Raw genomic sequence first — 57671 nt, 5'->3', positions numbered from 1 at the left:
GACGTGCACCCATCTTGACGTCGTAGCCATGCTCGGCCAGCCAGGCTCGGGCATCCGGCTCCACCGTCAGGTGCACCTTCTTCTCGTCCAGCTGGGCCTGCAGCTGCGTCAGGAACTTGTCCACGACATTGAGGATGGTCGCCTCGTCCAGCGGACCGAACTGGATGGTCGCATCCAGCCGGTTGCGGAACTCCGGCGTGAAGGTCCGCTTGATCGCCTCTGTGGAATCGCTGGAGTGATCCTGCTGGGTAAAGCCCACCGACGGGCGGCTGGCCTGCTCCGCCCCGGCATTGGTCGTCATCACCAGAATCACGTTGCGGAAGTCCACCTCGCGGCCATTGGCGTCCGTCAGGGTGCCGTGGTCCATCACCTGCAGCAGCACATTGAAGACATCCGGATGGGCCTTTTCGATCTCGTCCAGCAGCAGCACCGAATGCGGATGCTTGAGGATCGCATCGGTCAGCAGCCCGCCTTCGTCGTAGCCGACATAGCCGGGCGGCGCCCCGATCAGGCGCGAGACCGTATGGCGCTCCATGTACTCGGACATGTCGAAGCGCGCCAGATGAATCCCCAGCTGCTGCGCCAGTTGACGCGTCACCTCGGTCTTCCCGACCCCGGTCGGACCGGCGAACAGGAACGAACCGATCGGCTTGTCCATGTCGCCAAGCCCCGACCGCGCCATCTTGATCGAGGTCGCGAGCGTCCCGATCGCCTCGTCCTGGCCGAAGACGGTCATCTTCAGGTTGCGTTCGAGGTTGCGCAGCGTCTCCTTGTCGGAGCTGGAGACCGATTTCGGCGGGATGCGCGCGATCTTGGCCACGATCGTCTCGATATCCTGCACGCCAATGGTCTTCTTGCGCTGACTCATTGGCAGTAGCTGCCGGCTGGCACCGGCCTCGTCGATCAGGTCGATCGCCTTGTCCGGCAGGAAGCGGTCGGTAATGTAGCGATCCGCCAGTTCCGCGGCGGCACGCAGCGCCGGACGCGTGAAGCGGACATTGTGGTGTGCCTCGAAGCGCGACTTCAGCCCCCGCAGAATCTGCTCGGTCTCGTCCACTGTCGGTTCCGGCACCTCGATCTTCTGGAAGCGACGGGCCAGGGCGCGGTCCTTCTCGAAGATGCCGCGATATTCCTGGTAGGTGGTCGAGCCGATGCACTTCAGCTCGCCCGAGGCGAGCATCGGCTTGATCAGGTTGGACGCGTCCATCACCCCGCCGGAGGCGGCGCCCGCACCGATGATGGTGTGGATCTCGTCGATGAACAGCACCGCGCCGGGCTCCTTCTTCAGCTGCGCCAGCACGCCCTTCAGGCGCTTCTCGAAATCACCGCGGTACTTGGTTCCGGCCACCAGCGCGCCCAGATCGAGCGCATAGACGGTCGCGGATTCGATTGCCTCCGGCACCTGCTCGTCGACGATACGCCGCGCCAGGCCCTCGGCGATCGCGGTCTTGCCGACACCGGCTTCGCCCACCAGCAGCGGGTTGTTCTTGCGCCGGCGGCAGAGGATCTGGATGGTGCGCTCGATCTCGTGATCGCGCCCGATCAGCGGGTCGATCTCGTCCTTGCGCGCCTTCTCGTTAAGATTGGTAGCGTACAGATGCAGCGCGTTGGTCTTTTCCTCGCGCTCGCCCTCCACCGGCTCCGGCTGCGGGTCGTTCGGATTCTGCTGCCCCCCCAGTTCGTCTTCTCCAACCTTGGAGATGCCGTGAGAGATGAAATTCACCACGTCCAGGCGGCTGATGTTCTGCTGCCCGAGCACGTAAAGCGCCTGGCTGTCCTGTTCGCCGAACAGCGCGACCAGCACGTTCGCCCCGGAGACCTCCTTGCGGCCGCTGGACTGCACATGAAAGACCGCCCGTTGCAGGACCCGCTGGAACCCCAGGGTCGGCTGCGTCTCGCGTGAGTCATTCGGCGGGATGCGCGGGGTGTTCTCGTCGATGTATACCTCGAGCTCGTCGCGGATGCGGTCGAGATCGCCCCCACAGGCGCGCAGCACCGTTGCGGCGCTGGGATTCTGCGCCAGCGCCATCAGGAGGTGCTCCACGGTCACGAACTCGTGGCGCTTCTCCCGCGCTTCCTTGAAGACCATGTTCAGGCTGAATTCGAGTTCCTTGTCGAGCATGGGAGTCAGACCTCCTCCATCGAGCAAAGCAGTGGATGCTGGTGGCTACGGGCGTAATCGTTCACCTGTGCCACCTTCGTCTCGGCCACGTCCCGGGTATAGATGCCGCATACTCCCTTGCCGCGTGTATGCACGTGCAGCATCACCTGGGTGGCCTTTTCGCGATCCATACTGAAGAAGGTCTCCAGCACCTCGACCACGAACTCCATAGGCGTGAAGTCGTCGTTGAGCAGCACCACCTTGTACTGCCGCGGTGGCTTGAGCTCCGGCCTCGATTCTTCGACCGCGGTATTGCTGTCGTGATCGGGGATCTGGGGCTTTTTCTCACTCATCGGTCGAACTCACGCTTTCAGCGGTTTGGTCATGCCAGTTCGGCCATCCAGGGAAACACTGATCCAATGTCTCCCTGGGTCCTTAGGCCATGTTCATGGTCGTTCGGTTCCGGGCTCGGGCCAAGTGCCCGCACCCGCTGTCATTACATGTGCTTGATCAGGGCCTCGCCAAAGGCCGAGCAGCTCACCGGCTCGACGTTATCCATCAACCGGGCGAAGTCATAGGTCACCTCGCCTGCGCTGATCGCGCCGCCCATGCCCTTCACGACCAGATCGGCCGCCTCGGACCAGCCCAGGTGGCGCAGCATCATCTCGGCCGACAGGATCAGCGAGCCCGGGTTGACCTTGTCCTGACCGGCGTACTTCGGGGCGGTCCCGTGGGTCGCCTCGAACATCGCGGTGGTATCGGACAGGTTTGCGCCGGGCGCGATCCCGATACCCCCGACCTGCGCAGCCAGTGCATCGGAGATGTAGTCGCCGTTCAGGTTCAGCGTGGCGATCACCGAGTAGTCCTCCGGGCGCAGCAGAATCTGCTGCAGGAAGGCATCCGCGATCACGTCCTTGATCACGATGTCGCGGCCGGTCTTCGGGTTCTTGAAGGTCTGCCACGGGCCACCGTCCAGATCCTTCGCACCAAACTCCTCGCGCGCCAGCTCGTAGCCCCAGGCCTTGAACGAGCCCTCGGTGAATTTCATGATGTTGCCCTTGTGCACCAGCGTCACCGACGGGCGGTCGTTGTCGATCGCGTACTCGATCGCCTTGCGCACCAGGCGCTTGGTACCCTCGCTGGAGACCGGCTTCACGCCGATGCCGGCAGTATCCGGGAAACGGATCTGGGTCACGCCCATCTCGTTTTGCAGGAAGTCGATGACCTTCTTCACCTCCGGCGTGCCGGATTCGAACTCGATGCCGGCGTAGATGTCCTCCGAGTTCTCGCGGAAGATCACCATGTCGGTCTTTTCCGGCTCCTTCAGCGGGCTCGGGGTGCCGTCGTAGTAACGCACCGGGCGCAGGCAGACGAACAGGTCCAGCTTCTGGCGCAGCGCGACGTTGAGGGAACGGAACCCGCCACCCACCGGGGTGGTCAGCGGGCCCTTGATGGACACGCGATAGTCCTTGACCGCCTCCAGGGTTTCATCCGGCAGTCCGGAGTTGTCGTCATAAATCTGCGTGGCCTTCTCGCCCGCATAGACCTCCATCCATTCGATCGCCTTCTGGCCACCGTAGGCCTTCTCCACGGCCGCATCGGTCACGCGGCGCATCACCGGCGTGATGTCCACACCGATCCCGTCCCCCTCGATAAAGGGGATGATCGGGCGCTCCGGCACCACCAGCTTGCCCTGCTCGTCGACGGTGATGCGCTCGCCCTTTTCGGGGACCTGAATGTGCTGGTAGGCCATGCAAACTCCTTGTGCGTGAGAATTGAATTCGTTCTCCGGGATTATACATACCCATCCGCTCCCGCCGAGGGGAACGTGGTCTGCAAAACGCCAGTGCGACGGGCCGCTGCGTTATCATTCGCGGCATGACCGAACGCCTGCCCTGCCATATCACCGTCGCTGCCGTCATCGAGCGGGACGGGCGCTTCCTGTTCGTCGAGGAGACGGACGACGGCCGCCATGTACTGAACCAGCCAGCCGGCCATCTCGATGCCGAGGAAGACCTGGTCGAAGCGGTGATTCGCGAGGTCCGCGAGGAGACCTGTCTGGACTTCCAGCCGGAGGCCCTGCTCGGCTGCGACCTGCTCGCGCTCGCCAATGGCGCGGTGACGCTGCGCGTCGCGTTCTGCGGCACGGCAAGCGACCCCAGCCATCCGCCGGCCCGCGACCCCGCCATCCATGCCCTCCACTGGCTGACACCGGATGAGGCGCGTCGCGGATGGCCGCTGCGCAGCCCGCTGGTCCTGCGCAGCATCCGCCGCTATCAGGACGGGATGCGCCTGCCGCTCGCGGCGGCCGGCTCACTGATTCATGCGGAGGGGCCGTGAGCAGCCCCGACCGGGTCATCGTGGGCCTGTCGGGCGGGGTGGACTCGGCCGTGGCGGCCAGCCGCCTGCTGGAGGCCGGCTATCGGGTGGAAGGCCTGTTCATGAAGAACTGGGAGGATGACGACGACGCGGAGTACTGCGCCGCCGAGGCCGACTACGAAATGGCCCGCGAGGTCGCGGCCTGTCTCGAGATCCCCCTGCACAAGGCGAACTTCGCCGAGGACTATCGCCAGCGGGTGTTTCGCCATTTCCTGCACGAGTACGAGGCTGGCCGGACGCCGAATCCGGACATCCTGTGCAACCGCGAGATCAAGTTCCGCTCGTTCCTGGATCACGCCCGCCAACTGGGCGCGCAATGGATCGCCACCGGCCACTACGCCCGCGTGCGCCACCTCCCCGACCACAGCGAGCTGTGCATGGCGACGGATGCCAACAAGGATCAGACCTATTTCCTGCATACCCTGACGCAGGAACAGCTGCGCCCTGCGCTGTTCCCGCTGGGGGACATCCCCAAGGACCAGGTCCGGGCGCGCGCCCGCGAGCTGGGGCTGCCCAACCACGCCCGCAAGGATTCCACCGGCATCTGCTTCATCGGCGAGCGCCGCTTCCGTGATTTCCTGGCGCAATACCTGCGGGCGCCGGAGGGCGAGATGTGCACGCCCGAAGGTCAGGTCGTGGGGCACCACCAGGGCCTGATGTTCTACACCCTGGGACAGCGCCAGGGACTCGGCATTGGCGGGATCGACGGGTTTCCCGAGGCCCCCTGGTATGTCGTGGACAAGGACCTGGGGAGCAATCGGCTGATCGTCGCGCAGGACCCGCAGCATCCGCTGCTGATGAGTCCCGAGATCGAGACAGAGTCCGTCCACTGGATTCACCGCCCGCCCGAACCGGGACAGCCGCTGATGGCACGCCTGCGTCATCGCCAGCCCTTGCAGCCCTGCCGGTTGGAATCCGTCGATGGGGACCGTCTACGCGTTCGCTTCGAGTCCCCTCAGCGTGCGGCCACGCCCGGTCAGTCGGCGGTTTTTTATGACGGCGATGTGTGTCTGGGGGGTGCCGTGATTGCCACCCGCCGCACACTGGCCAGTGAGCCGGAAGCCCCGGTTCCGGTATAGTAGGCGCGTTTTCCGTATCCACCCACTCACGCCTGCTCCGGGAGCCCTCCGGCTTGGACCGTAACGACCACAACCGCACCCTGGCGTTGGCCGCCCTCTTCCAATGCGCGAGCCTGGTCAAGGACCTGGCCTGGCGCGGCAGCTGCGACGAGTACGAATTCGAGATCCTGATCGGCAGCCTGTTCGCGTTCGATGCGGAGACGCCCGAGGATGTCTACCGTGGCGCCAGCAGCCTGCGCCCGGGCCTGGAGCGGGTACAGAGCCAGCTGCAAAATGGCGGCAAACCACCGGATATGGAGATCACCCGTTACGCGGTCGGCCTGATCTTTCTGGAACGCAAGCTGCAAAAACGTCCGGACATGCTGCAAAAGCTGGGCGACGGGCTGCAGGGTGCCCAGCGGCAGGTGGATTATTTCACCATCACGCACGAGAGCGTGATCGCCCGCCTGGCCGAGATATACAAGGAGACCATCTCCGAGCTGGGCCCCCGTATCGTCGTCCAGGGCGAGCAGAATCATCTTTCCAATCCCGAGATCGCCGCGCGTGTGCGCGCCCTGCTGCTGGCCGGCATCCGTGCCGCCGTGCTCTGGCGCCAGGCGGGTGGGTCTCGCTGGAAGCTCCTTCTGGGCCGCAAGCGACTAATTAGCGAAGCGGACCACATCCTTCAACGACTGAACACCTGACAGCGGATAGCGCATCATGAGCCACGCAGAACCGAAAAAGACCGAAAACCTCTCTGCCGGCGGCCGCGAGTGCCGTTACGTGCCGATCACCGATGACCCGCGCGCGCGGGACCTGCCTTACGCGCTGAAGATCCTGCTCGAGAACCTGATGCGCTTCGAGGACGAGCGCACGGTCAGGCGTGCCGATATCGAGGCCCTGCTCGACTGGGACCCGAAAGCCGAACCCACGCAGGAGATCGCCTTCCGCCCGGCCCGCGTACTGCTGCAGGACTTCACCGGTGTGCCCGCGGTCGTGGATCTGGCGGCGATGCGCGATGCGATGGAGGCGCTCGGCGGCGATCCCAAGAAGATCACGCCCCTGCAGCCGGCCGAACTGGTGATCGACCACTCGGTGCAGGTCGACGAGTACGGCAACGCGAACGCGATGAACCTGAACGCAGAGCTGGAATACTCGCGCAACCGAGAGCGCTACAGCTTCCTGAAGTGGGGCCAGCAGGCGTTCGACACCTTCAAGGTGGTCCCCCCGGACACCGGTATCGTGCACCAGGTCAACCTTGAACACCTGGCGCGCACCGTGTTCGTCGAAGACGGTGCCGATGGCAGCTGCCTCGCCTACCCCGACACCCTGGTCGGTACCGACTCCCACACCACGATGATCAACGGCCTGGGCGTCCTGGGCTGGGGAGTCGGCGGGATCGAGGCCGAGGCCGCGATGCTCGGTCAGCCGATCTCCATGCTCATCCCGCAGGTAGTGGGTTTCCGCCTGACCGGCCGGCTGGCCGAAGGGGCCACCGCCACCGACCTCGTGCTGGTGATCGTCGAGATGCTGCGCAAGAAGGGCGTGGTCGGGAAGTTCGTCGAATTCTTCGGGGACGGGCTGGCCGATCTGCCGCTGGCGGACCGCGCCACCATCGCCAACATGGCACCGGAATACGGCGCGACCTGCGGCATCTTCCCGATCGACGACGAGACCCTTGAGTACCTGCGCCTGACCGGCCGCGAGGCGGGCCATATCGAGTTCATCAAGGCCTACGCCAGGGCCCAGGGCCTGTGGCGCGACGATAATGCCCCGGTGGCACGCTACACCGACATGCTGGAGCTCGACCTGTCCACCGTCGAGCCCAGCCTGGCCGGTCCCAAGCGCCCGCAGGACCGTATCGCCCTGAGCCAGGCTGGAGCGGAGATCAGCCGCCACCTCGATACCATGCTCAAGGAGCGCGACAGCGGCGCCGACGAACCCGAGGAGGCCGAGCGTTTCGCCGCCGAGGGTGGCCACACCGCGGTCGGCGTGGAGCACCAGGCGGAAGAGCCGCATCACACCGCCATCGAGATGAACGGCGAGACCTTCACCCTCGACCACGGCGACGTCGTGATCGCGGCCATCACCTCCTGCACCAACACCTCCAACCCGTCCGTGATGCTGGGCGCCGGCCTGGTGGCGCGCAAGGCGCGCGAACGCGGTCTGCAGGTCAAGCCCTGGGTGAAGACCTCCCTGGCCCCCGGTTCGCGCGTGGTGACCGACTATCTGCAAAAGGCCGGGTTGCTCGAAGATCTCGAGGCGCTGGGCTTCCATGTGGTGGGTTATGGCTGCACGACCTGTATCGGCAACTCCGGACCGCTACCCGAGCCGATCAGCGAGGCCATCATCAAGGATGACCTGATTGTCAGCTCCGTGCTCTCCGGCAACCGCAACTTCGAAGGGCGGATCCATTCCGAGGTGCAGATGAACTTCCTCGCCTCGCCGCCGCTGGTGGTCGCCTACGCGCTGGCCGGGCGCAGCACCCTGGATCTGTACAACGACCCGATTGGCGAGGACGCGCAGGGCAACCCCGTGTTCCTGAAGGATGTCTGGCCGACCACCGAGGAGGTCAACCAGGCGGTGCAGGCGCATGTCGATGCCCAGAGCTTTACCGCCGCCTACGGTGACCTGTACACCGGCGAAGATCGCTGGCGCAATCTCGAGGCCCCCACCGGGGACCGCTTCGAGTGGCAGGACGACTCTACCTACGTGCGCAACCCGCCCTATTTCGACGGCATGGGCATGACGCCCCAGCCGTTGACCGACATCCAGGGTGCCCGTGTGCTGGCGCTGCTGGGCGACTCGGTGACCACCGACCACATCTCGCCGGCCGGCTCCATTGCCAAGGACAGCCCGGCCGGACGTTACCTTGAAGAACAGGGCGTGAAGCCCGCCGACTTCAACTCCTATGGCTCGCGGCGAGGCAACCACGAGGTGATGATGCGCGGGACCTTCGCCAACGTCCGCCTGCGCAACCTGCTGGCGCCCGGTACCCAGGGTGGCGTCACGGTCCATCTGCCGGACGGCGAGCAGATGTCCATCTATGACGCGGCCATGCAGTACAAGGAGGAAGACACGCCCCTGATCGTGATCGCCGGGCAGGAGTACGGCACCGGCTCCTCGCGCGACTGGGCGGCCAAGGGCACGCTGCTGCTGGGCGTGAAAGCCGTGATCGTCGAGAGCTTCGAGCGCATTCACCGTTCCAACCTGGTGGGCATGGGTGTCCTGCCGCTGCAGTTCCTGCCGGGCGATAACGCGGCCAGCCTGGGGCTGACCGGTCGCGAGACGTTCTCGATCACCGGCGTGAACAACGGCGAGGCCCGCGAGGCCACGGTCACCGCCGTAGCGGATGATGGCGAGCGCACGACCTTCAACGTACGGGTGCGCCTGGATACCCCACAGGAAATCGACTACTACCGCCACGGGGGCATCCTGCCCTATGTGTTGCGCCAACTGGCACAATGAGACTAAGGTCACTTCATGACGCGGCGGGTACCTATAGAGGACGTGAGGTCCGGCCATACACTGGCGACTGCGGTTTATGACCGCTCGGGCAGGCTGCTAATCCCCGCTGGCATGGTCCTCCAGGACAAGCAGATTCGGGTACTGCTGTCCTGGGGAATCACGGCGGTCGAAGTGCTGGATGAGGGTGCCGACGACGCCTCCATGTCGTCCCCGGACGAGCATGACGAGCCTCCCGCGACCGAGCCTACCCCCGAGATGGAGGCCCGCGCCGACGAGATCCTAGCCGAGCGTTTTCAGCACTGCTCGATCGAGGACCACCCCATGTCTGGCATCTACCTTCTGGCGCGGAAAGCCCTGCTGGATGACCTGTGCCGCTATGCACCGAGAAGGCAGAGCGAACAGGCATGACCGTCGATGAATTCCTCGCCGCGGATGACGCTCTGTGCAGCTTCTCCGGAAGCTACAACACCATCTTCACACGCCTGAGCGACCCGACGGCCAATGTCGCGGCCATCACCGAGGCGGTCGAACTGGACCCCACGATCGCGGCCAAGACGCTCAAGGTGGCGAATTCCTCGCTCTATGGTTTCCCGGAGCCGATCGACACCCTGCACCGGGCGGTCTCCATCATCGGCCTGCAACAGATGCGGCAGATCGTGATGTCGACGGTCGTAATCGAGCACTTTCGCGGCGTACCCGTCATCGGCGTGGACATGGAGTCCTTCTGGCGGCACAGTCTCGCCGTCGGCGTACTGAGCCGCTCGATCGCCCGATTCCGGCGCGAGGCCAACATCGAACGGCTTTACCTCTACGGGATCATGCATGACCTGGGACGTCTGCTGATGTTCCTGCATCTGTCCAGTCGCACCGAGGAGCTGATCAATATCCGCGAGCGGGAACGCATGCTGCTGTTCGAGGCAGAGATGGAGTTTCTCGGCTTCGACCACGCCGCCATTGGCGCCGAATTGATGGAGCAATGGAACATGTCGCCGGCACAGGTGGAGGCCACCCGTTTCCACCATGCGCCGCGTGACGCGCAGGCCTTTCCGGTCGAAACCGCGATCGTCCATGTCGCCGACAGCATCGCCAATGCCTTGCGGCTGGGCTCGTCGGGCGAACGCTTCGTTCCGCCCGTGGAGGCGGAAACCTTCGACCGCATTGGCCTGGAGATGGAGACCTACGAGGCCGTGATCGGCGATGCCCGGAAACAGCTCGGACAGATGCAGGCCATCCTGCTGGACTGACGAGGGACGGATGAGCGCACGGATGCAGGTAAAGGACGACCCGGCATGAGCCCTTCGTACAAAACACCTGAAGAGGTCAATGCGCTGCACGAGCGCATCCGTTTCCTCGAGGAAGCGCTGGAGGCGAATGCCTACGCGATGGACGTGCTCGCCTCGACCACCGCGATCTTTGGCGACACCGACCGCAATCGCAGCCCCGACCTGATCATCCAGAGCAGTCTGGAATCCATCCGGCGTCTGCTGCCGGCCCGCGACATGGCCGTCTACATCCTCGACGGCGAGTCATCGTTTGATCTCGCCTATCAACAGCATCCTCAAGAGGATGAATACGACCTCGCGGATGCCGTCGAGGATCTGATTCAGGAAGGTACCTTCTCCTGGGCGCTGCATCAGAATCATCCCGTCTGTCTGCCTTCGCGCTTCGAGGGCGAGAGCGTGTTGCTCCATGTCATCTCGACCCGCACCCGCATTCGCGGCATGTTTGCCGCCCGCTTTCGCCAGAACGACCTCCAGCGCCACGAGATGACCCTCTCGACCCTGACCATGGTGCTGTTCAACACCGCCTATGCCCTGGAGAGTGCCGATCTCTTCCAGATGATGGACCGTCGGCAGAAGGCCTTGCAGCGGATTACCGAGCACCAGTCACGCGAACTGCTTCATCACCAGTCGCACGACTCGCTGACCAACCTCCCCAACCGGATGCTGTTCAGTGATCGCCTGTCGCAAGCCATTCACCGCCACCAGGGAACCGATCATCACATCGCGTTGATTCTGCTGGACCTGGACAACTTCAAACGCCTGAACGACTCGCTCGGCCATCGCGCCGGCGACGAGCTGATCCGCAAGGTGGCGCAGGATCTCGGAAAACTGCTGGATCGCAGTCGCGACCGCTCGGGTCGTCCCTTGCGCGCGACCCTGTCGCGCCTGGGGGGCGACGAGTTCGGCATTCTGGTGGAGGATCTACAGGGTCTCGAGGGCTGTGTAAGACTGGTCACCGACGTTGTGCGCACAACCGCGGTGGAACGGACGATCTTCGATCGGCCGGTGGTGACCAGCGCGTCCTGCGGGATCGCCGTATTCCCCTACGACGGAGAAGACTCCGATGTCCTGCTCAGCAATGCCGATGCGGCCATGTACGAGGCGAAGCAACGTGGCCGCAACGGCTTCCGCTTCTACACCCAGGACCTGAATTCCCGGACCTTTCACCATTTCGAGCTGGAAAAGGAACTGGGGACCGCCATTGAGCAAGATCAACTGGTCCTGCACTACCAGCCAAAGGTCGACCTGCATACCGGCGATATCCTCGGCGCAGAGGCGCTGATCCGCTGGCAGCACCCGAAGCTTGGGCTGTTGCCCCCCAGCCACTTCATCGAGCTGGCGGAGGACATGACCCTGATCGAGGCCATTGGGGAGTGGGTGCTACGCCAGGTCTGCCAGGACCTCAAGCGACTGCCCTCGCAGGGCCGGGATCACGCCTTCCGTGTCGCCATCAACGTCTCCGCACGACAGCTACGCCAGCCCGACCTCGCCGGAGACTTTCACGCCATCCTGCAGGCCGCGAACGTCGCGCCCGAGTGCATCGAGCTGGAACTGACCGAAACCACCATCATGGATGACCCGAAAGGCGCTGCCCGTATGTTCGGGCGTCTACGCGAGATCGGCATGCGGCTGGCTGTGGACGATTTCGGTACCGGCCATGCCTCGCTGATTCAGCTGAAGAAACTCCCGGCGGATACCCTCAAGATCGACCGTTCTTTCGTCCAGGACCTCGAGCGCAGCGACAGCGACGCGCGGATTGTCCAGGCCATCGTCCAGATGGCGCATACCCTGGGCCTGAACATCATCGCCGAAGGCGTCGAAACCGAGCGCCAGGCCGAAATCCTGCGAGAATTCGGCTGCAACGAGGCACAAGGCTACTTCTTTGCGCGCCCCATGGCCTTTGATGACTTCCATGCCCTCCTCCAGGACCAGGCCCGCCTCCCGCGCACTGGGTAAGCCTTATCCGCCTGCACTCTCCGGGCCCGTCAGTTGCGCCGGATCCAGCAGCGCTTGCAGCCGCTCGCGCGGGATATCCGTGCGTTCCGCCGCAACGTCCAGGATTGGCCGCCCGGTGGCGTAGGCTTCCTTGGCGATACGCGCGCCGGCCTCGTATCCGATCTCGGCATTCAGGGCCGTTACCAGGATCGGATTACGGTCCAGCGCGGCCCGCAGGTTGTCCTCGTTCACGGTGAAGCCCGCGATTGCTCGATCCGCCAGATGCTTGGAGGCCCGTGCCAGCAGGCCCATCTGAGTCAACAGGTTGTCAGCAATCAGCGGGAGGCCAACGTTCAGCTGGAAATTGCCCCCGGCGCCGGCGGCCGCGATCGCCGCATCCAGACCGGTCACCTGTTGCGAGGCCATGATCACGGCCTCCGGGATCACCGGGTTCACCTTGCCCGGCATGATCGAGCTGCCGGGTTGCAGGGCCGGCAGGGCGATTTCCCCCAGCCCCGCCAGGGGACCGGAGTTCATCCAGCGCAGGTCGTTCGCGATCTTGGTCAGCCCCACGGCAACGGTCCGCAACTGGCCCGAAAGCTCCACCGCGCTGTCCTGACTGGCCAGCGCCGCAAAGCCATTGCCCTCATGCACAAACGAAAGGCCGGTTCGCTCGGCCAGGCGGCGTGTCACACGCTCCCCGAACGCCGGAGGTGCATTGATACCGGTGCCCACCGCCGTCGCGCCGATGGCCAGACGCTGAATACGCACGCGGGTATGTTCCAGACGATCCACGTCCAGTTCCAGCTGGCGGCGCCAGCCGGAGAGTTCCTGTCCCAGGGTCACAGGCATCGCATCCATCAGGTGGGTGCGTCCAGTCTTGACCAGGGCTCCCACCTCGCGCTCGCGCCGGGCGATCGTGGCAATCAGGTGGCGCAGCGCAGGCACCAGTTCCTGTTCCAGCGCCAGCGCCGCAGAGACATGCAGCGCGGTCGGGATCACGTCGTTGGAGCTCTGCGAGCGATTGACGTGATCGTTCGGATGGACCTCTTCCCCCCTACCCGATGCGATCCGCGCGAGCACCTCGTTCATGTTCATGTTGCTGCTGGTGCCCGAACCCGTCTGATAGACGTCGACCGGGAAGGCATCTGAATGCTCCCCCGCAGCGACCGCCTCGGCCGCCGCCACAATCGCGCTGGCCACACCGTCCGGGAGCTGCCCCAGTTCCTGGTTGGCCTCCGCACAGGCCGCCTTGGTCAGCGCGAGGGCCCGAATGAACACCTGCGGCATGGGCCGGCCGGCGATCTGAAAGTTGTCGATGGCGCGCTGGGTCTGGGCACCCCACAGGGCATCCCTGGGGACTTCCACCGGTCCGAGGCTGTCCTGCTCCTGGCGGGTCGGGGACTTCGACATGCACTCCTCCAAATGATCGAGCGTAGCTTTGTATTATACTGCGCCGCGTCAATCGACCGTCCGCAGGACACATGACCCACGCCCCCTGACGGACCCCATCCATTCCGACTCGAGTGCATCATGTCCCTGAGCCCCCTGTCCGCGATCAGTCCCGTCGATGGCCGCTATGCCCGGCACACCCGCGATCTGGCCCCCTATTTTTCCGAACAGGGTCTGATGCAGGCCCGGGTGCGGGTGGAAATAGCCTGGCTCAAGGCCCTGGCCGCCGAGCCCGCTATCCCCGAGGTCCCGCCGCTAACCGCCGAGGCGGAGGCCTTTCTGGACGAGATCGCCCTGGAATTCGACGAGGTCGCGGGTGCCCGGGTGAAGGAGATCGAGGCCACGACCAATCACGACGTCAAGGCCATCGAGTACTACATCAAGGAGCAAATGCGCGGCCGTTCCGATCTGCAAAGCCAGATCGAGTTCGTGCACTTCGCCTGCACCTCCGAGGACATCAACAACCTCGCCTACGGGGTGATGGTCCGCGAGGCGCGCAATCACGTGATGCTGCCAGCGCTCGATGCGGTGCTGGAGCCGCTGCGCGAGCTGGCACAGCGCTTCGCCGATCAGCCCCTGCTGGCCCGGACGCACGGACAGCCGGCCTCGCCCACGACCATGGGCAAGGAACTGGCCAACGTGGTCCACCGTCTGGAGCGGCAGCGCGCCGCGATCGCCGCCAACGAGTGCCTGGGCAAGATCAACGGTGCGGTGGGCAACTTCAATGCCCACTACGCGGCCTACCCGGAGGTGGACTGGCCGTCGCTCTCGCGGCGCATGGTGGAAAGCCTTGGGCTGGTCCCCAATACCCACACCACCCAGATCGAGCCGCACGACTTCCTGGCCGAGCTGTTCCATGCCTTCATGCGCCTGAACACGATCCTGCTGGATGCCTCGCGCGACATCTGGGGCTACATCTCGCTGGGCTATTTCAAGCAGAAGGTAGTGGCCGGCGAGGTCGGTTCCTCGACCATGCCGCACAAGGTCAATCCGATCGATTTCGAGAACGCGGAAGGCAACCTCGGTCTCGCCAATGCCGTGTTCGATCACCTGGCGAACAAGCTCCCGGTCTCGCGCTTTCAGCGTGACCTGACCGATTCGACCGTGCTGCGCAACATCGGCATGGGCTTCGCCTGGTCGCTGATCGCCTACAAGGCCTTCCAGCGTGGTCTGGGCAAGCTGGAGATCGAACCCGGCCGGCTGGACGAGGATCTCGACCAGAACTGGGAGGTGCTGGGCGAGGCGGTGCAGACGGTGATGCGCCGCTACGGGGTCGATTCTCCCTACGAAAAACTGAAGGCCCTGACCCGTGGCCAGCGCATCAAGCCGCAGGCGCTGGTCGAGTTCATCGACGGCCTGGAGATCCCGGACGAGGCCAAACAGCGCCTGCGCGCGCTGACCCCGGGACGCTACACCGGGATCGCCAGCCAGCTGGCTCGCGACGAGTAAGGCGTGCCCGCCCAAGACCCGAATCAGGGCCTGGAGCTACTGGGCGGGCTCTCACCGGCGGAGTTTCTGCGCGACTACTGGCAACAAAAGCCGCTGCTTGTACGCGGCGCAGTATCGGGCTTCGCCAACCCCCTCGAGCCCGACGATCTGGCCGGGCTCGCCTGTGATCCGGATGCCAGCGCCCGGCTCGTACTCGGCGACACCGATCACGGCGACTGGGCAGTCGAATACGGCCCGTTCGAGGAAGATCGCTTCGCCTCCCTGCCCGATCGCGCCTGGACGCTGCTGATCAGCGATGTCGAGCGCTTCTGGCCCGGAGGGCACGACTTCCTGTCCCGGTTCGACTTTGTCCCGCGCTGGCGCCGGGACGACCTGATGATCTCCTACGCGGCACCCGACGGCTCGGTCGGGCCCCATGTCGATGCCTACGATGTCTTTCTGTTCCAGGCGGCCGGGCGGCGGCGCTGGCAGATCCAGTCACCACCGGGACCGCTGGACTGCCACGACGACCTGCCGCTGGCGATCCTGCGCGAGTTTGAACCAAGCGAGAGCTGGGATCTTGAACCCGGCGACCTGCTCTACCTGCCCCCCAACCTGCCCCACTACGGCCTTTCACTGGATGACCAGTGCATGACCTGGTCGATCGGTTTTCGGGCCCCGACCTACCTCGACCTGCTGACCGGGTTCCTGGAGGAACGGGCCAACCGGGTTGGCGAAGCACCCCGATACAGCGATCCCCAGCGCCCGGTGTCCGCCTACGCGAGCGAACTGCCATCACACGACCTCACCCGACTGCGTGAGATCCTGCGCGAGATGCTCGCTGCCGACGACACGGAACTGGATGTCTTCCTTGGGCGCTTCCTGAGCCGCCCGGCGGGGAACGTCGAACTGCATACAGGTGATCCCCTCGCCACAGCGAGGGAGTGCCGTGTTCACCCGGATATTCGGCGCCACTGGCTGCAGACACCGGCCGGGCCGGTCCTCTGCGCCGCCGGCCACAGCTATCCGGCATACGGCCTGGCTCCAGGGGATCTGGAACAGCTGTGTGCGACGGAGATCGTCAATCCCGAGCAGTGGGAACACCAGTGGCCGGCGGTTCACGACATGCTTCACGACGGGCTGGAGGAAGGCTGGCTCGAGCCCGCTGACGGCCCGAACTAGCAATCAATCAGGCACAGGCGCGCAGGCATGGCTCCGCCGCACGCTCGATCAGCTCCGGTCCGGCATCCGCCCGGTGCGCACCCTCAGTCAGGATACGCCGCCACTGGCGCGCCCCCGGCTCGCCGTGAAACAACCCCAGCACATGCCGTGTGAGCCGCGCCAGCGGTACGCCCTTGGCGCGCATCTCGCGGGCCATGTCGACCAGACCCTGCAGCACGGCCTCGCGCGTCACCGCGCCGGGCCCGTCGAAATACAACCGGTCGACCTCGGACAGTACCCAGGGCTGGTGGTAGGCCAGCCGCCCAAACATCACCCCGTTCACTCGCTCGAGATAGCCGTGTGCTGTACGGACATCGTCCAGGCCGCCATTCAGCACGATGGTCAATTCCGGGAATTCCGCCTTCAGCCGGAATACGCGCTCGTAGTCGAGCGGCGGAACATCGCGATTGTCCTTGGGGCTCAGGCCTTGCAGCCACGCCTTGCGCGCATGCACGATGAAATGCCGGCAGCCGGCTCGCGCCACGGTTTCGACAAAGTTGCGCAGATCGGCCTCGGAATCCTGTTCGTCAATCCCGATACGATGCTTGACGGTCACCGGAACGTCGACGGCATCCTGCATCGCGCGCACCATCCGGGCCACCTGCTCCGGCTGCGCCATCAGGCAGGCGCCGAACGTGCCCGACTGTACACGGTCGGAGGGACAGCCGACGTTCAGGTTGATCTCGTCGAAGCCTCGCTCTGCCGCGATGCGGGCGGCCTGAGCGAGCGTGTCGGGATCCGATCCACCTAGCTGCAGCGCCAGCGGGTGTTCCGCCGCGACATGGCCCAGCAGCCGGTCGCGATCGCCGTGGATCACCGCGTTGGCGTGTACCATTTCGGTGTACAACAGCGCGCGCCGGGTCAGCAGCCGATGGAAACGCCGGCACCAGGAGTCGGTCCAGTCCATCATCGGCGCCACCGAAAAACGCGGATCGGGAAAACGCAACGATTCAGTCACGGCGCCCCCCGCCCTGCGGGTGGTGCCCGGAATGCCAAGGGATGAATACGCATGTCGGAAAACGAAACGCCGGAAACCTTTCTGGACAGTGTCTCACACATGGTCGATCGCGCCATGCATTTCCTCGAGTTGCCCGAAGGTGCGATGGATGCAATCAAGGCCTGCGACTCGGTCATCCAGGTGAGCTTTCCGATCCGCTTTCGCGACCGCATCGAGGTCTTTACCGGCTGGCGTGCCGTTCACTCCTCCCACCGTCTCCCGGTCAAGGGGGGGCTGCGGTTCTCCCCCACCATGGACCAGGAACATGCAGAGGCCCTGGCCGCCCTGATGACGTACAAATGCGCGATCGTGGATATCCCGTTCGGGGGTTCCAAGGGCGGGCTGCGTATCGATCCACGCCAGTATGACGAGTGGGAGATGGAGCGGATCACCCGCCGTTTCGCCCACGAACTGATCCAGCGCGACTACATCAGCCCCGCCCAGAACGTGCCGGCGCCGGACGTCGGGACCTCGCAGCGCGAGATGGCCTGGATCATGGAGACCTATCGCGAACGCCACCCGGAGGACGTGAACCACAGCGCCGCCGTGACCGGCAAGCCCGTCGACCTGGGTGGTATGCGCGGGCGCCTGGAGGCCACCGGGCGCGGCGTGCAGTACGCCTTGCAGGCCTTTTTCCGTGAGGGCAATGCCGCACGCGAGGCGGGGCTGGAAGGCGGCCTGGGCGACCAGCGCATCATCGTGCAGGGCTTTGGCAATGTGGGCTATCACGCCGCGCATTTCCTGCAGAACGACGACCACGCGAAGATCGTCGGGGTCATCAAGAGTGATGGCGGTGTCTACTGCGAGGACGGGATCGATGTCGACGCCCTGAACGACTACGTACGCCGCTCCGGAACCATGGAAGGCTTCGCCGGCGTGGAATTCGAGCGCAATGGCAACCGGATCATGGAGCGCGAATGCGACATCCTGATTCCGGCGGCGCTAGAGGGCGCGATCCATCGCGAGAATGCACCCAACATCCAGGCCCGGCTGATCGCGGAGGCCGCGAACGGGCCAGTGACCTTCGAAGCCGACCGAATCCTGCAGGACCGCGGCATCACCATCCTGCCCGATGTCTTCGTCAACGCCGGCGGGGTCGTGGTCTCGTATTTCGAATGGGTGCGCAACCTTGCCCACATGCGCTTCGGACGGCTCGAGCGGCGCTATGACCAGTCTCAGGGCCAGCATCTGGTCACCGCCATCGAGATGTCCACGGACCACAAGCTGCCGGACTGGATACGCGAATCCATCGTGCGCGGCGCGGAAGAGATCGACCTGGTCCGCTCCGGCCTCGACGACACGATGCGCGAGGCCTTCCGCGAGATGTACGAGACCCGCGAAGTAGAGAGCAATGGAGCGGTGCTGGATTACCGCACGGCGGCCTATCTGATTGCCCTGCGCAAGATCGTGCGGGCCCGCAGTGACCTGAAGCTGATCTGACGGATATCCACCCCCTTGGTGGCAGGCGGCCCGTTCAGCCTCGCTCCGCCTCCGAGGCCAGCAGTTCCTGCAACCAGTGGCCGCCGCGGTCCGCCTTGGTACTGAGATAGCGCAGATTGTGGGGATTGAGGGTGCCGTGGACGGGCTCGCGGGCCACCACCTGGATCCCCCCGGCGCGCAGCGCCTCGATCTTCGCGGGGTTGTTGGTCAGCACGCGCACCGTGTCGATGCCGAGAAACTCCAGCATCTCCACGGCTGCATCGTAGCGGCGTCCATCGGCCTCGAAGCCCAGTTGGCAGTCGGAATCGATCGTGTCCAGACCTGCCGTCTGCATGGTGTAGGCGCGCAGCTTGTTGGCCAGGCCGATGCCCCGCCCTTCCTGGGCCAGATACAGCAGCACCCCGCCACCACTCTCGTTGATCGTCTTCACACCGAGACGCAACTGATCGCCGCAGTCACAGCGCAGGCTGCCAAACAGATCGCCCGTCAGGCAGGCCGAATGCAGCCGTACCGGGACGGCCTCCGGCCATTCGTTCGGCTCGCCGATGACCACCGCCACGTGTTCCAGGATCCCGTTCCCCTCCCGGAACAGCATGAAGCGGGTCACCGGGGCATCGGCCAGGGGTACCGGGGCCTCGCTCACGTAGGCCAGTTCCAGGCGTGGGTGATGTGCGACCGCTCGTGCCTCGCGCTCGTCCACGTCCAGGAACATCCCGTCGGCCAGCGCCGAGTGGATGGCCTCGGGTACGGGTTCGGGCACGCGCGCCGATACGACGGCCGGCAGCAGACGACCGGCGCGGGCCAGCTCCAGCGCCGCGACTTCCGCGGGCTCGGCGGGCCGAACGTCCGCCTGGTCCAGCGCGTGGGTCGGGTGCTCGCCCTCGTTAGAGGCCTCAGGCGCACTGGCCAGGGTAAACAGTGCCTCGGGGTCCGTTCCGGGCGCAAACTCCAGCGCCACGCCTTCCCATCCCTCGGCCAGTGGTTGCGGCCAGCCCATTGCGGACGCGCGGTGGGGCGTTAGAATCAGACGGGGGCGGCCGCCGGTCATATGCGTCAGGCGATCCAGCAACACCGGGGTCAGACCTTCAACGGCAGCAACCAGTACGCTGGACTGCTCGCCGCTCAGCAAAACCGGATGGCCCCGGCGAAGGTCGAAAATCCCACGATCGGCGTTGTGCATCAGGTCCTTCCCAATGGAGTTTTTCTTATGACCAGCCCGCAGGACGCGAATTCCACTCTGTCCAGCCGCGACCCGTCACCCCTGTCGTCTCCCCCAAGCCTATCGCATGTACCCCTAAAGGGTCGCGAAACCCGGGTTTTCGAGGCATGACCGCCTATCCGGTGACCGAGGAAGAGGCCTGGCGCTGGCTGCTGGCCCAGCGTGCCGATCCGGGCTGCTGCCCCCTGCCCGGCCCCCTTGCCCCGGCTGCGCACGACCTGCTGGAGCTCTACGGCCCGATCATCGAGGCGGAGAGCATCACCGTCGCGCAACTGGGCCAGAGCCTGGACGGCCGCATCGCCACTCAGAGCGGGCACTCCCAGTATGTAACCGGCCCCGAGGACATCGAGCACCTGCACCGCTTGCGTGCGTTGGTGGACGGCGTCGTAGTGGGTGCCGGCACCGTAGTCGCCGACGACCCGCGTCTCACCGTCCGCAAGGCCGAGGGCGTCCATCCGGTGCGGGTCATCCTCGACCCGGATGGACGAATCCGGTCCAGTGCCCGCGTCTTCCAGGACGGCGAGGTGAAAACGCTGGTCGTTCACGCCGAGGGCCACGGCCCCTGCGACATGCCCGGCCACGTCGAATGCATGGAGATGCCCGTCGATGCCGATGGCCGCTTTCCACCGCCCGAGCTCCGCGACCGCCTGGCGGCCGAGCATGGGCTGCATCGACTGCTGGTCGAGGGCGGAGGCCGGACGGTGTCGCGCTTTCTCGCCAGTGACACTCTCGATCGCCTGCATCTGACGATCGCACCGATGCTGATCGGCTCCGGGCGCCACGGCATCACCCTGCCCGAGATCGACACCCTCGATCAGGCCCTGCGCCCACCCTGCCGGATCTTTCGACTGGGTGGCGACACCCTCTACGACCTGGACCTGCGCAGCAAGCCCTGAGCACTTCGGGGCCGCTCGCTGCGATTGTTAAAGGGTCTCAGGCGAGGTTGTCGCGGATCGCGCGGGAGACCGCGTCCAGCTCCGCCGGGACCTTGGTCGGCTGGACCACACTCTGCGCGATGGCCGTGTCGGGATCCTTCAGGCCGTTACCCGTGAGGGTGCACACCACGGTGGAACCCTCGCGAATCTTGCCGTCGCGGATATCGCGCAGGGCGCCGGCCAACGACGCCGCCGAGGCGGGCTCGCAAAACACGCCCTCCTTCTCGGCCAGGAGCTTCTGCGCGGCCAGAATCTCGTCGTCCTGACACTCGTCGAACCAGCCGCTAGATTCCTCGCGCACCTTCCAGGCCATGTCCCAGGACTGTGGGTGCCCAATGCGGATCGCAGTGGCCACGGTGTCCGGGTCGTCGACCATTGCGCCGCGCATGAAAGGCGCGGAGCCGGCCGCCTGATAGCCGACCATGTGCGGGCGGTTACCCACCATTCCACCACCGGCGTACTTGCAGTGGCCCTTGCAATAGGAGCAGGCATCCGTCACGTCGTCGCTGCTCTTGGCGGCCATTTCGCTGTAGCCGATCCAGTGCGCGGTGATGTTACCCGCATTGCCCACCGGCAGACAGTGATAATCCGGGGCGCGGCCCAGTTCCTCGACGATCTCGAAGGCCGCGGTCTTCTGGCCCTGCAAGCGATACGGATTGACCGAGTTCACCAGGGTCACCGGCGTGTTGGAGGCGACCTCCTTCACCAGGCGCATGCCATCGTCAAAGTTGCCCTCGATCTGGATCACGGTGGCGCCGTGCATCATCGCCTGGGCCAGCTTGCCCATCGCGATCTTTCCATCGGGGATGACGACGAATGCCGTGATCCCGGCGCGTGCCGCATAGGCGGCGGCCGCGGCGGAGGTGTTACCGGTGGAGGCGCAGACAATCGCGCGCGAGCCTTCTTCCACGGCCTTGGTGACCGCCATGGTCATGCCGCGGTCCTTGAACGAGCCGGTCGGGTTCAGGCCCTCGAACTTCACGTAAATCTCGACCTCGCGCGCCAGGTCCCGCGGGATATTGTTCAGGCGGATCAGCGGAGTGTTGCCCTCGCCCAGCGAGATGATGCGCGTGTCGTCGTGCACCGGCAGGCGGTCACGGTAACGTTCGATCAGTCCGGTATAGCGATGTCCAAAGGCCATGGTGTTCTCTTTAGCGTGTTGCGCAGGAAACTCGGAGCCTAGCGGCCCAGCGCTTCCATGCGGATACGAGTAATCGGGGTTAGCAGGTGATCCAGCGCCTCGAGCGCGGCGATCGCCTCGTTCATCGCGCCCTCGCGGACCTTGTGCGTCAGCATGATGATCGTGGCCTCGCCGCGCTCCGCATCCGGCTCGCGTTGCAGGATCGCCTCGATACTAATGCCGTGCTCGCCCAGGATACGGGTGATATCGGCCAGCACGCCCGGACGGTCCTGGGTACGCAGGCGCAGATAAAAGGACGTCTCCACCTCGGACAGATCCAGCACCGGCTTGTCCGACAAAGCATCCGGCTGGAAGGCGAGATGCGGGACCCGGTTCTCGGGGTCCGTGGTCAGGGCGCGCACGACGTCGACCAGATCGGCCACCACCGCCGAGGCGGTGGCCTCGGCACCGGCACCCGCGCCGTAGTACAGCGTCGGGCCCACCGCGTCGGCATTGACCAGCACCGCGTTCATCACGCCGTCGACGTTGGCGATCAGCCGGCGCTCCGGGATCAGAGTCGGGTGCACGCGCAACTCGTAGCCCTTGTCGGTGCGCCGGGCAATGCCCAGATGCTTGATGCGGTAGCCCAGTTCGGCGGCGAAACCGACGTCCTCGCGGGTGATATTGCTGATGCCCTCGACCGCAACCCGGTCGAACTGCAGCGGGATACCGAAGGCGATGGACGCCAGGATCGCCAGCTTGTGGGCGGCATCGATGCCCTCCACGTCGAAGGTCGGGTCGGCCTCGGCATAACCGAGCGCCTGGGCTTCGGCGAGCACATCGTCGAAGTCGCGGCCCTTGTCACGCATCTCCGTCAGGATGAAGTTGCCGGTCCCATTGATAATCCCGGCGAGCCACTCGATCTGGTTGCCGGCCAGGCCCTCGCGGATGGCCTTGATGATCGGGATGCCCCCGGCCACCGCGGCCTCGAACGCGACCATCACGCCCTTCTCCTGGGCGCGCTGGAAGATGGTGTTGCCGTGCAGTGCGATCAGGGCCTTGTTCGCGGTGACCACGTGCTTGCCGGCGTCGATCGCAGCCAGCACCAGGTTCAGCGCCGGGTCGGTGCCGCCCATCAGTTCGACGACGACCTCAACCTCCGGGTCGTTGACGACCGCCGCGGGGTCCGTGGTCAGGCGAATCTGCGAGCAATCGCAGTCGCGCTCACGCTTGATATCACGCGCGGCGGCCGCGACCACCTGGATGCCACGGCCAGCCCGGCGCGCGATCTCGATTCCGTTACGGTCCAGCACATTGACGGTGCCACAGCCAACCGTGCCCAGCCCCAGGATTCCAATCTTTACCGGCGTCATAAAAGCCTTGTCTTGTCTGCGTGCGGGCGCTACCGCCCGAATGAATGCCTGATTGCTACTCGCCGCGCCCCGGCTCGGCCGACTCGGTGGTCGCATCGGCCAGGATCGAGTCGGCGCGGAACATGGCCTTGATCCCGCGCAGGGCCTGCCGCGTGCGCTGTTCGTTCTCGATCAGGCTGAAGCGCACGAAGTCGTCGCCGTAGTTGCCGAAGCCAACGCCCGGCGAAACCGCGACCTTGGCATCACGCAACAGCTTCTTGGCGAACTCGAGCGACCCCATCTCGCGGTAGGCCTCCGGGATCGGCGCCCAGACGAACATGGTCGCCTTCGGCTTCTCCACATGCCAGCCCAGCTTGCCGAGCCCCTCGCACAGCACGTCGCGGCGAGAACGATAAAGCTCGCGAATCTCGTCGACGCAGTCCTGCGGACCCTCCAGCGCGGCGATCGCGGCGACCTGGATCGGCGTGAAGGTGCCGTAATCCAGATAGGACTTGATGCGCGCCAGTGCGGCTACCAACGTCGGGTTGCCGCACATGAAACCGACTCGCCAGCCCGGCATGTTGTAGGTCTTGGACAGGGTGTAAAACTCGACCGCGATATCCTTCGCGCCCGGCACTTCCAGGATCGACGGGGCCTTGTAGCCATCGAAGCTGATCTCCGCATAGGCGAGATCGTGCACGATCCAGATGCCATGCTCCTTGCAGATCGCCACGACCCGCTCGAAGAAGTCCCGATCCACACACTGCGTGGTCGGGTTGGCCGGGAAGTTCAGGATCAGCATCTTCGGCCTGGGCCAGGAATCCTGAATCGCCCGCTCCAGCTCGGCGAAGAAATCGACGTCCGGCGTCAGCGGCACATGGCGTACGTCCGCCCCGGCAATCACGCAGCCATAGGGATGGATCGGATAGGCGGGATTCGGAACCAGCACCGCGTCCCCGGGACCCAGGGTGGCCAGCGCCAGATGCGCGAGACCTTCCTTGGAGCCGATGGTCACGATCGCCTCGGTCTCCGGGTCCAGCTCCACATCGAATTCGCTCTTGTACCAGCGCGTGATCGCCCTGCGCAGCCGCGGAATGCCCTTGGACACCGAATAGCGATGCGTATCGCCGCGCTGGGCGGCCTCGCAGAGCTTGTCGACGATGTGGCGCGGGGTCGGCTGATCCGGATTACCCATGCCGAAGTCGATAATGTCCTCGCCGCGGGCACGTGCCTCGGCCTTCAACTGGTTCACGATGTTGAAGACGTAGGGCGGGAGGCGCTCGATACGGGGAAAGACGTCGGTCACAGGTCAGGTCCTGGTTGGGCCAAGCGAGCCGGCAGCAGGTCGGGGGAGACGCCGCGGAATCCCCTTGAATACCGCACCGGAAAGCGCGCCAAAGTATAACCCGGGCCCGCCTCTGTCAACGAATCGGGCAGCAAACTGGCCCGGCTACAAATGCCTGTTCTTGAGCCTGCCTCGCGCGCGGAGTAGCGTGTAGCGCATGCTGTTCTCCGAAGTCACCAGCGAAGAGACCTACATCGTGACCGGCTACGAGTCGGGTGCGGTGGGGATCAACCAGGTGGGGTATACCCGCAGCCTGATCGTGCGCCCGAATGCACTGCAGCAGGACTGGCCGGTGGATTCCGTCGCCGCGCTGGCGGTCGAACACCTGCAGCCCGTGATCGATCATCCCCCGGAGGTGCTGCTGATCGGTACCGGCGAGGTACAACGCTTTCCGGACCGGGCTGTATGGCGCCATTTGCGCAGCGAGGGATTCGGCGTGGAGATCATGGATACCGCTGCCGCCTGCCGGACCTACAACCTGATCATGGCCGAGGGTCGCGAGGTGGCGGCCGCCCTGATCATCGACGGCGGGGACTGAACCCGGCCTTACGGGACACCGCCGTCAGGAGTTGGGCAATACCTCGTCGCCCTTCATCCCGCGCGATTCAAGCAAACGTCGCAGGCGCTTCAAGGCATCCATCTGGATCTGGCGCACCCGTTCCCGTGTCACGCCGATCTCGGCCCCCACCTGCTCAAGGGTCGAGCGCTCGAATCCATGCAACCCGAAGCGTCGCACCAGCACCTCGCGCTGCTTGTAATCCAGTTCCCCCAGCCACTCGTCCACCAGGTGCTGAATGTCCTGATCCTCCAGCAGCGATGACGGCTCCTGTGCATTCACGTCCGCCAGGATATCCGTGAGCGAGCGCTCGCCGTCCGGGCCGGGCGGCAGGTCCATGGAGGTCGACGGCTCGGACATCGCCCGCAGCTTCTGGATCTCGGCCACAGGCTTGCCCAGGCGCTGGGCCAGCTCTTCCTCGGTGGGATCGCGACCCAGCTCCTGGGTCAGGTTGCGGGCGATCCGCGCGTGCATTCGCAGCTCCTTGCTGACATGCACCGGGATGCGAATCGTGCGCCCCTGGTTCATCAGGGCCCGCTCGATCGTCTGCCGGATCCACCAGGTCGCGTAGGTCGAGAAACGAAAGCCGCGTTCGGGATCGAATTTCTCCACAGCGTGCATCAGACCCAGATTGCCCTCCTCGATCAGGTCCAGGAGGGGCAGACCGCGATTCAGGTAGCGCCGCGCGATCTTCACCACCAGCCGAAGGTTGCACTCGATCATGCGTCGCCGCCCGGATTCATCGCCATCGCGAGCCAGGCGCGCGTACTTGCGCTCTTCCTCGGGAGTCAGCAGAGGCCGGTATTCAATGTCACGCAGGTAGATCTGGATGGCATCGAGTTCGGCCGGGCGGGCATCGCGCAGTGTGCGGGGGCGTACTGGAACATCCTGTTCCGGGGAGAGTTCCTTCTCGTCTTCCGGGGCCGGGACTTCGACCTCTTCGGGACTCTCTCCAGTCACCAGAGGGTCACCATTCGCGCCGAGGTGTTCGGCAGGATTCTCCTCACCCGACAGGCCGGTTCCGTCATCCATCAGGTGTTCTTCGTCCAGTTCCGAATCGACCGGCTTCCGGGATTTAGCCATGGATGCCCTGTACTCCCTTTTCTATCTAGCGATCCGGCAGGTATCGGGTCGGATCCACGGGCGTTCCATCTACCCGTATCTCGAAGTGCAGCATTGGGCGCTCCGCGCCCGATGAACCCAGACGCGCTATCGTCTCGCCAGCCTCGACCTGATCCCCTTCGGAGACCAGCAGCTCGTCGTTATGGCCATAGGCACTCAGAAAGCGCGCGTCGTGTTTCAAGATGATCAGTCGACCATACCCCACGAGGCCGCCACCTGCATAGACCACCTCGCCGGACCGCGTCGCCCGCACCTCGTCGCCGCGCTCTCCGCCAATCGCGAGCCCGCGCCGCGTTCCGCTGCTGGAGAAACCACGAAGGACGTCACCATCCGCCGGCCAACGCCACCCACCCGGGTCATCCGGCGGTGGATCCGAGCGCGCGGTTTTTCGCGACGCATCACTATCACCGTCACTGCCGCTCGCGGTTGACGATTCCTGCCGCTGCTGACGCGGGGCCTGCGGCGGAGACGAGCGCGCCGCCCCGCGCAGGCGCAGTTCCTGCCCGGGGTAGATGATGTACGGCGCGCTAATCGCATTGCGCTGGGCGACTTCACGCCAGTCCAGGCCGTAGCGGTGGGCAATCCGGTAAAGGGTTTCTTCGCGCTGAACCGTGTGGGTCGCAGGCACCGGGCCACTGGCACGCGAGGTGTCGCTGCCGCCGCTGGGGGCCCGTGTCGCGCAACCGCTGACCAAAGCGACCAACAGGCCCGCGATGGCCACCAGCATGAGCGTTTGCAAGAATCGCCGACTCAAGGCGTCATTCCATCAGCAGCACGATCACCATCGCACCCAGCAGTGCGACCACACCCGCCCAGCCAATACGCTCCATATAGGGCCGCAGGTGCTGCTCGGCTCGAGGCCCCGCCCAGGCCATCACGAGTGCCACCAGGAAGAACCGCAACCCCCTCCCGATCAGCGATGCAATCACGAATGGGATCAGGGCCATCGACAGGGCCCCGGCGGTCACCGTGAACAGCTTGTACGGGATCGGCGAGAATCCGGCGATCAGCACCACCCACACGCCCCACACCGCAAACCAGGCCTCGGCCTGCGCGAGCTCGGCCCCGTATCCCCAGCGCTCCAGCCATGGTCCAATCCATTCGAACGCGGCCCACCCGATCAGATAACCCAGCAACCCGCCCAGCACGGAGAAGATCGTCGTCAGGGCAGCGAGGCGCCAGGCCGTCCGTGGTCGGGCAGCCGCCATCGGCGCCAGCATGACATCCGGCGGCACCGGAAAAAAGGAGGATTCGGCAAACGACAGCGTCGCCAGGTAGCGCGGGGCATGGCGGTGGCGAGACCACTGCATGACCCGATCATACAACGGCTCAAATAGCTTCATGCCGATCCCCGGAGGCTGAAGACATCACGCCTGAGCACCCGTGCACCTCACTGCTCGGCCCCGGGCAACATGGGAACGAACATGACCGCATCGAGGATATCGCGCACATAGGCCTCTTCGGTACGCGTATAGCGCACCAGTTGCTGGCGCCCGTCCGGCCCCTCCACCGGTGCCACAAGGCGACCATTGAGCGCCAGCTGCGTCAGCAGGGTCTCCGGAACGTTGTGCGGTGCGGCGGTCAGGATGATGCCGTCGAACGGCGCGCGCTCGGGCCAGCCTTCCGCCCCATCGCCGTGCCGCAGGTTCACGTTGTTGATCCCCAGGCGGCTTAACAGCTCACGCGCATTCCGGCTGAGCGCCTGGATGCGTTCGACGGAGTAGACGCGGTCCACAAGCTTGGCGAGCACGGCCGCCTGGTAGCCGGATCCGGTGCCAATCTCCAGCACCGTGCTCACAGGACCGCCCTCCAGCAAGGCCTCGGTCATGCGCGCAACAATAAACGGCTGCGAGATGGTCTGACGATGTCCGATAGGCAGCGCGATATTCTCGTAAGCCCGATGGCTCAGCGCCTCCTCGACAAACAAGTGGCGGGGGACATCGCGAACAGCCTCGAGCACCCGGCGATCACGGATGCCCTGACCCTCCAGCAAGCGGATCAGTCGTTCTCTTGCTCGGCCCGACGTCAAACCGGCCCCGCGCGCATCAGGAACCATGGTGGCTCCCGGGTGTTGCATCCTCCAGCCAGCGGCCCACCGTATCGATGGCGTCGTAACGCGTTAAGTCCACCTGAATAGGAGTCACCGAGACATAGCCCTCTCGCACCGCATGAAAATCCGTACCCGGCCCGGCGTCCTGTTCCGAACCCGCCGGCCCCACCCAGTAGATCGGCCGCCCACGCGGATCGGCGTCCGCGATCATCGGCTCGGCTCGGTGCCGATTGCCCAACCGTGTCGCCTGCACGCCGCGAATCTGTTCGCGCGGCAGATCGGGGACATTGACGTTCAGGATCGTGGCCGCCGGCAGCGGTACGCGATGAATCCGGTCCAGCAGATCCAGCACAATACGGCCGGCCGCCTCATAGTGCGTGAGGTCCGTCCCTACCAGCGAGACCGCAATAGCCGGCAGGCCCAGGAACCGCCCTTCCATCGCAGCCGCGACGGTACCGGAATACAGCACATCGTCGCCCATATTGGCGCCGGAGTTGATCCCGGAGATCACGACATCCGGCTCCCACTCACCCAGCAGGCCGGTCAATGCGAGATGCACACAGTCCGTTGGCGTCCCGTCCACCTGAATCCCGTCATGCCCCACTTCCCGTGCCCGCACCGGGCGCACCAGCGTCAGGCTGTTGGAAGCACCACTGCGGTCACGATCCGGCGCCACAACGCGCACCTCCGCGACTTCACGCAGACATTTCGCCAGACACTGGATGCCGGGCGCATGGATACCATCGTCGTTGCTTACCAGAATGCGCATGCGGATTGGGGTCGCTGGGAAGTGGCCTAATATACTGGATTCCGAACACCGAGCGCGGCCACGAACCTCACCGTTTGCCTGAGGTTCTTCTCCGTCCACGCCACGGAAAACGCGAGTATCCTGCCATGAACTCTGGTGATGATCCCAACGATATGCCCAATGACGCGGACGAATTCCTGCGTGCGATTGGCGATGTGCGACGCCTGCACCATGACCAGGCCGACACCGGCAAGCCGCGCCCCCCTGCCCGCGCGCACCAGCGCGACCGCGACGAGGCCGCCGCGCATTCCGACTGGCTCAGCGATCCCATCGGCGCCTCGGAACTTCAGCCCGGTGACGAGTTGCGTTATGCCCGTGACGGGATCAGCCACCGGATCTTTCGCAAACTGCGTAATGGCCATTACCGCGTGGAAGATGAACTCGACATGCACGGCATGTTCGCCGACGAGGCGCGACAGGCGATCGGGCAGTTCCTCGATCAGGCCCGCGCACACGGGCGCCTCTGCGTCCGTGTGGTGCATGGCAAGGGCATGCGTTCACGGCAAAAAGGGCCGGTACTCAAGGGGCTCACCGATCACTGGCTGCGCCAGCGCCACGATGTACTGGCGTTTTGCTCGGCGCCTCCAGCAGACGGCGGCACCGGAGCCGTATATGTACTTTTGAAGCGCCCGAACGCGCAGCGCTGAGACGCCCACCAACTATACTTAAGTCACATATTCCCATTCGCTGATTATTGGGCTTAGACTGATTCCAGGCTGTAGATTCAGCGCGGGACTGGTTCACGTTTTTCCTATACCAATCCTTGCAATCTTCAGTAATCCGTACCATGCTCTGTACAAGTCTTGTACAGTTCTACGGGACGCAACGGACACTGCATTGGGAGGTCCTGTTCATGAAGAATTGGAAGCTAGCCCCGATCGCCCTTGGCTTGGCCGCGTTCGTTAGCACTAGCGGACACGCCCTTGGCGACGATCACGCAAAAGAAATGACCGAAGCAGAACTGCAAGAACGCATCGCTGAAACACGTGCGGCGATCGAGCAGTTCGCAAGCACCCTCCAGGGAGAACTGGTCGCCGCCATGGAAGAAGGCGGGCCGACCCAGGCCATTGAGGTCTGCAACCAGCGGGCACCCGAAATCGCGGACGAGATTGCGGCCGACACCGGCTGGGAAGTGGGTCGTACGAGCCTGAAGATCCGCAACCCGGACAACAGTCCGGATGAATGGGAACGCATCCAGCTGGAGCATTTCCAGTCCCAGCATGCCGAAGGCACCCCCGCCAACGAGCTTGCGCCGCGCCACGAGGTGGTCGAGGGCGAAGATGGCGCCCGGTTCCGCTTCATGGCGGCGATCCCGACCGGCGGCGCCTGCCTGGCCTGCCACGGCTCGGACATCAGCAGCGACGTCAAGCACGCCCTGGAGCGCCTGTACCCCGACGACCAGGCCACGGGCTTCAGCGAGGGTGACGTGCGTGGCGCATTCTCGATTACACAAGAGATGTAAGCGCTAAAGGGTCACCGTGAGGCCGCCTTCGGGCGGCCTTTTTTATGCGTAACGTCCGACAATCGCCCGCGTGTGCGGCCATTCGTGCTATTTTCGAGACACAGCCTCAACCCAAAGCGGACATCACCCTCCGACGACCTCGTCCGCTCACCAGAACACGAACCAGACCGAACTATGACGCGAACGATTGATGCCGAACTCCTGGCCCTGGCGGTAGACGCCTCCAATGACGGCGTCGTGATCGCTGAGCGCGAAGGCGACGACAACATCCTGATCTACGTCAATCGCGCCTTTGAAGAACTAACCGGCTATCGCTCGGAAGAGATCCTCTATCGGGATTGCCGGTTCCTCCAGGGCGACGATACCGACCAGGAAGCACGCAGCGAGATCCGCGCCGCGATTCAGGAGAATCGGCCTTGCCGGGTCACGCTGCGCAACTACCGCAAGGACGGCTCCCTGTTCTGGAACGAGCTTTCGCTCACGCCCGTGTTCAATGACGAAGACCACCTGACCTACTACATCGGCATCCAGAAAGACATTACCGCGCGCATCGAAGCCGAGCAGCGGGCCGCGAAAGCCGAGCAGAAACTACAGGAAACCGAGGCCCGTTCGGCCTGAACGCCCGCTCCTCTCCTGAGCGCCGGGGGAAACACTGATCAGTGCCTCCCTAAGCCGTATCCTGTTTCGGTACGCTGTCCATCACGGCATCGAGGATGCTGGTCGCGTACTCCCCGGGGCCGAGGGCGATCTCCAGACGCAGATCGTCCTCCTGCCATTCCCAATCGAGTGACGCGGGAAGTAGCCGCAGGGCCCGACGGGCCGGTTTCATACCCTGAGCCTCCAAGCCCGATGCCAGGGTCTCGAATCGTCGGGCGCACTCCGCCTCCCGAAGACGCACATCGCCCGTCGTCAGCGGGTCGCCGCGACCCCATAGGGGGCCTGTCGGGTGGATCACACCCTCCGCCAGACGCTGCTCGATATCGGCCGTCACCTCGGGGACCGCAAAGACGCTGCCCGACCCCTGGAACGTCGCCACGTCGCCGGGCAGAAAACGTGCCCAGGTATCGTCGGCTACCCGTTCTTCCAGCACGGCATTGAAGATTGCGGAACGCGCCGCAGAGAGCAGCAGGCTGCGCTGGTTGCGACTCCGTGGCGCCCTCCCCCCGCTTAGCCATTGCTCGGCCTGTTCCAGGTTGCGACGGCCGAACCGCTGCTGACCGAAGTAATTCGGGACCCCCTGCTCCCGGATACGCCGAAGGATCTGCTCCGCCATATCGCGATCGCCCGCAACGTCCCTCAGCCAGACGACAAAACGGTTCCCCGCGAGGTGTCCGGTGCGCAGCTTGCGCGAATGCCGCTCGGCCCGCAGCACTCGGGCCTCGCCCTCGGCGTCCTTGCCCAGGCGTTCCATCAAGGTCGCTGGAGTTTGCCAATCCGGTTCGGCAGTGGCTGTGCACTGCACGCTGAACCACTGCCGCGTAACGGCCTGCCGGTCCTTGCGCCCGGCATAGCTCACCTGGCCGCGTGGTACCCCGCAAGCCCGCGCCAGCGCGACAGCGACATCCTCGGTGTTGAGCAACCGCTTTTCGATCTCCAGCCACAGATGCTCGCCGTTGCCTTCGGGCTCGGTCGCAGGTAGCTCGAACACGCAGAAATCCTCCGGGGCCTCTTTCATGCGCCCGGTAATCGGTGGCGACCACGGATATACCGGCGTCATGGACCCGCCTCTCGCGGCTTGGGCGGCGCGGCAACGTTATCCCGCAGGTAAACCGGCTGCGCCTGTTCGGGCGGAATCGCCCCGTCCCGCTCCCAGGTATCCACGGCCAGCACGGCGACCTCGCGCGCCCGCGGCAATGCATCCGAATAGAGCCGCTCCTCGCTCAGGCCGCTGCGTTCGACCAATTCAGGATAGGCCGCGAATCCGGAACCGATGCCCCGATCCGGTGCTCCGCGCCAGGCGGGCAGCACCTGACCGGGTACCGAGACCTGCTCCGGCGCTGCCTGCGCACGCCCTTCGACGACCGGATTCAGACTCCAGTACACCTCTCCCATACGGGCGTCGAGAGCCGCGAGGATCTCAACCGGTGGAGTGTCGGGTTGCTCGCTAACCAGTTGCTGCGCCAGCGCCTGCAGGGTCGATATCGGGACCACCGGGCAATCCAGGGCAAAGGCCATCCCCTGTGCCACACCCAGCCCCAGCCGGACCCCCGTGAACGCTCCGGGACCACGGCCGACGGCAACGGCATCCAGGGACGAGCGGGCGATCTCCGACCGGGCCAGCAACTCCTCCACCTGCCGGAGGATCAATTCGCCATGCTGGCGTGGGGCGCGGACCTCGATACTTTCCAGCGCCCCATCGACCCACAACGCGGCGGAACACATCTCGGTGCAGGTCTCGATCGCGATCAGTCGCATCCGACACGCTCCCGGGCCGTCGCAAGAAACTGCAGGGCCGCGATCGGGTCCCGCGTCCGATGAAACGGCGGAAGGCTGGCCAGGAACCGGCGTCCATAAGGCTTTCCGGTCAGGCGGGGATCACAGATCGCGAGGATGCCGGAGTCATCCGCATCACGAATCAGGCGTCCAGCCCCCTGCTTCAGGGCCAGCACCGCCTGCGGCAGGCTGAATTCCATAAACGGCGAGCGTCCTTCGGCCTCCAGGGCCTGCGCGCGGGCCTGCAACACGGGGTCATTCGGCGCCGCAAACGGCAGCCGATCGATAATCACCACCGACAGCGCCTCGCCGCGGATGTCCACGCCCTCCCAGAAACTGTGGGCCCCCAGCAGCCAGGCGTTCCCGTTCTCGCGAAACCGTGCCAGCAGATCGTTGCGGGGCTGCTCGCCCTGTACCAGCAGCTCGCGGTCCGGCAACTCGGCCCGTAGCAGTGCCGCTGCCTCCTGCAGGGCACGATGGCTGGTGAACAGAAAAAACCCGCCGCCCGGGTTGTCGCGCAGCAGAGGCCATGCCCAGGCGACACAGGCGCGCGTGTAGTCGGGGCTGTTCGGGTTGGGCAGCGGTGGCTGCGGATGCACCAGACACGCCTGCCGGGCGAAGTCGAAAGGGCTCTCCAGTCGTTCCTGGGCGACGTCCGCAGGCAGGCCCAGGCGCCGCGAGGCGTGGGTGAAGTCCTCTCCAACGGCCAGCGTAGCCGAGGTGAAGACCCAGGCGGCCGGGCGCGCGGCCCGCCGTTGCGCCAGCGGTCGCGCGGCATCCAGCGGCGTCCTGTGCAGGATCAGGCTCTGCGCGAAGCGCTCAACCCAGGCCACGGTATCCGGCGTGTCCTCGCGCCAGCCCTGCAGGCGTTCCCGCATCAGGAGTACACGCCCCTGCACCTGCTCGAGCCCGGGCCCGCGTTCGGTGGCGGGCGCCAGCGCATCGCTCAACGCGCGCAGGGCCTCGTCCAGTTCCTCAAGCGATGGATCCACCTGGCCCTTCTCGTTCACCACGTCCCAGGCGGCGCGCGGTTCCATGCCCTGTGTCGCCTCGAGCAGCTTCTTCACGACGGTCTCAAGTTCGACCGCAGCCTCGCGGATCATCACCATTTCCGGGGCTGCCTGCTCCTGCTCCCGGCGCACATCGCGCGCTAGGTCGCGCAACGCCCGGCTCCCGACGGAAACGCCAAAGAACGCCCCGGCGATCTCCGGCAGTTGATGGGCCTCGTCGACGATCACGGCATCGACCTCCGGCAGAAGCTCGCCGAAGCCCTCTTCCTTCAGCGCCATATCGGCCAGCAGGAGATGGTGGTTCACAACCACGATATCGGCATCCTGCGCGCGCTTGCGCGCCTGCACCACGAAGCAATCGTTGTACTGCGGACACTCGCCGCCCAGGCAGTTGTCGACCGTGGACGTTACCTGTGGCCACAGGGGCGAGTCCTCGGCCAGGATGCCGGCTTGGCCCAGATCGCCAGTGGGATGGGTGCGAGCGAACTGCCGCAGCGCCTCGATCACGGGCATGCGCTCGCGTTGAGCGCTGCGTTGCGTCTGCCCTCCGGCCTCGGCGGCCGCGAGTTCCAGGCGGTAATGGCACAGGTAGTTGGCGCGGCCCTTAAGCAGTGCGGTGCGCGGGCGATAGCCCAGTGCCTCGCATACGGTCGGCAGATCCCGCTCGAAAAGCTGATCCTGCAACGTCTTGGTCCCCGTCGAGATCAGAGCCTTGCGGCGTGCCTGCAGGACCGGCACCAGATACGCAAAGGTCTTGCCCACCCCCGTGGCGGCCTCGACCAGCAAGGCGGTGGGGGCCTGCTCCAGAGCCGACTCCACGGCCACTGCCATGCGCTGCTGCGGCTCGCGCGGACGAAACCCATGCAGGGCCTCGGCCAGATCGCCCCCGGGGCTCAGCGCGCGCACCGCCGCCGAACCGGTTGGGGTCGGCGCGGGTGATTCGGCGGACTCAGACAACGCCAGTTTCCAGCCTCTGAATGGCCTCCTGGGCCTCCCGGGCGCCTTCTTCGTCACCCATCGCCTCTCGCGCGGCCTTGATCACTCGCCAGTTCTCCAGAGCAAGCGAGCGATCCCGTTCGCCGCCCAGTTGCAGCGAGCGCCCCGCGAGACGGTCCGCCTGCGGGTAATTGCCCTGTTCCAGCCGGATGCGGGCCATCTGATGCCACAACGAGGCATCGCGCGGCGCAATCCTCAGCGCACGTTCCAGCTGCTGGGCAGCGCGTTCGAGGTTCCCTTCGCTGCGCGAGCCTTCTGCCTGCTCGGCCAGGGCCAACGCGGCCGAAGGCGTAGCTTCCGGCTCCGCAGCCGGTTCAGGCTCGCGCGACTCCTCGTGCGGGATCGCCTCCGGCTCTGGGGCGTCGGCCCCTGGCGGCTGCTCTGGCGCCGGGCCCCTTGTCTCCGGCACCGCACAGGCAGCCAGAAACAGGACGGCCAGCAGCGCGGCAACCGGGCGAGGTCGAGGCAGCAGGCTCAAGCGTATGGAGTTGTTTGGGATCATTAGCGGAACAATCTCTCAAAAAAGCCCCGCTCATCCGGGGTGCGGCCCGTGTCGCAGTCGGCACGGCTCTCGGGGATGGAATTCTGCCAGAACGGGAGCGTTTTCACCGACTCGCAGGCATGATCGTCCTGCTCGACGCGGAGGCCGGACTTCAGGTCAATTTCCTGATAGGCAATCTCGGGATGACGGTCTAGCCGCAGCGACTGTGCGCCCAGACCGGCCATCACATCGGCCCAGATGGGAGCCGCAGCCACACCTCCGGTCAGGCCGGTCGCCTTGTTATCGTCCATCCCCAGCCAGACCACCGTGACGTGGCGATCATCGAACCCGGCGAACCAGCTGTCGCGGAAGTTGTTCGTGGTGCCGGTCTTGCCGGCCACGACGCGCCCCGGGAGGCGCTGGCTGATCTGCCGCCCGGTCCCCTCGGTGGTCACGTCATGCAGGGCGTGGGTCAGCAGGCTGACCGCGCCATCGGGTACGGCACCGCGCAGTTCCAGCCCGTAGTGGGACAGGACCTCGTCCTCGAGATCGAGGACGTCGCGAATGGCACGGGTGCCGGTCGCATAGCCACCATTGGCGAGCGCCTGGTACAGCCCGGCCACCTCCAGTGGCGACAACTCGATCGCCCCAAGGGCCAGCGAAGGCAACGGGGCCGGGGTGCGCTGCAAGCCGAGCGTCTGCAATACGTCGATCAGCTGCGAAATGCCGATCTCTTGTGCCAGCTGGACCGTGGCGACGTTGTACGACTGGACCAGCGCCTCCCAGGCCGTTACGTCGCCGCGGTGTTCGCGGTCGAAATTGCGCGGCGTCCAGGGCTCGCCATGCGGCAGCTGGATGGTCATTGGGCTGTCATCGAGCAGGCTCGCAAGCGTATAGCGCCCAGGTTGCGTGAGCGCCGCCAGGTACACGAAGGGCTTGAGCACCGACCCGACCTGCCGCTGCGCCTCGACCGCCCGGTTATAGCCGGGATACTGCGGATTGCGATCACCCACCACCGCAAGCACCTCTCCCGCTTGCGGGTCGGTCACGACGGCCGCCGCCTGTAGCCGCTCCAGGTTGGACCCGCGCTGCTCGATCACCCGATCCACGCCCGCCTTCAGACGCTCCTCCAGGGTGAGCTGCACGACCGGGTCCATGGTGGTGAAGATGCGCAGACCCTCGCTGCGCAGGTCCTCGTCCGCGTAGTCGGCGCGCAACTCGCGACGCACCATGTCGAGGAACGCCGGGAATCGGCTGCGGCCCTGCGGCACCACAGGAGATACATCGAGTTCGGTATCCAGCGCAGCCTCTATCTGGTCGGCATCGGCCAGCCCGGTCTCCAGCATCGCGCGCAACACCTGATCACGGCGCGCCTTGGCACGCTGGGGGTGACGACGCGGATCGTAGTAGCTCGCACCGCGGGCGAGCCCCACCAGCAGCGCCAGCTGGTCCAGGCGCAGCTCGTTCAGGGGCCGCTGGTAGTAGAACTGAGAGGCCTGGCCGAATCCGTGGATCGCGCGCTCACCCGACTGGCCCAGATAGACCTCGTTGATATAGGCCTCGAGGATTTCCCGCTTGGAGTAGCGCCGCTCCAGCAACAGGGCCATGACCGCCTCGTTCGCCTTGCGCGCCAGCGTCTGGTCCCGTGTCAGGTAGAAGTTTTTGACCAGCTGCTGCGTCAGCGTACTGCCACCCTGCACCGTCCGCCCCGCGCGCACGTTCGCCATGGCCGCCCGGGCAATACCCGCCGGGTCCACCCCGCGGTGCGACATGAAGCGACGATCCTCGATCGCAAGCAGCGCGCCGATTAGTTCCCGCGGCACCTCGTCTATGGCCACGAGGATGCGATCCTGGCCATGGGTCGGGTAGATGCTCCCGATCAACAAGGGCTCGACCCGCATCAGATCGACGCGCTCACCGTTCCCTTGCTTCTGGACGGACTGCACCCTTCCATCCGAAAAATCCACTCGCACCGAATGGGCCGGCTCCGGACCGTCGCCAAAGGTGAACGGGCGCGTGGTAAACGACACCCGGTTGCCGTCCACGCGATACTCGCCCGGGCCGCTTCCCTGTGCACTACTGCGGTAGTTCAGTGTCTCCAGTTCGGTTTCCAGCGCCTGGGCCGTAAGCGCCCGGCCCTCGTAGAGCTCCAGCGGTCGCGCGTAGACGCGCGCCGGCAACGCCCAGCGCTGGCCCTCGAAGCGCTCGCGAATCTCCTGATCGAGCGAGACGACATAGATCGCCCCAACCCCGATACCGGCCAGCGCCAGACCGGCGAACAGCCACATCCCGGCACCAAAGAAATGGCGCAGGCCTCCGGATCGGGCACCTCGGCGGGAACGGGTCGTACGTTTTCGGGGCATGAGGGCTTCTGGAAACGGCACAAGGAAAGGGATCAGCCCCAATGTTAACCTGACCGGGCGCAACGGACATGCCGCCAATGCCGCGTTTCCGGGAACGAATCGGCACAAAACCCGTCCACCCGATCGCGATCTGCCAATCCCACGGAGGCGTGATGAGCGCGCTGGAACAACACCAACAACAACTGCAGGCCCTGATTACGACGCTGGGATTCCCGGAGCCCATTCCCCAGCACGACCAGGTGCAGCGCATCGAGACCCACATCTCGACCGTCATTCTCGCCGGCGACTATGCCTACAAGTTCAAGAAGCCGCTGGCACTGGGGTTCCTGGACTTCTCCACGCTGGAGGCACGCCAGCACTTCTGCGAGACCGAGCTCGAGGTGAACCGTCGCCTCGCCCCGCAGATCTATCTCGATGTGGTAACCCTGAACGGAGACGCCACGGCTCCACGCATCAATGGCGAAGGTCCGATTCTGGACTACGCCGTGTGCATGCGCCGATTCGATCGCCGCAAGCAACTGGACAACCTGCTGGAACAGGGCCGATTGCCTACCGAGGCCATGGAGGCACTTGGCCACTATATCGCCGCCTTTCACGAACGCACCGAGCGGGCGGGTGCGGACTCTTCCCATGGCACTCCGGAAGCGGCAACCCAACCGATGCTCGACAACTTTCCGGCCCTGGGCGAGGCGATCCATGGCGAGGCCGACCGGGCGCGGCTCACGGCCCTGGAGCGCTGGACCCGGAACGAAGTCGAACGCCTTGGCCCGCTTCTCGAATCGCGCCACCGCGAGGGCTTCATCCGCCACGGGCACGGCGACCTGCACCTGGGCAACATCGTGTACGTCGACGATCCGGAAAACGGCGAGACCCTGGCGGCGTTTGATGCGATCGAGTTCGACCCCGAGCTGCGCTGGATCGACGTGATCTCCGAGATCGCGTTCACCACTATGGACCTGCTGTCACGCAAGGCCCGCGCACATGCCTGGCGCCTGCTGAACGCCTACCTGGACGGTCGTGACGACATCGCCGGGCTCCGCCTGCTGCCCCTCTATCAGGTCTATCGCGCCCTGATCCGCGCCAAGGTGCAGGGCATCCACGCGCAGGAGTCGCACCTCCCCTCGGACGAACAGGCAGCGCATCGCGCCGAAATGGGGCGCTATCTCGCACTCGCGGAACGCCTGACCGAGCCGTCTGCGCCCCGCCTGGTGCTGATGCATGGCGTATCGGGTAGCGGCAAGACTGTGATCAGCACGCAGATCGTCGAGGCCCTTGGGGCGCTGCGGCTGCGCTCCGATATCGAGCGCAAGCGCATGGGCGACGCAGTCTCCTACAGCGAAGAGGCCCGGGGTCAGATCTACGACCACCTGCGCGCTCGCGCGGACACCCTGCTGGCGCTGGGGCACACCGTGGTCGTCGACGCGACCTTCCTGACCCGTGCCCAGCGGGCACCCTTCCAGAAGCTCGCCACCCGGCACCAGGCGGGGTTTGCGGTCGTCGCCTGTCACGCCAGCGACCGAATCCTGCAGGAACGCCTCGAGCAACGCTCAGCGGCGGGCAAGGATGCCTCCGATGCCGATTACCAGGTGATGCAGCAACAACGCCCGCACCAGGAATGGCCGACCGGAGCGGAGGGCGTCGTGGAGGTTGCCCCGGAGCAGCCGCTGGATACCGATGCCCTGGCACGCCAGCTTCTGCAACCGGTGTCCGCCTAGGTCGACGCGTACGTGTCACAATATAGCCTGACTCAATCCCTGCGAATGCCTATGCACCGTTCTCTCACCCTGTTCTCGACCGCCTGCCTGCTTGCCTTGGCCACGGCCTTGCCGGCCCAGGCCGATGCCCTGCTGCATTACATCGACGACGAAGGGCTCGAGAGCCAGATTCTCGTGCGCGATCACATGATCCGCATGGAACTGAACGAGGCAATCAGCGGGACCTCCGGGTACATGCTGTTCGATGCGCGCAACGACCAGCTCACCGTCGTGGATGACGAGGAGCAAACCTATCTGCCACTGACGCGCGAGGTGATGGACGAACAGATCCAGGCAATGACCGACATGGTCAGCGACCTGCGCCGCCAGATGGAACAGCTCCCACCCGACGTTCGCGACCAGCTCAAACAGCAATTGGGGATCGGCCCCGAGGGGTTCGAGGCCGAAATCAGCACCCGCGAGACGGATGAGCAACGGGAGATCGGGGAATTTGTTTGCAGCGAAATCGAAGTGCTGATCGATGACCGCCCCCAGAGCACCGTTTGCGTCGCCGACGCGCAATCCTTGGGTCTGGAGGCATCCGATTTTCAAACCCTCGGGGCCTTGATGGATCGCCTGTACGAGTTGTCACTGCGAGCCCTTGAGGCCGGAGGTCCCATGGCCTCCCAGATGGGGGCCTCGCTCCTCCCTCGCGTGGAAGGCATCCCTCTGGAAGTGCGCGAACACGATGGCGTCACGACCCGACTGGCAGGACTGTCGACGGACCCCCTGAGCGAGGCCTTGTTCCAGGTACCGGAAAGCTATGAAGAAACCGAGATGTTCTAGCACTCCGGGGCCCGCGCCCTCCCCGGCCTACGGGTCCCAATCCGGCATGCCATACTCCCACAGCGCTCTCCCCTTACTAGGGGCTGCGCTCGTACTGGCCGGTTGTGCGGGTAGCCCCGAGCCACGCGGCCCTGCACCGGAGCCTCTCAAGGTCGACCCGGAACCCCGGGTGGTCGAAGGCCCGATAAGCTATGTCCCCGAAGCCGAACTGAAGCGCTCCGAGGTTGTATTGGCGGCGCTCGGACACCTCGACACGCCCTACCGCTACGGCGGCACCGACGCCAATGGGCTCGACTGCTCTGCTCTGGTACAGCGCGCCTACCGCGAGGCGGGTCAAGATGTCCCGCGGACCACGGGCGAACAGGCCGCCGCCGCGGTCCAGCGTGATGGTGACCCAAGCCCCGGAGACGTCGTGTTCTTCGCCATCAACGGGAATCAAATTGACCACGTCGGGGTCTATGTCGGTGAAGGCCGATTTGTCCACGCGCCAAGCTCGCGCGGGCAGGTCCGCATCGAGGAACTCGACAATCCCTACTGGGCCCCCCGCACCCGATTCGCGGGCCATTTTTTCGACTAATGGGCCTTGCGCCCCTGGAACCTACTACGAGGAAGGAACCATGAAGGCATTCCCTCATTTGTCCCAACTGCTGCGTCGTTCGGCGCTCGCTCTGACCCTGGGCGCCGGCCTGGCACTGGGTGCCACTGCCAGCGCGTACGAAACCGTCATGGAAACCGACGAACGCGTGATCTTCAAGATCGAAGGCGAGTTCGATCACTACTTTGAAATGGTCGAGGAAGCGATTGCCTCCGAAGGCCTCGTGATCAACAACGTCGGCTACATCGCCGACATGCTGGACCGCACCGCCGGCCAGGAGAGTGGCGAGGGCATCTATCTCAATGGCAAGTCCGTGGACTTCTGTAGCGCCAGCTATTCGCGCGCCACGATGGAGGCCGACCCTCACAACATGGTGTTCTGCCCTTACATCATCACGGTGTACGAGCTGACCGATGAGCCGGGCGTGGTGTACATGGGCTATACCCCTGTCCCCGAGGTCGGAGAAAAAGACTCCAAGAAGAGCCTTCGAGACGTCAATGAACTGGTCGAGCGCATCATCAAGGAAGCGCTGTCGTTCTGAGCACGGCCTGAACCAAGAAAGCCCGGCAGCCTGCGAGGCTAGCCGGGCTTTTTTGTGCCCCCTATTGCTAGCCCTTACCCGCTAAGGCGTCTGATCTTCCTCGGCGCCTTCCCTCTTCACAGGGAGCAGTACCTGCCGGTCCACACCCAGCAGCAATGCCGCGGTAGCGGCAATAAAGATCGACGAGTAAGTACCCACAATCACCCCGATGATCAGGGCGATCGAGAAGTTCTGCAGTGCGGCCCCGCCCAGGAACGCCAGCGCGAACAACACCAGCAGAGTCGTCGTACTGGTGATGATGGTGCGCGCCAGGGTCTTGTTCACCGCGATGTTCATGACCTCTTCGGTGCCCTTCTTGCGCAATATCCGGAAATTCTCGCGTATTCGGTCGTACACCACGATCGTGTCATTCAATGAGTACCCGATCACCGCAAGCACCGCCGCCAGGACCCCCAAGTCAAACTCGAGCTGCAGCAGCGAGAAGATACCGAGCGTGATTACCACATCGTGGATCAACGCGAGTACCGACCCAATCGAGAACCGCCACTCGAAGCGCACCGCGACGTAAATCAGGATCCCGGCCAGGGCGTAGATCATCGCCAGCCCCCCCTGCTCGCGCAGCTCCTCACCCACGGCGGGCCCCACGAATTCCACACGCCGCAGATCCGGGTCATCCGGACCACCATCCTGCAAGGCGTTGAGCACCCGGTTCGAAAGCGTGGCCGGGTCGTCGTCGTCTTCGCTCGGGGGTAGACGAATCAGGACATCGCGCGAGGTACCAAAGGTCTGCACCTGGGCCCCGGCGAAGCCGCCTTCGGCCAGTGTCTCGCGGATCGGATCGAGCTCGACGGCCTCGGGATATCCGACCTCGACCAGCGTGCCACCGGTAAAGTCGATCCCGAAGTTCAGCCCGCGCGTGGCCAGAAGCGCCACGGAAATCAGGATCAGGATCAGGGAGATCGTGATCGTGATCTTGCGTTTCCCGAGAAAATCGAGATTCGATTCGGCGAAATTCAAATGCGGAAGCATGTCGTTCTCCGCCTCAGATAGCCAGACGGTTCAGCCGACGCTGCCGCCCGTAGGTGAGATTGACGATGGCGCGGGTCACGATAATCGCCGTGAACATCGAGGCGATGATCCCGATCGACAGCGTGATCGCGAACCCCTTGATCGGGCCGGTGCCGAACAGGAACAGCACGAGCGCCGCGATCAGCGTGGTCACGTTGGCATCCGCAATCGTGGTGAATGCGCGATCATAGCCCGAGGCGATCGCAGCCTGTGGTGACAACCCGTTGCGTAACTCTTCGCGTATTCGCTCGAAAATCAGCACGTTGGCGTCCACCGCCATACCCACCGTCAGCACAATCCCCGCGATGCCCGGCAAGGTGAGTGTCGCCTGCAGCATCGACAACACCGAGACAATGAAGATCAGGTTCAACGCAAGCGCGACGTTCGCGATGACCCCGAACACCCGGTAGTACAACACCATGAAGATCATCACGGCGATGAACCCGATCACGACCGACTGCATACCGCGATCGATGTTTTCCTGACCGAGGCTCGGGCCCACCGTGCGTTCTTCCACGATCGACATCGGCGCGGCAAGCGCCCCGGCGCGCAGCAACAGCGCCAGGTTGCGGGCCTCGCGGCTGCTGTCGAGGCCTGAAATCTGGAAGCGACGCCCCAGCGGCTCGTTGATGCGCGCGACGTTGATGACCTCTTCGCTACGGGAGGTGCGCATCACCTGCTCGCCGTCTTCCTCTACCGTCTCGGTCGAGGTCTCGATGAACACTGTCGCCATCAGCCGCCCGACGTTATCCGAGGTCACGCGGGAGAAGATGCGCGCGCCCTGGCCGTCCAGATTGATGAACACCGCCGGACCGCCCGTATCCTGGGCAATGCCCGAGGAGGCATCCGTGATGTAGTCCCCGGTCAGCATGACCTGGCGCTGCAGCAGCACCGGTGTCCCGTCACGTTCGTGGTAAAGACGCGTACCCGACGGCGCACGCCCGGTCTCGTCAGCCTCCTGAGCATCGCCACTCTCGGACACAAGGCGGAATTCCAGCGTCGCGGTCGCGCCCAGGACCTCTTTCGCCCGTGCCGTGTCCTGCACGCCCGGAAGCTGCACCACAATCCGGTTCTCGCCCTGCTGGGCGATGATCGGCTCCGCCACACCCAGTTCGTCGACCCGCGAACGCAGCGTGGATATGTTTTGCTGCAGCGCCTGACGGCGCAACTCTGTCAGGTGGTCGTCATCCAGCGTCGCGACCAGTCGGCTGGTGTCACCGGACCCACGCGACTCCCAGACCAATTCCTCGCGATACTGGCGCTGCAACCAGCTCTCGGCCGCTTCGCGGTCCGCCTCGCTCTCGAACATCACGGTCAGATCGCGGGAGCCACGCTCTACGGTGTCAAACGAAATACGCTCTTCACGCAGGCGCCCACGCAGCTCATTCGAGTAGCGTTCCATCGCGGTGCCAATCACGGCGTCCAGGTCCACTTCCATCAGGAAGTGAACCCCCCCACGCAGGTCGAGGCCGAGGGCCATGGGCTGGCCATTGATGGCTCGCAACCAGCGCGGGGTGGCCGGGGCCATGTTCAGGGCGACGGTGTGATTGTCATCCAGCGCGTTGCGCAATATCTCCGCGGCGGTTGACTGCTCGTCGGTAGTCTCGAAGCGCAGCAGGATCTGGCCGTCGTCCTGTTCCTCGACCGTATGCGGCGTGACGCCCTGAGCACCCAGGATGGTGCCCATCAGCTCACGGATGTTCTGATCGATCTCGCCGGTGGTTGGGTTCCCGATCTGGACCGACGGGTCCTCCGGGAACAGATTGGGCGCGGCATAAAGCCCCGCGCCCAGGATGACGACGACAATCAGGGCGTACAACCACGCCGGATAGGAATTGCGCATATTCGAAGACCCTAGAGGTCCTTGAGGGTGCCCTTGGGCATGACCTGCTGGACCGACTGTTTCTGCACGGCGATGTTCACGCCATTGGCGATGTCGACCTTGATGAAGTTGTCGCCCACCTCGGTGATCGTGCCGGCCACTCCACCATTGGTCACGATCTCGTCACCCTTGGACAGCGACTCCACCATCGACCGGTGTTCCTTCGCGCGCTTGCTCTGCGGGCGAATGATCAGGAAGTACATGATCGCGAAGAAGATCAGGATCATGATCAGGAATTCGATCATGCCACCACCGGCGGCCCCGCCGTCCTGGGCATGCGCTGCAGAAATCAGAAAATCCATCGAAACACTCCCGTCTAGCCAATCGGTTCAGGGTGCCGGAACAGGCGCCCGGCACCCGCGAGACCCGTGATCGGGCTCGCGAAAATTGCCGCGCGGATTATGGCACAGGCGGCACTTCCATGCCGCGCCGACCATAGAAATCGGCGACGAACGCCTGAAGCGTACCCGCCGCAATCGACTCGCGCAGGCCGCGCATCAGGTCCTGGTAGTAATGCAGGTTGTGGGTGGTCGCCAGGCGCGACCCGAGAATCTCGTTACATTTGTCGAGATGTTTCAGATAAGCCCTTGAATAATTACGGCAGGTGTAACAGCCACATTCGGGATCAATCGGGCCCGTGTCGTCACGGAACCGCGCATTGCGGATACGCAGGACTCCTTCCCGGGTGTACAGGAACCCGTTGCGGGCGTTGCGGGTCGGCATCACGCAATCGAACATGTCGACGCCACGGCGCACGGCTTCCACGATATCCTCGGGCCGCCCCACCCCCATCAGGTAGCGCGGACGGTCCTCCGGCAGCAGCGCCACGGTCACATCCAGCGTAGCGAGCCGTTCGTCCTCGGGTTCCCCGACTGACAGCCCGCCGATCGCATAGCCATCAAAGCCGATCTCGCGCAGGCCCGCGGCTGATTCCCGACGCAGCGCCGGGTACATACCGCCCTGGACGATGCCGAACAATGCTGCCGGGTTGTCGCCATGCGCCTCGCGCGATCGCGCGGCCCAGCGTAGCGACAGCTCCATCGACTTGCGCGCCTCGTCCTCGGTGGCCGGATAGGGCGTGCACTCATCGAAAATCATCACGATGTCCGATCCCAGCTCGCGCTGCACCCGCATGGACGACTCCGGCGTCATCAGCACCTTCGATCCGTCCACGGGTGACTGGAACCGCACACCCTCCTCGCTGATCTTACGCATCTCGGCCAGTGAGAAGACCTGAAACCCGCCGGAGTCGGTCAGGATCGGCCCTTCCCAGTGCATGAAGTCATGCAGATCACCATGCGCCCGGATCACCTCGGTACCCGGGCGCAGCATCAGGTGGAAGGTGTTGCCCAGGATGATCTGCGCCCCCAGCTCGCGCAGCTCCTCCGGCGTCATGGCCTTTACGGTGCCGTAGGTCCCCACCGGCATGAAGGCCGGCGTCTCGACTTCTCCACGCGGGAACCGCAGTCGGCCTCGGCGTGCCGCGCCATCCTGCCCCAGGTGTTCAAACTCCATCGTGTTCCTCCCGGACACTCGGCGGCAGATCCGCGGGATCGCCCGGTGCCAGCCACATGGCATCCCCGTAACTGAAAAAGCGATAGCGATTCGCGACCGCATGGGCATAGGCGTCCAGGATCCGCCGATATCCCGCAAAGGCCGCCACCAGCATGAGCAGCGTGCTCTGCGGCAGGTGAAAGTTAGTGACCATCCGGTCCACTACGCGAAAGCGATATCCGGGCTGGATGAACAGTCGTGTTTCACCCTGAAAGGGCTTCAGCTCGCCCTCCGCCGCGGCCGTCTCGAGCGACCGTACACAGGTCGTGCCCACAGCCACCACACGCCCGCCACGCGCTTTGCAGGCCGCCACGGCGGCACAGGCCTCCGGCCCCACCTCCAGCCACTCGGCGTGCATCTCGTGGCGCGAGGTGTCGTCCACCTTCACCGGCTGAAAAGTCCCCGCCCCGACATGCAGCGTCACCGTGGCCGTCTCGACCCCCTGCGCGCGCAGCCGGTCCAGCAGTGCATCGTCAAAATGGAGCCCAGCCGTCGGCGCCGCCACCGCGCCCTCCTTGCGAGCGAATACCGTCTGGTAGCGCTCGGCATCGCTGCCCTCGTCCGCCCGCTCAATGTACGGCGGCAGCGGGATATGACCGTGCTGCTTCAGCAGCGCGAGCATGTCGGCGTCATCCACCAGACGCAGCCGGAAAAACGGCCCCTGACGATCCGTCACCTCCACCGTAAAGGCATCCGCCAGGTGAAGGCGCGTGCCGGGCTTCGGCGCCCGACTGGCCCGCACCATCGCCAGAACCTGGGTGGGTGACTCGATCCGTTCCACGAGGACCTCGACCTGCCCACCACTCGCCTTCTGCCCGAAGACCCGCGCCGGGATCACGCGCGTGTCATTCAGCACCAGGAGATCGCCCGGGCGCAGCAGTGACTCGATCGTGCCGAACGCGGCATCTTCCGCCTGCTCGTCCTCCAGCACGAGCAGGCGCGAGCTGGCTCGCTCGGGCAGCGGATACTGGGCGATCAGCTCCTGCGGGAGCTCGTAGTCGAAATCGGAAACACGCATGGCGCGCGATGCTACCACGCACCGGCGCCCTGAATGCGGATCAAGCGAAGACGCCTTCTCCCTTGCCACACCCCGCTCGTGCGCTACACTAGCGCCTCGAAAGCCGGGATGGCGGAACTGGTAGACGCGCCGGATTCAAAATCCGGTTCTGGCAACAGAGTGCGAGTTCGATTCTCGCTCCCGGCACCACCTCTTTTCTCGGGCCCGCTGCCAGGCCCGAAACCACGCACCTGGCCGGTGTAGCTCAGCTGGTAGAGCATCTGATTTGTAATCAGAGGGTCGCAGGTTCGACTCCTGTCGCCGGCTCCATATCGCACACAGCAAAAGGGCCAGCCGAAATGGCTGGCCCTTTGCTTGTCTGCATTCCCGCGAGTCGGTCTTAGCGGAAGATGCTTTCGTGGCGGGCTTCGCTCATCTGCGGGGCATCCGCCGGGCAGACCGACTCCGGATCGATCCGGGCGGCATCATCTACCAAGCCCAGGTCGGCGGCTGTGGGCATGTCGCCACGCGAGATGTCGAGATACTCGAGCAGTCGGCCCATCCCATTCAGCGCCCGCGCCTTGGCGATTTCCATGTCGTGCTGGGCGTTGATATAGGCGCGGCTCGCCTCGAAGTGCTCGTTCTCGGTGTCGAGCAGATCCAGCAGGCTGCGCTGGCCGATCCCGAACTGCTGGCGATAGGCGGTGCGCACGCGGTCGGACGAGTCCCGATGCTGGCGCAGGAAGCGCAGCTGACTGTCCAGCGAACGCATGTCGTTGTAGGCCACCGATACCGTCTGACGCACGTTACGGCAGACCGACTCTTGCTGATCGCGCGCCTGGTTGAACTCTTCGGTGAACTGGCGCACCCGCGCCTGGTCAGTGCCGCCGCGGAACAGGTTCCAGGTCATCACCACCAGCGCCGAGGTGTCATGGATACGGATGTCCTCGCGTTCGAGCACATCGTTCTCGTAGGCATGACGCAGTTGCAGATCCAAACGCGGATGGAAGGCCGAACGGGCCACATTGCGCTGTTCCTGTGCCGCTTCCATGTTACGCAGCGAGGCGAACATGGCCGGATTCTTGGTGATGGCCTCGGTCAGGGCCTCCTGAACCGTGCCGGGAATCGGCTCGTCAGAGAAGGTGCCAACCAGGTCCACCCGGTCGTCCGCGGGCATCTGCCCCACGATCCGGTAGTACCGCGCATTCACGTCGTGAAGATTCTGGCGCTCGGTCAGCAGGTTCGACTCGGCCAGGGCCAGACGCCCCGAGGCCTGCTCGAGGTCAACGCCCCGGCCCACGCCGCGATCGGTCTGGTCCACGATCTGATCGTAAACCTCCTTGTGCGCGTCGTAGTTCTCCTGCGCCAGGTCGACCAGGGCGCGCTGGCGCTGGACATCGGCGAAGGCACGCACGGCTTCCAGTGCGATCTCCTCGGTCGTCTCGCGCAGCTCGAAATAACGTACCCGCTGAATCTCGCCCAGGCGGCTCACTTCGCTTGCGGTCTCGAAGCCGTCGTACAGCATCTGCGTGAGCGTGATATCGACGCCCCGCGGATTGCGCGAAAACGAATCAAAATCGTCGTCGCTGGAGCGCTGGCGCTGATACCCCGCACGGGCATTCAGGTCGATCTCGGGCAGGAAGCGCCCGCGCGCGCCGGTTTGTTCTTCCCCGGAGGCGCGAAAGGCATGCCACCGCGACTGCACATCGGGGTTGGAAAGTACCGCTTCCATCGCGGCGTCGCGCAACGGCTCCGGCGCCTCGGCCTGCGCCGACCCACCCACTACCATCGCCACAGCCGCCGTCAGGGCCAGCAAACCACCTTTGCCAGCCACAGGCCTAATTCCGTTCATCATTTTTGTCCTCCCATGAAACCTGTTCGCCCACTCTTTTTGTCACCGAGCCAGCGCATCCCGCTAACCGGACGAAACGCTTATGTACGCCTCACACCTTTGAACGATAGGCCTAAGCCCATACCCGCGCAATCCTTTTTGAAGTGGTTCACATAACGGCAAACAAACGCCTGATAAGGCGAGAAATAGCGCACAGCACTACGCTTGGGTTTTATGTTTCTGGCTTTCCATAAAGGCGTGGCTCATCATTCGGGAAGTAGTGCTTTCTTCAGCCACCGGAGAGTGCGCCGACGTGCCTGGCATCTGGCCCCGCAACCCGTCCCGACTGATACAGCGTGCAAGCCTCGTGCTCGTGCTGTTCGCCGGGGCGTGGCTGCTGGGCTCCAGCCATGCGGGCCTCGACAGCTTCGCCCAGCTCGAGCAGGTTGCGGCCGACCGCTATGGGCCGGAAACCGCAGAGCGGGTGCGGCGCTGGCGCGAGCTGCTGGAGGATCTCGCCGATGAAGACGAGCAAACCCAGATCACACGGGTGAACGAGTTTTTCAATCGTCAGCTGCGCTACCAGGACGACCAGGTCACCTGGGGCCAGGAAGACTTCTGGGCGACCCCCCTGGAGGCCCTGAACAAGGGTGCTGGCGACTGCGAGGACTACTCCATCGCCAAATACGTCAGCCTGCGCAAACTGGGTATCCCCGATGACCGCCTGCGGCTTTTCTACGTCCGAGCCCGCCTTGGCGGGCCTGGAAGCAATCTCAGCCAGGCGCACATGGTTCTCGGCTATTTCACCGACCCGCGAGACGAGCCCAAGGTACTGGATAACCTGGTGACCCGAATTGAACGCGCATCCCAGCGCGACGACCTGACGCCGATCTTCTCGTTCAACAGCGAGGGACTCTGGCCCGACGGGCAGGCACAGTCCGCGGCCGACCCCACCGCCCGCCTGTCACGCTGGCGCCGCGTCCTGGAGCAGCTGGACGAATACGGCCTTGATCTCGACCGACCCATCAACTCGACCCCGGAATGAGGGCGCAGTCATGACGCTGAGAAAACAACTCTGGATCGCAGTAGCCATCATCATGCTGCTGGCGTTACTGGTCAGCATCGTGGTGAGCACCCTGTCCGCCCGCGACTACCTGGCGCAGCAGCTGCTGACCAAGAACATCGACAACGCCGCATCCCTGGCCTTGTCGCTTTCCCAGCTGCCCAAGGACGAGACCACCGTGGAGCTGCAAATCGCCTCGCAGTTCGACACCGGCCACTACCAGCACATCCGGCTGATCGATCCGACCGGCGACCTCATGATCGAACGCCGCAACCCCGAGCCACCCCAGGGCGTGCCCGAATGGTTCGTCGAGCGTCTGGCCTTCAACGTCCGCCCCGGGGTCGCGCATGTGTCCGACGGCTGGTCATCATTCGGCACCTTGATAGTCGAGAGCCAGACGAACTACGCCTACGAGGCCCTGTGGGACGGAACCCTCCGCCTCACCGCGATCTTTGCCGGCGGTTTGCTGATCATCGGCCTGATTGGGTCGTTCCTGCTCGGCCGGCTGATTCGGCCACTGAAGCAGGTGGTGGAACAGGCCGAGGCCGTCGGCGAAAGGCGGTTCGTGACCACTCCGGAGCCCCGCACCTGGGAGTTCCAGGCACTGGTCCGCGCCATGAACCGACTGACCGAGCATGTCCGGATGATGCTGCAGGAAGAATCGACGCGCCTAGAACGCCTGAAAAATCGCCTTCAACACGATGATGTAACAGGCCTTTTGAACCGCGAATCCTTCCTGGCTCGATTCCAGGCGACCCTTGAAAATCGGCACGCCGGATCCGCCGGGAGCTTTGTCGTCCTGCGCGTCGCCAGCCTGCCCGAGCTCAATCAGGCGATCGGACACGACAAACTGGATGAGCTTCTGGCACGTATTGCGGAAGTCGCGGAACAGCAGGTGAGCGTGACCGATTACGGCGCCGCAGGGCGCCTGAAGGGTTCGGATATTGCCGTCTTTGGCGACGGCATCGGGGACAGCCGCCGCTTTGCCGAGTCCCTGCTGACGGCGATCCGCGCAGAACTGGGCCCCAAGGCTCCCGAGGCGATGGCGTTGCATTTGGCCGGGACACCCTACCACCCCGACGACACCACCGGAGAGGTGCTCAGCCGCGTCGACCAGGCACTGGCCCGCGCGGAGCTGGAACCGGGCGATTCCATCGCCGAAGAACCGCATGCCGTGCTGCCACATGCCAATCAGAACGAATGGCGTACCGCGATCACCGTGGCCATGGCCACGCATGGCGTGAAGCTGGCGCGATTCCCGGTGATGGACGCCGACCACGAGTTGATGCACCACGAAGCGCCGATGCGCCTGCTACTGGATGGCGAATCGCGCCCCGCGGGCTATTTCATGCCGTGGGCGGTGCGCCTGGACCTGATCCGGCAGCTGGACGACGCCGTCCTCGATGTTGCGCTGGATCAGCTACGGGCAGGCAACGAGCGCCTCGCAATCAATTTGTCGGTCGACAGCCTACAGGACACCGACTTTCGCCAACGCCTGGAATCCCGCCTGGCCTCCGACCCGGAAGTGGCCGGTCGACTGTGGCTGGAATTCCCGGCCCGGGGCGCCCTGGCGCATCCGGCCGAACTGCGCGACCTGTGCCGTATCGCGCGTGTCACGGGCTTCGTGGTCGGTCTGGAGCACGCGGGGCCGGAGGCCTTCCGCTCACACGACCTTACCGCGTACGGGCTGCATTACGTGAAGCTGCAGGCCTCGCTGATCCAGGGCGTCCATCGATCCACGGAGACCCAGGCGCTGATTCGGGGGCTTTGCACCCTGGCGCACTCGATCGGAATTCTGGTGATCGCCGAAGGCTGCGACAGCACCGACGATATCGAGCCCCTGATGGAGCTTGGCATCGACGGCGTGACCGGCCGATCCGTTCAGTCCATCAAGGCTTGATCGACACAAAAAAGCCCCGCCAACAATGGCGGGGCCTCGCGGACAAAAACGAATCGCGCGTTCTACTGGTCGATCTTTAGCTGATCGTTAGTCAGCAACGCCTGGATGATGGCATCGGAACTGTCACCCAGATCAACGCCCTGCAGCGTGATGATCTGATCCGCATTGTCCTTGTCACCGTTGAGACCGCCGTTCGAGTGGACGTACAGCACGGTGTTTCCGTTTTCTGTTTGCGCGTACAGGTAATTGTCGAGGTTGTCCTCGCTTTCACCTTGCAACAGGTCCGAAAGATCCAGCACATCACCCGACGTCCCGTCCCAGGGCTTGAAGTCCGTGACGGTATCTTCGGCCGGCTGCCCCGCAACATTCGACTGGTCTCCCGTATTCCAGACGAAGGTATTGTTGCCGCCTCCGCCCGTTAGCGTGTCGTTTCCGGCCCCACCGATCAACGTATCGTCGCCGCTGCCTCCGAACAGGACATCGTCCCCATCGCCACCAATCAGCACATCATTGCCGATCGAGCCGATCAGGGTGTCGTTATCCTCGGTGCCGACAAGGGTCACGCCCAGCGGCTTGACCGAGTAGGCGCTCTGATCGGAGCCGTCCCGACCGCCAAAGAACGCGATGTACGAGAAGCTTTCATCGTGCTCGATCGTCGCAACGCCGTCGACCACCACCAGATCCCCTGTCGCAATCCGGTCGCCCTGTTCGTCATAAAGGGCGTACGTCGCATCGGTAATAGGGCCCTCGACGGCAAACTGAACGCCATCGACCGGTTGGGCTAGTTCGAACAAGAGCCCTTCGTTGTGCTCAATCGCGTTGGGATCATCCGCATTGCTTTGATGATCCACTGCATAGAAGCCATTTTCGCTGACGGAGACGGAGGCACTCTGGTGCCCGGTCTGTTTCAAGCCAGAAGCCGTCGCAGCGGTGCCTTGCGTCGAGTTACCGACCGTATGCGCCGTCACGTCACTATAGATGTCGCGCGGATCCTCATCGCCTGGATCCTCATCGCCTGGATCCTCATCCCCTGGATCCTCATCACCCGGATCCTCATCACCCGGATCCTCATCACCCGGATCCTCATCACCCGGATCCTCATCACCCGGATCCTCGTCGCCCGGATCCTCGTCGCCAGGCACGTCCTGCGGCGGTTGTTCATCGACGACGATCTCGTCCGCCGAGGTAACAGACCCACCCGAGTCGGTCCCCTCACCGGGTTCCGGCTGGCCCAGTGCATTCGTGGGAAAAACATACTGCACCTGCGGCACTTCGTCATTCACGCGGACAACCCGCACAAAGCCACCGCCTTCACCGGCCGTTCCGCCTTCTACGCCCGCGGCCGGCGCCTCCAGCAGATCATCCAGGCTTTCTCCCCGATCCAACGCCGCAATAATCTCCTCGACCGTGGCATCTCCTATCTGTGACGCCATCGCATCCGCGTCTGCGGACTGCACCAGGTCCTCTGTGAGCGTCGCCGCCTCACCCTCCGCCAGGGTGACGCTCGAACCATCTGCCAAAGCGAGCTCCACCAAGCCACCAGACTGGGTTGTAACCTCCTCTCCAGCATAAATCGGGTCACCCTGCTGAAGTACCCGCGAGTTGCCCTCGGCGTCACGAACAGTCACGGTCCCGATCACCGCCTGAACCGTTGCAACAATCATTTCCGGGCCCATGGCCTTATTCCCTCATCATGCCCCCAGTACTGGGGGCTTACGGTTGAATTGTTAGGCCAAACGTCAAAATTCCGATAGCTGTACTGAAGTACAGGGGATGAGTTTCTCCATGAACCCGTCAAAACGATGGCGGTCTCGCCTCATACAAGGGCACAAAAAAGCCCGGGTCCGCGATACGGCCCGGGCACTTTCATCAGGAAGACAACCCCTTACTGGTCGATGGTCAGGTGACCGTTCTCGATCAGCGTCTGGATGAAGTCATAGGACGAATCGAAACCGTCCATGCTGACCCCTTCGAGCGTAATCGCATAATCAGCGCCGCCCGTGTCCGACCCAAGCATGCCGCCCGAACTGATGTGGAGCACGGTATCTTCTCCCTGCGACTCGGCCATCAGGTACTGATCGATGGTCTCCTGGCTCGCACTCGACAGCAGCTCGCCCAGTGTAATTTGAGCCCCACTACTCTCGCTTTCCAGGCTGAAACCCTGGATCACGAACCGAGCGGGGTCGTCCGTCGTCCCCTGCCCGCCTTCCGCGACCACAAAGATGTCCTGATCCGAGTCCACCGTCAGGAAGTTCGCGCCAAAGTCATCGGCTTCTTCGAGCGCCTCCACCGACTCGGTGGCGAGGGCTTCCTCAGCTCCGGCAGGATAGAAATCGGCATCTTCGCCCTCGCCAACCTGGACCGACAGATCAACCGGTCGAACCGAGAACTCGCTTCGATCGCCGCTCCCTCCCGAGCCTGTACTGCCGCCCTGAAATGCAATATAGGAAAACGTCTCGCCGCTCAGCTCCAGGAAACCGTCTTCATTCACATCCGCGGCAAGATCACGAGCCTCGCCGATGCGCACTCCATCGGCATCGTAAAGGTGATACGAGCCGCCATTGATCGCACCTTCAATCTGGAACACTGCTGTATCCGTGGGGCTGACCAACGTAAACAGCAGGGCCTCGCCAAACTCGATCGCGTTCGGATCATCCGATGCCGACTGATGGTCGATCGCAAAGAACCCGTCCTGATGCGATACCGCGGCACTCTGCGCGCCCGTCGACTTCAGGTTGTTCGCATTCGCCATCGTCCCCTGCACATCACTGCCGCCGACCACATGAGCCGACGCGAACAGATCCGGCACGGGCTCGGGGGGTTCTTCCCCGCCAGGCTCGGGAACCGGCGCAAAAGCGCTGTCGGTATCCACCAGATCGGGAAGGTCCACCAGTTCAATCGTCCCCTCCACGATCACGTTCAAGTGGTTACCGTCCACCACACCTGCCCGGATTGCGGCCGCCCCGGCCTCGGTCAGCACCACCACCCAGTTGCCCGCCCCATCCTGAGCGAGCGCAAGATACGCCGTATCGCCGCCGACAATGCTGTAGACGATTGCGCTGGCCAGGACGGGGTCCAGCCCATCCAGATTCAGGGTATGGGAAACCTCGAAGACCACATCGCCCGCAGCCGCATCGTTCGCGTCGTCATAGCCGTATCCGGCCGCCACGGATACCGACACCGTTAGCGTCGGGTTGGCTGTCACCGGAGGGGGCGGCTCAACCGGTGGTTCTACTGGTGGCTGCCCGGGAGGCACAACCGTGTCCGCCGTTTCTCCTCCCGGCACCGCGACGGTCTCGCCCAGAGCATCGGGACGACCGAAGACGTTTTCCGGAAAAGTGTAGTTAATCGGCTCTACTGGCTCGTTAATGCGTGCGACACGCACGAAACCGCCGCCATCGCTATCACCACCTTCGAGACCGGCCGCCGGTGGCGCAATCAGCGCGTCCAGTGACTCACCACGCTCCAGGGCCGCAATCACTTCTTCCGCCGTCGGAATCTCTGGATTGTCCGCACGGCCGCTATCCGCCAGAGCTTCGCCCACCAGGACCTGCTGACCCTCACCGAGCGACAAGACACCACCTTCCATTGCCTGCAGATCAACCGACGCCCCCTGCAGTGGGATCACCTCTTCCCCCGCATACACGGGATCGCCGACCGCGAGCACCCTGGAAATACCGTCGGCATCTCTCGCAATCACAGTCCCGGTCAATGCCTGGACGGTGGCCACTACCGTATTCACTGCCATCGAATCCCCCTCATGCGCCAGCCCTCAAGACCGGCTCAAACAGACGCCTTCGCGTCCATAATCGATCCAACCTCAGTGCCTGGTCTGGGTCCATCGCCACCGGCACACCGTCGTGCATGACACGTGATGGTCTAGCCAGCCTTTCTAGAGAAGGCCTTCGTCGTCTTCCACCAAATTCAGGCGCCGAGCCGAAGCTCGAAGATCTTTGCGACCCAGCAGCTTCTGCTGCGCCGCATCCGGCAGATCCGTAAACCGGATAACACCCTTGTCCGTAAGCACTTCCACCAGATCTTCGAGCACCCGGATCAACTCCAGATCCGATGCCTGCAACGCCGCAGGCGGCGCGGGCTCGCCGTCACTACTCGACAAGAACGCCAAAAGCTCCGGTGCATCGGCCGCCACGAACTCTACACACTCGGCATCCGGATCCCGGCTCACCAAATCGATCCTTCCCTCTGAATTCCGTCTCACATACATACGCGGCCCTCCGGCCGTTCGGCCTTCCTGCTCCCAGCCTACACCCTCAGACACAAGAGAGCCCCGCCGATTCAGACCGGCGGGGCTCCTCACTCGACCTATTACTGGTCGATCTTCAACTGCCCGCTTTCCAGCATATCCTTAACAATATCCTCACTGTACTGGACATCTTTCAGCACGATGACCTGGTTGGCGTTATCCGTAGAATCACCAAGACCGCCTTCCGAATGGATGTAGAGCTTCGTATCGTTCCCATCCTGCTCCGCGATGATGAAGTCAGCGATGTTATCTTCGTTCTCCCCTTGGAGAAGGTCTTTCAGATCGAGAACGTTATCGCCATTGCTGAAGTCGGTCACCACATCTTCTGTCGGCGAACCCGCGTCACCCTGATATCCGCCGATCCAGATAAACGTGTCGTTGCCATCGCCCCCAGTGAGGGTATTGTTGCCGCCGCCCCCAATCAACATGTCGTCCCCGGCGCCACCGTCGAGCAAATCGTCGCCAAAACCACCGATGAGAATATCATTGCCGTCGGTTCCTTCCAGTTCACTCCCTTCCTCGGAATCGGGCGCCGAGATCATTTCCCCTTCGGAATCCGCAACCACGATCTCCCCGATTCCGTCCGTCGACATAAACCAAGCGGTTAGTGCAGATTCGATACCGTCGCCATCCCCATCAGTGCCTTCGATCGGCAAGTGAATACCACTCCCGACTGCCTCCTCGACACTACTGAACTCAAATTCATTCAGGTTAAAACGATCCGAGCCCTCGGCGGCCTCGATCTCTAGTGCCTGGAACGACTGACTCGAACTGATTGAGTACGTCCACCCATCCTGAAGGCCACTAATAAGCAGCGAATCTCCCTCACTACTGACGTCAACCGAACCGGTGCCGTCCGTTGTGAAATCAACCGAACCGCCGCTCGCATCCCTTATTTCGACATCAGATGGCTTAAGGACAACTGGAACTCCTTGTCCAATAAGGCCCCCATTACCTTCGTCTGAAAGAGCAGTGACATCGGTGAATGCACTGACTCTAAGGGCAAAACTATTGTTACCGCCTGTGCTCGCACTGAGAGCTTGGCTGAACTCATTTACAGAGAGGTTCCGACTCCAATCTGCGGAGCTCCCAGTATTGGAAAGGGAATCAACGAAATTGAATCGAGCCATCTCGCCTGAGTCAAATCCTTGGCCACTATTAACTCCAAGCCCTCGCGAAGCACTCGTATTCAGATTCACCCCAGACTCGGCCGAAATCAGCACGCCTTCCGAAGCACCCTCCGTGGTCGAGCTCAATGAATACAGCGGATCTCTACCTCCGTTAAAGCTAACCAAATTAATTTCAAAACGACTCAGCGTATAGACTTCGTTAACATTTGTAATGGTGTACTGGTCATTAACTGCATCCAGCCCGATGCGGAACCCGACGGTGCCTTCTTCTGTGCGCGCCTCCATGGTGCTC

Annotated in this window: 50 protein-coding genes and 2 tRNA genes (2 of these 52 cut by a window edge); 23 read left to right on the top strand and 29 right to left on the bottom strand. The window is 64.2% G+C overall.

Features of this window, described 5'->3' with window-relative positions; all coding sequences use genetic code 11:
* The 3 genes from clpA to icd all read right to left on the bottom strand — a co-directional run.
* A protein-coding gene (gene clpA, locus F579_RS0103175) for an ATP-dependent Clp protease ATP-binding subunit ClpA (RefSeq protein ID WP_012982661.1) crosses the window boundary here: on the bottom strand, positions 1-2122 show its 5' portion. The gene continues 146 nt to the left of window position 1, outside the view; 2122 of the gene's 2268 nt are visible here — the first part of the coding sequence; its start codon is at positions 2120-2122; its stop codon lies beyond the left edge, outside the window.
* A gap of 5 nt (positions 2123-2127) precedes the next feature.
* Positions 2128-2454 (bottom strand): ATP-dependent Clp protease adapter ClpS, encoded by a 327-nt coding sequence (clpS, locus tag F579_RS0103170; RefSeq protein WP_018139417.1) that lies wholly within the window; start codon positions 2452-2454, stop codon positions 2128-2130.
* Positions 2455-2597: 143 nt separating this feature from the next.
* A complete protein-coding gene (gene icd / locus F579_RS0103165) occupies positions 2598-3854 on the bottom strand; it encodes an NADP-dependent isocitrate dehydrogenase (RefSeq protein ID WP_019024301.1) in 1257 nt (418 codons plus the stop codon).
* A 125-nt stretch (positions 3855-3979) separates the two neighbouring features.
* On the opposite strand from icd, the gene F579_RS0103160 reads away from it, so the two are divergent.
* From F579_RS0103160 to F579_RS0103130, 7 genes are read left to right on the top strand one after another with little or no spacing between them, the layout of a single operon-like run.
* On the top strand, positions 3980-4441 hold the full coding sequence (locus tag F579_RS0103160) for an NUDIX hydrolase (RefSeq protein WP_019024302.1): 462 nt from the start codon (positions 3980-3982) through the stop codon (positions 4439-4441).
* Positions 4438-5559 carry a tRNA 2-thiouridine(34) synthase MnmA gene (gene mnmA, locus F579_RS0103155; protein WP_019024303.1) on the top strand — a complete coding sequence of 374 codons (1122 nt, stop codon included), beginning with the start codon at positions 4438-4440 and terminating at the stop codon, positions 5557-5559. The genes F579_RS0103160 and mnmA overlap by 4 nt, the downstream gene beginning before the upstream one ends.
* A gap of 53 nt (positions 5560-5612) precedes the next feature.
* A complete protein-coding gene (gene hflD, locus F579_RS0103150; RefSeq protein WP_019024304.1) occupies positions 5613-6242 on the top strand; it encodes a high frequency lysogenization protein HflD in 630 nt (209 codons plus the stop codon).
* A gap of 16 nt (positions 6243-6258) precedes the next feature.
* On the top strand, positions 6259-9006 hold the full coding sequence (gene acnA / locus F579_RS0103145; RefSeq protein WP_019024305.1) for an aconitate hydratase AcnA: 2748 nt from the start codon (positions 6259-6261) through the stop codon (positions 9004-9006).
* Between the two features lie 15 nt (positions 9007-9021).
* A complete protein-coding gene (locus tag F579_RS0103140; protein WP_019024306.1) occupies positions 9022-9414 on the top strand; it encodes a hypothetical protein in 393 nt (130 codons plus the stop codon).
* Positions 9411-10250 carry an HDOD domain-containing protein gene (locus tag F579_RS0103135; RefSeq protein WP_019024307.1) on the top strand — a complete coding sequence of 280 codons (840 nt, stop codon included), beginning with the start codon at positions 9411-9413 and terminating at the stop codon, positions 10248-10250. Before F579_RS0103140 ends, F579_RS0103135 begins: the two co-directional genes overlap by 4 nt.
* Before the next feature lie 45 nt (positions 10251-10295).
* Positions 10296-12245 carry a bifunctional diguanylate cyclase/phosphodiesterase gene (locus F579_RS0103130; RefSeq protein WP_019024308.1) on the top strand — a complete coding sequence of 650 codons (1950 nt, stop codon included), beginning with the start codon at positions 10296-10298 and terminating at the stop codon, positions 12243-12245.
* 3 nt (positions 12246-12248) lie between these two features.
* On the opposite strand, the gene F579_RS0103125 is transcribed toward F579_RS0103130, so the two are convergent.
* Positions 12249-13637, bottom strand: a complete 1389-nt coding sequence (locus F579_RS0103125) for a lyase family protein (protein WP_019024309.1) — start codon at positions 13635-13637, stop codon at positions 12249-12251.
* A gap of 120 nt (positions 13638-13757) precedes the next feature.
* Here F579_RS0103125 and purB point away from each other — a divergent pair, with 120 nt between their 5' ends.
* Positions 13758-15125, top strand: coding sequence for an adenylosuccinate lyase (purB, locus tag F579_RS0103120; protein WP_019024310.1), 1368 nt, complete (start codon positions 13758-13760; stop codon positions 15123-15125).
* A 3-nt stretch (positions 15126-15128) separates the two neighbouring features.
* On the top strand, positions 15129-16286 hold the full coding sequence (locus F579_RS0103115) for a cupin domain-containing protein (RefSeq protein WP_019024311.1): 1158 nt from the start codon (positions 15129-15131) through the stop codon (positions 16284-16286).
* 7 nt (positions 16287-16293) lie between these two features.
* Here the strand turns inward: F579_RS0103115 and dusA are convergent, their stop codons facing one another.
* Complete coding sequence (dusA, locus tag F579_RS0103110) at positions 16294-17271, bottom strand: tRNA dihydrouridine(20/20a) synthase DusA (protein ID WP_019024312.1); 978 nt, start codon at positions 17269-17271, stop codon at positions 16294-16296.
* Positions 17272-17334: 63 nt separating this feature from the next.
* Between dusA and F579_RS0103105 the strand changes: the two genes are divergently transcribed.
* Positions 17335-18762, top strand: coding sequence for a Glu/Leu/Phe/Val dehydrogenase (locus tag F579_RS0103105; protein ID WP_019024313.1), 1428 nt, complete (start codon positions 17335-17337; stop codon positions 18760-18762).
* Between the two features lie 34 nt (positions 18763-18796).
* Here F579_RS0103105 and ribA read toward each other — a convergent pair whose 3' ends face one another.
* On the bottom strand, positions 18797-19942 hold the full coding sequence (ribA, locus tag F579_RS0103100) for a GTP cyclohydrolase II RibA (RefSeq protein ID WP_018139403.1): 1146 nt from the start codon (positions 19940-19942) through the stop codon (positions 18797-18799).
* 146 nt (positions 19943-20088) lie between these two features.
* On the opposite strand from ribA, the gene F579_RS0103095 reads away from it, so the two are divergent.
* Entirely contained in the window at positions 20089-20877 is a 789-nt protein-coding gene (locus F579_RS0103095) for a RibD family protein (RefSeq protein WP_019024314.1), read from the top strand.
* Between the two features lie 37 nt (positions 20878-20914).
* Here the strand turns inward: F579_RS0103095 and thrC are convergent, their stop codons facing one another.
* Genes thrC through alaC form a run of 3 tightly spaced genes read right to left on the bottom strand, consistent with a single transcriptional unit; the run spans position 20915 to position 24694 of the window.
* Positions 20915-22057 carry a threonine synthase gene (thrC, locus tag F579_RS0103090; RefSeq protein WP_019024315.1) on the bottom strand — a complete coding sequence of 381 codons (1143 nt, stop codon included), beginning with the start codon at positions 22055-22057 and terminating at the stop codon, positions 20915-20917.
* A gap of 38 nt (positions 22058-22095) precedes the next feature.
* Positions 22096-23409 (bottom strand): homoserine dehydrogenase, encoded by a 1314-nt coding sequence (locus F579_RS0103085; protein WP_018993894.1) that lies wholly within the window; start codon positions 23407-23409, stop codon positions 22096-22098.
* A gap of 55 nt (positions 23410-23464) precedes the next feature.
* Positions 23465-24694, bottom strand: coding sequence for an alanine transaminase (gene alaC / locus F579_RS0103080; RefSeq protein ID WP_019024316.1), 1230 nt, complete (start codon positions 24692-24694; stop codon positions 23465-23467).
* A 196-nt stretch (positions 24695-24890) separates the two neighbouring features.
* Here alaC and F579_RS0103075 point away from each other — a divergent pair, with 196 nt between their 5' ends.
* Positions 24891-25271 (top strand): Mth938-like domain-containing protein, encoded by a 381-nt coding sequence (locus F579_RS0103075; protein WP_019024317.1) that lies wholly within the window; start codon positions 24891-24893, stop codon positions 25269-25271.
* A gap of 24 nt (positions 25272-25295) precedes the next feature.
* Here the strand turns inward: F579_RS0103075 and rpoS are convergent, their stop codons facing one another.
* From rpoS to surE, 5 genes are read right to left on the bottom strand one after another with little or no spacing between them, the layout of a single operon-like run.
* A complete protein-coding gene (gene rpoS / locus F579_RS0103070) occupies positions 25296-26372 on the bottom strand; it encodes an RNA polymerase sigma factor RpoS (protein WP_019024318.1) in 1077 nt (358 codons plus the stop codon).
* Between the two features lie 25 nt (positions 26373-26397).
* Entirely contained in the window at positions 26398-27138 is a 741-nt protein-coding gene (locus F579_RS0103065) for a peptidoglycan DD-metalloendopeptidase family protein (RefSeq protein ID WP_019024319.1), read from the bottom strand.
* A gap of 31 nt (positions 27139-27169) precedes the next feature.
* Positions 27170-27754 carry a YqaA family protein gene (locus tag F579_RS0103060; protein ID WP_019024320.1) on the bottom strand — a complete coding sequence of 195 codons (585 nt, stop codon included), beginning with the start codon at positions 27752-27754 and terminating at the stop codon, positions 27170-27172.
* Between the two features lie 47 nt (positions 27755-27801).
* Positions 27802-28467 carry a protein-L-isoaspartate(D-aspartate) O-methyltransferase gene (locus tag F579_RS0103055; protein WP_026148260.1) on the bottom strand — a complete coding sequence of 222 codons (666 nt, stop codon included), beginning with the start codon at positions 28465-28467 and terminating at the stop codon, positions 27802-27804.
* On the bottom strand, positions 28457-29230 hold the full coding sequence (surE, locus tag F579_RS0103050) for a 5'/3'-nucleotidase SurE (RefSeq protein ID WP_019024321.1): 774 nt from the start codon (positions 29228-29230) through the stop codon (positions 28457-28459). Before surE ends, F579_RS0103055 begins: the two co-directional genes overlap by 11 nt.
* A 125-nt stretch (positions 29231-29355) precedes the next feature.
* Between surE and F579_RS0103045 the strand changes: the two genes are divergently transcribed.
* The 3 genes from F579_RS0103045 (at position 29356) to F579_RS0103035 (ending at position 31349) form a co-directional block, all read left to right on the top strand.
* Positions 29356-29916 (top strand): Smr/MutS family protein, encoded by a 561-nt coding sequence (locus F579_RS0103045; RefSeq protein ID WP_019024322.1) that lies wholly within the window; start codon positions 29356-29358, stop codon positions 29914-29916.
* Between the two features lie 206 nt (positions 29917-30122).
* A complete protein-coding gene (locus F579_RS0103040; protein WP_038029323.1) occupies positions 30123-30731 on the top strand; it encodes a DUF3365 domain-containing protein in 609 nt (202 codons plus the stop codon).
* Between the two features lie 174 nt (positions 30732-30905).
* The gene (locus F579_RS0103035; RefSeq protein WP_019024324.1) at positions 30906-31349 is read left to right on the top strand and encodes a PAS sensor domain-containing protein; all 444 of its coding nucleotides are present in this window, start codon (positions 30906-30908) and stop codon (positions 31347-31349) included.
* A 49-nt stretch (positions 31350-31398) separates the two neighbouring features.
* On the opposite strand, the gene truD is transcribed toward F579_RS0103035, so the two are convergent.
* Genes truD through mrcB form a run of 5 tightly spaced genes read right to left on the bottom strand, consistent with a single transcriptional unit; the run spans position 31399 to position 38014 of the window.
* Positions 31399-32448 (bottom strand): tRNA pseudouridine(13) synthase TruD, encoded by a 1050-nt coding sequence (truD, locus tag F579_RS0103030; RefSeq protein WP_081616891.1) that lies wholly within the window; start codon positions 32446-32448, stop codon positions 31399-31401.
* On the bottom strand, positions 32445-33146 hold the full coding sequence (tsaB, locus tag F579_RS0103025; protein WP_019024326.1) for a tRNA (adenosine(37)-N6)-threonylcarbamoyltransferase complex dimerization subunit type 1 TsaB: 702 nt from the start codon (positions 33144-33146) through the stop codon (positions 32445-32447). Before tsaB ends, truD begins: the two co-directional genes overlap by 4 nt.
* Complete coding sequence (locus F579_RS0103020) at positions 33137-35080, bottom strand: ATP-dependent DNA helicase (protein WP_026301039.1); 1944 nt, start codon at positions 35078-35080, stop codon at positions 33137-33139. Before F579_RS0103020 ends, tsaB begins: the two co-directional genes overlap by 10 nt.
* Positions 35081-35123: 43 nt before the next feature.
* On the bottom strand, positions 35124-35672 hold the full coding sequence (locus tag F579_RS0103015; RefSeq protein ID WP_019024328.1) for a tetratricopeptide repeat protein: 549 nt from the start codon (positions 35670-35672) through the stop codon (positions 35124-35126).
* Positions 35672-38014 carry a penicillin-binding protein 1B gene (mrcB, locus tag F579_RS0103010; RefSeq protein ID WP_155984979.1) on the bottom strand — a complete coding sequence of 781 codons (2343 nt, stop codon included), beginning with the start codon at positions 38012-38014 and terminating at the stop codon, positions 35672-35674. The genes F579_RS0103015 and mrcB overlap by 1 nt, the downstream gene beginning before the upstream one ends.
* Positions 38015-38166: 152 nt before the next feature.
* On the opposite strand from mrcB, the gene F579_RS0103005 reads away from it, so the two are divergent.
* The 4 genes from F579_RS0103005 to F579_RS0102990 are packed head-to-tail and all read left to right on the top strand — an operon-like array spanning position 38167 to position 41690.
* A complete protein-coding gene (locus tag F579_RS0103005; protein ID WP_019024330.1) occupies positions 38167-39729 on the top strand; it encodes a bifunctional aminoglycoside phosphotransferase/ATP-binding protein in 1563 nt (520 codons plus the stop codon).
* Between the two features lie 51 nt (positions 39730-39780).
* Complete coding sequence (locus F579_RS0103000) at positions 39781-40554, top strand: hypothetical protein (RefSeq protein WP_019024331.1); 774 nt, start codon at positions 39781-39783, stop codon at positions 40552-40554.
* A gap of 46 nt (positions 40555-40600) precedes the next feature.
* Positions 40601-41131 (top strand): C40 family peptidase, encoded by a 531-nt coding sequence (locus tag F579_RS0102995; RefSeq protein ID WP_231365777.1) that lies wholly within the window; start codon positions 40601-40603, stop codon positions 41129-41131.
* A gap of 40 nt (positions 41132-41171) precedes the next feature.
* Positions 41172-41690, top strand: a complete 519-nt coding sequence (locus F579_RS0102990; protein WP_012982697.1) for a DUF302 domain-containing protein — start codon at positions 41172-41174, stop codon at positions 41688-41690.
* Positions 41691-41771: 81 nt separating this feature from the next.
* Here the strand turns inward: F579_RS0102990 and secF are convergent, their stop codons facing one another.
* The 5 genes from secF to queA form a co-directional block, all read right to left on the bottom strand.
* On the bottom strand, positions 41772-42719 hold the full coding sequence (gene secF / locus F579_RS0102985) for a protein translocase subunit SecF (RefSeq protein ID WP_019024334.1): 948 nt from the start codon (positions 42717-42719) through the stop codon (positions 41772-41774).
* A gap of 13 nt (positions 42720-42732) precedes the next feature.
* Positions 42733-44601, bottom strand: a complete 1869-nt coding sequence (gene secD, locus F579_RS0102980) for a protein translocase subunit SecD (RefSeq protein WP_019024335.1) — start codon at positions 44599-44601, stop codon at positions 42733-42735.
* An 11-nt stretch (positions 44602-44612) separates the two neighbouring features.
* Positions 44613-44942: a preprotein translocase subunit YajC gene (gene yajC / locus F579_RS0102975; protein WP_017926621.1), complete on the bottom strand. Its 330-nt coding sequence runs from the start codon at positions 44940-44942 to the stop codon at positions 44613-44615.
* 97 nt (positions 44943-45039) lie between these two features.
* Positions 45040-46155, bottom strand: a complete 1116-nt coding sequence (tgt, locus tag F579_RS0102970) for a tRNA guanosine(34) transglycosylase Tgt (RefSeq protein WP_019024336.1) — start codon at positions 46153-46155, stop codon at positions 45040-45042.
* A complete protein-coding gene (queA, locus tag F579_RS0102965; RefSeq protein ID WP_019024337.1) occupies positions 46145-47212 on the bottom strand; it encodes a tRNA preQ1(34) S-adenosylmethionine ribosyltransferase-isomerase QueA in 1068 nt (355 codons plus the stop codon). Before queA ends, tgt begins: the two co-directional genes overlap by 11 nt.
* A 102-nt stretch (positions 47213-47314) precedes the next feature.
* Here queA and F579_RS0102960 point away from each other — a divergent pair.
* Positions 47315-47401: transfer RNA gene (locus tag F579_RS0102960), tRNA-Leu, on the top strand.
* A gap of 44 nt (positions 47402-47445) precedes the next feature.
* Positions 47446-47521: transfer RNA gene (locus tag F579_RS0102955), tRNA-Thr, on the top strand.
* A 70-nt stretch (positions 47522-47591) separates the two neighbouring features.
* Here the strand turns inward: F579_RS0102955 and F579_RS0102950 are convergent.
* Positions 47592-48980 (bottom strand): TolC family outer membrane protein, encoded by a 1389-nt coding sequence (locus F579_RS0102950; protein WP_026301041.1) that lies wholly within the window; start codon positions 48978-48980, stop codon positions 47592-47594.
* Between the two features lie 409 nt (positions 48981-49389).
* Here F579_RS0102950 and F579_RS0102945 point away from each other — a divergent pair, with 409 nt between their 5' ends.
* Both F579_RS0102945 and F579_RS0102940 read left to right on the top strand, forming a co-directional pair.
* Positions 49390-50067, top strand: a complete 678-nt coding sequence (locus tag F579_RS0102945) for a transglutaminase-like cysteine peptidase (protein WP_026301042.1) — start codon at positions 49390-49392, stop codon at positions 50065-50067.
* Positions 50068-50077: 10 nt separating this feature from the next.
* Positions 50078-51985 carry a LapD/MoxY N-terminal periplasmic domain-containing protein gene (locus F579_RS0102940; protein WP_019024340.1) on the top strand — a complete coding sequence of 636 codons (1908 nt, stop codon included), beginning with the start codon at positions 50078-50080 and terminating at the stop codon, positions 51983-51985.
* Positions 51986-52047: 62 nt separating this feature from the next.
* Here the strand turns inward: F579_RS0102940 and F579_RS0102935 are convergent, their stop codons facing one another.
* From F579_RS0102935 to F579_RS0102920, 4 genes are all read right to left on the bottom strand, one after another.
* Positions 52048-53661: a retention module-containing protein gene (locus F579_RS0102935; protein WP_019025571.1), complete on the bottom strand. Its 1614-nt coding sequence runs from the start codon at positions 53659-53661 to the stop codon at positions 52048-52050.
* 209 nt (positions 53662-53870) lie between these two features.
* Positions 53871-55733, bottom strand: a complete 1863-nt coding sequence (locus tag F579_RS0102930; RefSeq protein WP_019024342.1) for a retention module-containing protein — start codon at positions 55731-55733, stop codon at positions 53871-53873.
* A 144-nt stretch (positions 55734-55877) separates the two neighbouring features.
* Positions 55878-56210: a hypothetical protein gene (locus F579_RS0102925; RefSeq protein ID WP_019024343.1), complete on the bottom strand. Its 333-nt coding sequence runs from the start codon at positions 56208-56210 to the stop codon at positions 55878-55880.
* Positions 56211-56311: 101 nt separating this feature from the next.
* Positions 56312-57671 carry the final stretch of a retention module-containing protein gene (locus F579_RS0102920; RefSeq protein ID WP_019025570.1) on the bottom strand. Its footprint extends 2501 nt past the window's final position, so the window shows 1360 of its 3861 coding nt (coding positions 2502-3861); its start codon lies beyond the right edge, outside the window; the stop codon is at positions 56312-56314.

The sequence above is a fragment of the Thioalkalivibrio sp. ALJ21 genome, from assembly GCF_000378605.1.
Lineage (GTDB): Bacteria > Pseudomonadota > Gammaproteobacteria > Ectothiorhodospirales > Ectothiorhodospiraceae > Thioalkalivibrio.
This window is presented reverse-complemented; position numbering and strand designations above follow the sequence as displayed.

What these genes read in the sequence shown, in the direction of transcription:
- clpS (WP_018139417.1), bottom strand. Translation starts at nt 2,454, where the DNA reads ATGAGTGAGAAAAAGCCCCAGATCCCCGATCACGACAGCAATACCGCG.
- icd (WP_019024301.1), bottom strand. Translation starts at nt 3,854, where the DNA reads ATGGCCTACCAGCACATTCAGGTCCCCGAAAAGGGCGAGCGCATCACC.
- F579_RS0103160 (WP_019024302.1), top strand. Translation starts at nt 3,980, where the DNA reads ATGACCGAACGCCTGCCCTGCCATATCACCGTCGCTGCCGTCATCGAG.
- acnA (WP_019024305.1), top strand. Translation starts at nt 6,259, where the DNA reads ATGAGCCACGCAGAACCGAAAAAGACCGAAAACCTCTCTGCCGGCGGC.
- F579_RS0103140 (WP_019024306.1), top strand. Translation starts at nt 9,022, where the DNA reads ATGACGCGGCGGGTACCTATAGAGGACGTGAGGTCCGGCCATACACTG.
- F579_RS0103135 (WP_019024307.1), top strand. Translation starts at nt 9,411, where the DNA reads ATGACCGTCGATGAATTCCTCGCCGCGGATGACGCTCTGTGCAGCTTC.
- F579_RS0103130 (WP_019024308.1), top strand. Translation starts at nt 10,296, where the DNA reads ATGAGCCCTTCGTACAAAACACCTGAAGAGGTCAATGCGCTGCACGAG.
- F579_RS0103125 (WP_019024309.1), bottom strand. Translation starts at nt 13,637, where the DNA reads ATGTCGAAGTCCCCGACCCGCCAGGAGCAGGACAGCCTCGGACCGGTG.
- purB (WP_019024310.1), top strand. Translation starts at nt 13,758, where the DNA reads ATGTCCCTGAGCCCCCTGTCCGCGATCAGTCCCGTCGATGGCCGCTAT.
- F579_RS0103105 (WP_019024313.1), top strand. Translation starts at nt 17,335, where the DNA reads ATGTCGGAAAACGAAACGCCGGAAACCTTTCTGGACAGTGTCTCACAC.
- ribA (WP_018139403.1), bottom strand. Translation starts at nt 19,942, where the DNA reads ATGCACAACGCCGATCGTGGGATTTTCGACCTTCGCCGGGGCCATCCG.
- F579_RS0103095 (WP_019024314.1), top strand. Translation starts at nt 20,089, where the DNA reads ATGACCGCCTATCCGGTGACCGAGGAAGAGGCCTGGCGCTGGCTGCTG.
- thrC (WP_019024315.1), bottom strand. Translation starts at nt 22,057, where the DNA reads ATGGCCTTTGGACATCGCTATACCGGACTGATCGAACGTTACCGTGAC.
- F579_RS0103085 (WP_018993894.1), bottom strand. Translation starts at nt 23,409, where the DNA reads ATGACGCCGGTAAAGATTGGAATCCTGGGGCTGGGCACGGTTGGCTGT.
- F579_RS0103075 (WP_019024317.1), top strand. Translation starts at nt 24,891, where the DNA reads ATGCTGTTCTCCGAAGTCACCAGCGAAGAGACCTACATCGTGACCGGC.
- rpoS (WP_019024318.1), bottom strand. Translation starts at nt 26,372, where the DNA reads ATGGCTAAATCCCGGAAGCCGGTCGATTCGGAACTGGACGAAGAACAC.
- F579_RS0103065 (WP_019024319.1), bottom strand. Translation starts at nt 27,138, where the DNA reads ATGCTGGTGGCCATCGCGGGCCTGTTGGTCGCTTTGGTCAGCGGTTGC.
- F579_RS0103060 (WP_019024320.1), bottom strand. Translation starts at nt 27,754, where the DNA reads ATGAAGCTATTTGAGCCGTTGTATGATCGGGTCATGCAGTGGTCTCGC.
- F579_RS0103055 (WP_026148260.1), bottom strand. Translation starts at nt 28,467, where the DNA reads ATGGTTCCTGATGCGCGCGGGGCCGGTTTGACGTCGGGCCGAGCAAGA.
- surE (WP_019024321.1), bottom strand. Translation starts at nt 29,230, where the DNA reads ATGCGCATTCTGGTAAGCAACGACGATGGTATCCATGCGCCCGGCATC.
- F579_RS0103045 (WP_019024322.1), top strand. Translation starts at nt 29,356, where the DNA reads ATGAACTCTGGTGATGATCCCAACGATATGCCCAATGACGCGGACGAA.
- F579_RS0103040 (WP_038029323.1), top strand. Translation starts at nt 30,123, where the DNA reads ATGAAGAATTGGAAGCTAGCCCCGATCGCCCTTGGCTTGGCCGCGTTC.
- F579_RS0103035 (WP_019024324.1), top strand. Translation starts at nt 30,906, where the DNA reads ATGACGCGAACGATTGATGCCGAACTCCTGGCCCTGGCGGTAGACGCC.
- truD (WP_081616891.1), bottom strand. Translation starts at nt 32,448, where the DNA reads ATGACGCCGGTATATCCGTGGTCGCCACCGATTACCGGGCGCATGAAA.
- tsaB (WP_019024326.1), bottom strand. Translation starts at nt 33,146, where the DNA reads ATGCGACTGATCGCGATCGAGACCTGCACCGAGATGTGTTCCGCCGCG.
- F579_RS0103015 (WP_019024328.1), bottom strand. Translation starts at nt 35,672, where the DNA reads ATGATCCCAAACAACTCCATACGCTTGAGCCTGCTGCCTCGACCTCGC.
- mrcB (WP_155984979.1), bottom strand. Translation starts at nt 38,014, where the DNA reads ATGCCCCGAAAACGTACGACCCGTTCCCGCCGAGGTGCCCGATCCGGA.
- F579_RS0103005 (WP_019024330.1), top strand. Translation starts at nt 38,167, where the DNA reads ATGAGCGCGCTGGAACAACACCAACAACAACTGCAGGCCCTGATTACG.
- F579_RS0103000 (WP_019024331.1), top strand. Translation starts at nt 39,781, where the DNA reads ATGCACCGTTCTCTCACCCTGTTCTCGACCGCCTGCCTGCTTGCCTTG.
- F579_RS0102995 (WP_231365777.1), top strand. Translation starts at nt 40,601, where the DNA reads ATGCCATACTCCCACAGCGCTCTCCCCTTACTAGGGGCTGCGCTCGTA.
- F579_RS0102990 (WP_012982697.1), top strand. Translation starts at nt 41,172, where the DNA reads ATGAAGGCATTCCCTCATTTGTCCCAACTGCTGCGTCGTTCGGCGCTC.
- secF (WP_019024334.1), bottom strand. Translation starts at nt 42,719, where the DNA reads ATGCTTCCGCATTTGAATTTCGCCGAATCGAATCTCGATTTTCTCGGG.
- secD (WP_019024335.1), bottom strand. Translation starts at nt 44,601, where the DNA reads ATGCGCAATTCCTATCCGGCGTGGTTGTACGCCCTGATTGTCGTCGTC.
- yajC (WP_017926621.1), bottom strand. Translation starts at nt 44,942, where the DNA reads ATGGATTTTCTGATTTCTGCAGCGCATGCCCAGGACGGCGGGGCCGCC.
- tgt (WP_019024336.1), bottom strand. Translation starts at nt 46,155, where the DNA reads ATGGAGTTTGAACACCTGGGGCAGGATGGCGCGGCACGCCGAGGCCGA.
- queA (WP_019024337.1), bottom strand. Translation starts at nt 47,212, where the DNA reads ATGCGTGTTTCCGATTTCGACTACGAGCTCCCGCAGGAGCTGATCGCC.
- F579_RS0102950 (WP_026301041.1), bottom strand. Translation starts at nt 48,980, where the DNA reads ATGGTAGTGGGTGGGTCGGCGCAGGCCGAGGCGCCGGAGCCGTTGCGC.
- F579_RS0102940 (WP_019024340.1), top strand. Translation starts at nt 50,078, where the DNA reads ATGACGCTGAGAAAACAACTCTGGATCGCAGTAGCCATCATCATGCTG.
- F579_RS0102935 (WP_019025571.1), bottom strand. Translation starts at nt 53,661, where the DNA reads ATGGGCCCGGAAATGATTGTTGCAACGGTTCAGGCGGTGATCGGGACC.
- F579_RS0102930 (WP_019024342.1), bottom strand. Translation starts at nt 55,733, where the DNA reads ATGGCAGTGAATACGGTAGTGGCCACCGTCCAGGCATTGACCGGGACT.
- F579_RS0102925 (WP_019024343.1), bottom strand. Translation starts at nt 56,210, where the DNA reads ATGTATGTGAGACGGAATTCAGAGGGAAGGATCGATTTGGTGAGCCGG.